The 56255-nt window shown below is 68.0% G+C and carries 51 protein-coding genes, 2 tRNA genes and 3 pseudogenes; 30 read left to right on the plus strand and 26 right to left on the minus strand.

The window, feature by feature from the left end; genetic code table 11:
* Positions 1-339: 339 nt before the first annotated feature.
* From phoY to DDF67_RS13715, 3 genes are read right to left on the minus strand one after another with little or no spacing between them, the layout of a single operon-like run.
* Complete coding sequence (phoY, locus tag DDF67_RS13705) at positions 340-2013, minus strand: alkaline phosphatase PhoY (RefSeq protein WP_109101433.1); 1674 nt, start codon at positions 2011-2013, stop codon at positions 340-342.
* Positions 2014-2071: 58 nt separating this feature from the next.
* The gene (locus tag DDF67_RS13710) at positions 2072-3616 is read right to left on the minus strand and encodes a glycine betaine ABC transporter substrate-binding protein (protein ID WP_109101434.1); all 1545 of its coding nucleotides are present in this window, start codon (positions 3614-3616) and stop codon (positions 2072-2074) included.
* Positions 3609-4373 carry an ATP-binding cassette domain-containing protein gene (locus tag DDF67_RS13715; protein WP_109101435.1) on the minus strand — a complete coding sequence of 255 codons (765 nt, stop codon included), beginning with the start codon at positions 4371-4373 and terminating at the stop codon, positions 3609-3611. Before DDF67_RS13715 ends, DDF67_RS13710 begins: the two co-directional genes overlap by 8 nt.
* Positions 4374-4492: 119 nt before the next feature.
* Here DDF67_RS13715 and DDF67_RS13720 point away from each other — a divergent pair, with 119 nt between their 5' ends.
* Positions 4493-4675 carry a hypothetical protein gene (locus DDF67_RS13720; RefSeq protein WP_109101436.1) on the plus strand — a complete coding sequence of 61 codons (183 nt, stop codon included), beginning with the start codon at positions 4493-4495 and terminating at the stop codon, positions 4673-4675.
* Between the two features lie 97 nt (positions 4676-4772).
* Here the strand turns inward: DDF67_RS13720 and DDF67_RS13725 are convergent, their stop codons facing one another.
* From DDF67_RS13725 to flgB, 5 genes are all read right to left on the minus strand, one after another.
* On the minus strand, positions 4773-5006 hold the full coding sequence (locus DDF67_RS13725) for a hypothetical protein (protein ID WP_109101437.1): 234 nt from the start codon (positions 5004-5006) through the stop codon (positions 4773-4775).
* A gap of 237 nt (positions 5007-5243) precedes the next feature.
* Positions 5244-5483 (minus strand): CsbD family protein, encoded by a 240-nt coding sequence (locus DDF67_RS13730; RefSeq protein WP_109101438.1) that lies wholly within the window; start codon positions 5481-5483, stop codon positions 5244-5246.
* A gap of 73 nt (positions 5484-5556) precedes the next feature.
* Positions 5557-5862 carry a flagellar hook-basal body complex protein FliE gene (fliE, locus tag DDF67_RS13735; RefSeq protein ID WP_101718891.1) on the minus strand — a complete coding sequence of 102 codons (306 nt, stop codon included), beginning with the start codon at positions 5860-5862 and terminating at the stop codon, positions 5557-5559.
* 13 nt (positions 5863-5875) lie between these two features.
* A complete protein-coding gene (gene flgC / locus DDF67_RS13740) occupies positions 5876-6295 on the minus strand; it encodes a flagellar basal body rod protein FlgC (protein ID WP_109101439.1) in 420 nt (139 codons plus the stop codon).
* Between the two features lie 12 nt (positions 6296-6307).
* Positions 6308-6754, minus strand: coding sequence for a flagellar basal body rod protein FlgB (gene flgB, locus DDF67_RS13745; protein WP_109101440.1), 447 nt, complete (start codon positions 6752-6754; stop codon positions 6308-6310).
* A gap of 105 nt (positions 6755-6859) precedes the next feature.
* On the opposite strand from flgB, the gene DDF67_RS13750 reads away from it, so the two are divergent.
* Genes DDF67_RS13750 through DDF67_RS13765 form a run of 4 tightly spaced genes read left to right on the plus strand, consistent with a single transcriptional unit; the run spans position 6860 to position 9175 of the window.
* The gene (locus DDF67_RS13750) at positions 6860-7171 is read left to right on the plus strand and encodes a flagellar biosynthetic protein FliO (protein ID WP_109101441.1); all 312 of its coding nucleotides are present in this window, start codon (positions 6860-6862) and stop codon (positions 7169-7171) included.
* Positions 7171-7968: a flagellar type III secretion system pore protein FliP gene (gene fliP / locus DDF67_RS13755; protein ID WP_408608608.1), complete on the plus strand. Its 798-nt coding sequence runs from the start codon at positions 7171-7173 to the stop codon at positions 7966-7968. Before DDF67_RS13750 ends, fliP begins: the two co-directional genes overlap by 1 nt.
* Positions 7969-8013: 45 nt before the next feature.
* Positions 8014-8925 carry a ribokinase gene (locus tag DDF67_RS13760; protein WP_109101442.1) on the plus strand — a complete coding sequence of 304 codons (912 nt, stop codon included), beginning with the start codon at positions 8014-8016 and terminating at the stop codon, positions 8923-8925.
* A 55-nt stretch (positions 8926-8980) separates the two neighbouring features.
* Positions 8981-9175: a hypothetical protein gene (locus DDF67_RS13765; RefSeq protein ID WP_146198035.1), complete on the plus strand. Its 195-nt coding sequence runs from the start codon at positions 8981-8983 to the stop codon at positions 9173-9175.
* Here DDF67_RS13765 and mopJ read toward each other — a convergent pair whose 3' ends face one another.
* Complete coding sequence (mopJ, locus tag DDF67_RS13770) at positions 9176-9673, minus strand: motility/cell cycle regulatory protein MopJ (RefSeq protein WP_109101584.1); 498 nt, start codon at positions 9671-9673, stop codon at positions 9176-9178.
* Between the two features lie 81 nt (positions 9674-9754).
* Here mopJ and DDF67_RS26260 point away from each other — a divergent pair, with 81 nt between their 5' ends.
* Positions 9755-9883 carry a hypothetical protein gene (locus DDF67_RS26260; RefSeq protein ID WP_269845451.1) on the plus strand — a complete coding sequence of 43 codons (129 nt, stop codon included), beginning with the start codon at positions 9755-9757 and terminating at the stop codon, positions 9881-9883.
* A 14-nt stretch (positions 9884-9897) separates the two neighbouring features.
* Here DDF67_RS26260 and DDF67_RS13775 read toward each other — a convergent pair whose 3' ends face one another.
* The 4 genes from DDF67_RS13775 to DDF67_RS13790 all read right to left on the minus strand — a co-directional run bounded on the left by DDF67_RS13775 (position 9898) and on the right by DDF67_RS13790 (position 14316).
* Entirely contained in the window at positions 9898-10317 is a 420-nt protein-coding gene (locus DDF67_RS13775) for a MucR family transcriptional regulator (protein WP_109101444.1), read from the minus strand.
* Positions 10318-10570: 253 nt separating this feature from the next.
* A complete protein-coding gene (locus tag DDF67_RS13780; RefSeq protein WP_109101445.1) occupies positions 10571-11782 on the minus strand; it encodes a DUF2336 domain-containing protein in 1212 nt (403 codons plus the stop codon).
* A 130-nt stretch (positions 11783-11912) separates the two neighbouring features.
* Positions 11913-12797, minus strand: coding sequence for a crotonase/enoyl-CoA hydratase family protein (locus DDF67_RS13785; RefSeq protein ID WP_109101446.1), 885 nt, complete (start codon positions 12795-12797; stop codon positions 11913-11915).
* Between the two features lie 184 nt (positions 12798-12981).
* Positions 12982-14316, minus strand: coding sequence for a cytochrome P450 (locus DDF67_RS13790; protein ID WP_109101447.1), 1335 nt, complete (start codon positions 14314-14316; stop codon positions 12982-12984).
* Positions 14317-14520: 204 nt separating this feature from the next.
* Here DDF67_RS13790 and DDF67_RS13795 point away from each other — a divergent pair, with 204 nt between their 5' ends.
* The 3 genes from DDF67_RS13795 (at position 14521) to DDF67_RS13805 (ending at position 17829) form a co-directional block, all read left to right on the plus strand.
* Positions 14521-16059 (plus strand): acyl-CoA synthetase, encoded by a 1539-nt coding sequence (locus DDF67_RS13795; RefSeq protein WP_109101448.1) that lies wholly within the window; start codon positions 14521-14523, stop codon positions 16057-16059.
* A 75-nt stretch (positions 16060-16134) separates the two neighbouring features.
* Complete coding sequence (locus DDF67_RS13800; RefSeq protein WP_109101449.1) at positions 16135-17148, plus strand: nucleotidyltransferase family protein; 1014 nt, start codon at positions 16135-16137, stop codon at positions 17146-17148.
* Positions 17149-17379: 231 nt separating this feature from the next.
* Positions 17380-17829, plus strand: a complete 450-nt coding sequence (locus DDF67_RS13805) for a MaoC family dehydratase (RefSeq protein WP_109101450.1) — start codon at positions 17380-17382, stop codon at positions 17827-17829.
* A gap of 159 nt (positions 17830-17988) precedes the next feature.
* Here the strand turns inward: DDF67_RS13805 and DDF67_RS13810 are convergent.
* A pseudogene (locus tag DDF67_RS13810) lies at positions 17989-18191 on the minus strand (CsbD family protein).
* Between the two features lie 90 nt (positions 18192-18281).
* The gene (locus DDF67_RS13815; protein WP_109101452.1) at positions 18282-19130 is read right to left on the minus strand and encodes a trypsin-like serine peptidase; all 849 of its coding nucleotides are present in this window, start codon (positions 19128-19130) and stop codon (positions 18282-18284) included.
* Between the two features lie 104 nt (positions 19131-19234).
* On the opposite strand from DDF67_RS13815, the gene DDF67_RS13820 reads away from it, so the two are divergent.
* From DDF67_RS13820 to DDF67_RS13835, 4 genes are all read left to right on the plus strand, one after another.
* The gene (locus tag DDF67_RS13820; protein WP_109101453.1) at positions 19235-21415 is read left to right on the plus strand and encodes a S9 family peptidase; all 2181 of its coding nucleotides are present in this window, start codon (positions 19235-19237) and stop codon (positions 21413-21415) included.
* A 121-nt stretch (positions 21416-21536) separates the two neighbouring features.
* Complete coding sequence (locus DDF67_RS13825; protein ID WP_109101585.1) at positions 21537-22082, plus strand: GNAT family N-acetyltransferase; 546 nt, start codon at positions 21537-21539, stop codon at positions 22080-22082.
* Positions 22083-22132: 50 nt separating this feature from the next.
* On the plus strand, positions 22133-22477 hold the full coding sequence (locus tag DDF67_RS13830) for a hypothetical protein (protein ID WP_109101454.1): 345 nt from the start codon (positions 22133-22135) through the stop codon (positions 22475-22477).
* Between the two features lie 75 nt (positions 22478-22552).
* Positions 22553-23962 carry a hypothetical protein gene (locus tag DDF67_RS13835; RefSeq protein ID WP_109101455.1) on the plus strand — a complete coding sequence of 470 codons (1410 nt, stop codon included), beginning with the start codon at positions 22553-22555 and terminating at the stop codon, positions 23960-23962.
* A 72-nt stretch (positions 23963-24034) separates the two neighbouring features.
* Here the strand turns inward: DDF67_RS13835 and DDF67_RS13840 are convergent, their stop codons facing one another.
* Together DDF67_RS13840 and DDF67_RS13845 are read right to left on the minus strand one after the other, a co-directional pair.
* Positions 24035-24472 carry a MucR family transcriptional regulator gene (locus DDF67_RS13840; protein ID WP_109101456.1) on the minus strand — a complete coding sequence of 146 codons (438 nt, stop codon included), beginning with the start codon at positions 24470-24472 and terminating at the stop codon, positions 24035-24037.
* A 448-nt stretch (positions 24473-24920) separates the two neighbouring features.
* Positions 24921-24994 (minus strand) — tRNA-Gln (locus tag DDF67_RS13845).
* A gap of 185 nt (positions 24995-25179) precedes the next feature.
* On the opposite strand from DDF67_RS13845, the gene DDF67_RS13850 reads away from it, so the two are divergent.
* Positions 25180-25256: transfer RNA gene (locus DDF67_RS13850), tRNA-Pro, on the plus strand.
* Positions 25257-25437: 181 nt separating this feature from the next.
* On the plus strand, positions 25438-27216 hold the full coding sequence (sppA, locus tag DDF67_RS13855; RefSeq protein ID WP_109101457.1) for a signal peptide peptidase SppA: 1779 nt from the start codon (positions 25438-25440) through the stop codon (positions 27214-27216).
* Between the two features lie 900 nt (positions 27217-28116).
* Here sppA and DDF67_RS13860 read toward each other — a convergent pair.
* Positions 28117-30978: a TonB-dependent receptor plug domain-containing protein gene (locus DDF67_RS13860; RefSeq protein ID WP_109101458.1), complete on the minus strand. Its 2862-nt coding sequence runs from the start codon at positions 30976-30978 to the stop codon at positions 28117-28119.
* Positions 30979-31455: 477 nt separating this feature from the next.
* On the opposite strand from DDF67_RS13860, the gene DDF67_RS13865 reads away from it, so the two are divergent.
* Both DDF67_RS13865 and DDF67_RS13870 read left to right on the plus strand, forming a co-directional pair.
* Positions 31456-31971, plus strand: coding sequence for a hypothetical protein (locus DDF67_RS13865; protein ID WP_109101459.1), 516 nt, complete (start codon positions 31456-31458; stop codon positions 31969-31971).
* A 97-nt stretch (positions 31972-32068) separates the two neighbouring features.
* A complete protein-coding gene (locus tag DDF67_RS13870; RefSeq protein WP_109101460.1) occupies positions 32069-32479 on the plus strand; it encodes a TIGR01244 family sulfur transferase in 411 nt (136 codons plus the stop codon).
* A gap of 8 nt (positions 32480-32487) precedes the next feature.
* Here the strand turns inward: DDF67_RS13870 and DDF67_RS13875 are convergent, their stop codons facing one another.
* The gene (locus DDF67_RS13875) at positions 32488-32640 is read right to left on the minus strand and encodes a hypothetical protein (protein WP_058350375.1); all 153 of its coding nucleotides are present in this window, start codon (positions 32638-32640) and stop codon (positions 32488-32490) included.
* A gap of 66 nt (positions 32641-32706) precedes the next feature.
* On the opposite strand from DDF67_RS13875, the gene DDF67_RS13880 reads away from it, so the two are divergent.
* On the plus strand, positions 32707-33606 hold the full coding sequence (locus DDF67_RS13880) for an MBL fold metallo-hydrolase (RefSeq protein ID WP_109101461.1): 900 nt from the start codon (positions 32707-32709) through the stop codon (positions 33604-33606).
* Between the two features lie 160 nt (positions 33607-33766).
* Here DDF67_RS13880 and DDF67_RS13885 read toward each other — a convergent pair whose 3' ends face one another.
* On the minus strand, positions 33767-35818 hold the full coding sequence (locus DDF67_RS13885; protein ID WP_199229231.1) for a TonB-dependent siderophore receptor: 2052 nt from the start codon (positions 35816-35818) through the stop codon (positions 33767-33769).
* 52 nt (positions 35819-35870) lie between these two features.
* Between DDF67_RS13885 and DDF67_RS13890 the strand changes: the two genes are divergently transcribed.
* The 5 genes and pseudogenes from DDF67_RS13890 to DDF67_RS13900 all read left to right on the plus strand — a co-directional run bounded on the left by DDF67_RS13890 (position 35871) and on the right by DDF67_RS13900 (position 38941).
* On the plus strand, positions 35871-37055 hold the full coding sequence (locus DDF67_RS13890; protein ID WP_109101587.1) for a DUF1624 domain-containing protein: 1185 nt from the start codon (positions 35871-35873) through the stop codon (positions 37053-37055).
* A 109-nt stretch (positions 37056-37164) separates the two neighbouring features.
* Positions 37165-37605 (plus strand): annotated as a pseudogene (locus DDF67_RS26485) (GAF domain-containing protein); the annotation flags it as partial.
* A 66-nt stretch (positions 37606-37671) separates the two neighbouring features.
* Positions 37672-37881 (plus strand): annotated as a pseudogene (locus DDF67_RS26490) (sensor histidine kinase); the annotation flags it as partial.
* A gap of 12 nt (positions 37882-37893) precedes the next feature.
* Complete coding sequence (locus tag DDF67_RS26495; RefSeq protein ID WP_456297803.1) at positions 37894-38361, plus strand: sensor histidine kinase; 468 nt, start codon at positions 37894-37896, stop codon at positions 38359-38361.
* A gap of 103 nt (positions 38362-38464) precedes the next feature.
* Complete coding sequence (locus DDF67_RS13900; protein ID WP_109101463.1) at positions 38465-38941, plus strand: hypothetical protein; 477 nt, start codon at positions 38465-38467, stop codon at positions 38939-38941.
* A 59-nt stretch (positions 38942-39000) separates the two neighbouring features.
* Here DDF67_RS13900 and DDF67_RS13905 read toward each other — a convergent pair whose 3' ends face one another.
* A complete protein-coding gene (locus DDF67_RS13905; protein ID WP_109101464.1) occupies positions 39001-40479 on the minus strand; it encodes a GMC oxidoreductase in 1479 nt (492 codons plus the stop codon).
* Positions 40480-40571: 92 nt separating this feature from the next.
* On the minus strand, positions 40572-43454 hold the full coding sequence (locus DDF67_RS13910; protein WP_109101465.1) for a long-chain-fatty-acid--CoA ligase: 2883 nt from the start codon (positions 43452-43454) through the stop codon (positions 40572-40574).
* Between the two features lie 262 nt (positions 43455-43716).
* On the opposite strand from DDF67_RS13910, the gene DDF67_RS13915 reads away from it, so the two are divergent.
* The gene (locus DDF67_RS13915) at positions 43717-45471 is read left to right on the plus strand and encodes a response regulator (protein WP_109101466.1); all 1755 of its coding nucleotides are present in this window, start codon (positions 43717-43719) and stop codon (positions 45469-45471) included.
* Positions 45472-45623: 152 nt separating this feature from the next.
* On the opposite strand, the gene DDF67_RS13920 is transcribed toward DDF67_RS13915, so the two are convergent.
* Positions 45624-47123 carry a bifunctional aminoglycoside phosphotransferase/ATP-binding protein gene (locus DDF67_RS13920; RefSeq protein WP_109101467.1) on the minus strand — a complete coding sequence of 500 codons (1500 nt, stop codon included), beginning with the start codon at positions 47121-47123 and terminating at the stop codon, positions 45624-45626.
* Positions 47124-47270: 147 nt separating this feature from the next.
* Between DDF67_RS13920 and DDF67_RS13925 the strand changes: the two genes are divergently transcribed.
* Positions 47271-47891 carry a TetR/AcrR family transcriptional regulator gene (locus DDF67_RS13925; RefSeq protein WP_109101468.1) on the plus strand — a complete coding sequence of 207 codons (621 nt, stop codon included), beginning with the start codon at positions 47271-47273 and terminating at the stop codon, positions 47889-47891.
* A 286-nt stretch (positions 47892-48177) separates the two neighbouring features.
* Here the strand turns inward: DDF67_RS13925 and pdxH are convergent, their stop codons facing one another.
* The gene (gene pdxH, locus DDF67_RS13930) at positions 48178-48846 is read right to left on the minus strand and encodes a pyridoxamine 5'-phosphate oxidase (RefSeq protein ID WP_109101588.1); all 669 of its coding nucleotides are present in this window, start codon (positions 48844-48846) and stop codon (positions 48178-48180) included.
* A 136-nt stretch (positions 48847-48982) separates the two neighbouring features.
* On the opposite strand from pdxH, the gene DDF67_RS13935 reads away from it, so the two are divergent.
* Positions 48983-49690, plus strand: a complete 708-nt coding sequence (locus DDF67_RS13935; RefSeq protein WP_109101589.1) for a DnaJ C-terminal domain-containing protein — start codon at positions 48983-48985, stop codon at positions 49688-49690.
* A 4-nt stretch (positions 49691-49694) separates the two neighbouring features.
* On the opposite strand, the gene DDF67_RS13940 is transcribed toward DDF67_RS13935, so the two are convergent.
* A complete protein-coding gene (locus DDF67_RS13940; protein ID WP_109101469.1) occupies positions 49695-50153 on the minus strand; it encodes a hypothetical protein in 459 nt (152 codons plus the stop codon).
* Positions 50153-50968 carry a TIGR02587 family membrane protein gene (locus tag DDF67_RS13945; protein ID WP_199229232.1) on the minus strand — a complete coding sequence of 272 codons (816 nt, stop codon included), beginning with the start codon at positions 50966-50968 and terminating at the stop codon, positions 50153-50155. The genes DDF67_RS13940 and DDF67_RS13945 overlap by 1 nt, the downstream gene beginning before the upstream one ends.
* Positions 50969-51144: 176 nt before the next feature.
* Between DDF67_RS13945 and DDF67_RS13950 the strand changes: the two genes are divergently transcribed.
* From DDF67_RS13950 to DDF67_RS13965, 4 genes are all read left to right on the plus strand, one after another.
* Entirely contained in the window at positions 51145-53472 is a 2328-nt protein-coding gene (locus DDF67_RS13950) for an alkaline phosphatase family protein (protein WP_199229233.1), read from the plus strand.
* A gap of 149 nt (positions 53473-53621) precedes the next feature.
* Positions 53622-54038 (plus strand): organic hydroperoxide resistance protein, encoded by a 417-nt coding sequence (locus tag DDF67_RS13955; protein ID WP_109101470.1) that lies wholly within the window; start codon positions 53622-53624, stop codon positions 54036-54038.
* Entirely contained in the window at positions 54035-54484 is a 450-nt protein-coding gene (locus DDF67_RS13960; RefSeq protein ID WP_109101471.1) for a MarR family winged helix-turn-helix transcriptional regulator, read from the plus strand. Before DDF67_RS13955 ends, DDF67_RS13960 begins: the two co-directional genes overlap by 4 nt.
* A gap of 105 nt (positions 54485-54589) precedes the next feature.
* Entirely contained in the window at positions 54590-56230 is a 1641-nt protein-coding gene (locus tag DDF67_RS13965; protein ID WP_109101472.1) for an NAD(P)/FAD-dependent oxidoreductase, read from the plus strand.
* Positions 56231-56255: the final 25 nt, after the last annotated feature.

Below are 56255 nucleotides of genomic sequence, written 5' to 3' on the forward strand. Positions count from 1 at the left end.
ATCGAATAGGGTCGAACCATCCAGGCTGGCCTCCCGCACCAGCCTCCATGTTGAATCACGATCCGCTCAAACCCGGAATCCCCGATTCAATCAAATCCAAGCGCGCTCTAGTTGCTGGCGAAACCATCCATTGACATGCAAGCTTCACCGATCAGTCGGGAAACTGTCATGCGTACGGAATTGAAGTTGCACTGGTGGCAGCGCCACCCCTTCGTCGGCCTGGCCGTCGGCTGGGTGGCGATCGCGATCGGGGCGGACCTGCTCGCCCTGCTGCTGCGGCATTGAAAAAGGGCGCGGACCAAGGTCCGCGCCCCTCTCATCTGAAGATCAGCGACAATCTCAGCAGTCGTGGCCGGCGCCCAGCGGGCGGCAGCGGCCGTCGATGGCCTTGGGGATCGGCACGCCGGTGACGGCGGCGATCGTCGGGGCGATGTCGACGGTCTCGATCGGCAGGATGCGCTCGCGGGCTTGCGCGTTCTTCCACCAGAACAAGATCGGCACGCGACGGTCGTAGTCCCAGGGCGTGCCGTGGGTGGCGACGTAGGTGGCGCTGGCGCTGGCCGGCACAAGGTTCGGCCTGAACGCCACCAGGATGTCGCCCGAGCGGCCGGGATAGGCGCTGCGGCGCAGGCGCTCCTTGACGCTGATGGTGTCGGGCGAGGTTCCCTTGGCGACCGGCGGCGTGGTCAGCAGGTCGTTGATCTCGTAGGCCTCGGCGACCTCGCCGCGCGAACGGACCAGGGCCAGGGCGGCCGAGGCGATGCGGGCGCGCTCGGTCGCGGGCGGGGTCTTCTTGTCGGCGCCGACGATCACCAGGGTGTCGATGCCGCCCGGGGCGACCAGCGGATCGTAGTCGAGCGACAGGTCGGCGCGCAGCTGCTGGTTCAGGCCCTTGAGCCAGGCCGAGGTGGCGATGCGCGAGACGTCGTAGCCTTCGTCATGCAGGCGCTCGGGGAAGTCCGAACCGCCGTGGTCGGCGCTCAGCACCACCAGCACCTCGCCCTTGGCCTTGCCGATGCGCGACAGGAAGGTGTCCAGGCGCGCGTCCAGGCGGCTGAGATGGTCGCACATCTCCGGACCACGGGTGCCGTAGCGGTGGCCGATGAAGTCGGTGGCCGACAGGCTGACGGTCAGGACGTCGACCTGCGGGCCGTCGCCCAGGCCGAACTCGTCGCGCAGGGCGGCGGCGGCCTCCAGGGTCACGGCGTCGGTATAGGGGCTGGCCGACAGGTCGCGCAGCGTCTCGGCGTTATTGGTCGGCAGCGGCCGCGGCAGCTTGGCGTCCCAGGTGCGATCACCGGTGGTCCAGGTCTTTTCGAGGGCGGCGCAGGCCTTGTTCTCGTAAGTCCACACGAAGGGCTTCTTCTTCTGCTCGGCGGCCAGGCGCGCGTTCAGGGCGGCGACGGGGGCCAGCTTGGTCGCGGCGTCCTCGCCCGGCTTGACATAGGTCGTGAAGCCGAAGCCCGCCTGGTACCAGAAGGCGCCGTCCGGATCGTGGCCGGCCATGGTGATCGCGCCGCGATCCTTGCCCGAGACGCCGTAGACGCGGCTCTTGGGCGACACGGCCTTCAGCCATTCACCGTAGGTGGGGACCATCAGGTTCCTGGGGCTGACCGGGTCCTGTTCGGACGGCGCGGCCAGGGTCACCGACTCGTCGAGCAGGCAGTAGGACTTCTTGCCGGTCGCCGCGTCGTACCAGTTGTTGCCGACGATGCCGGTGCGGTTGGGATAGGCGCCGGTGAGCAGGCTGGAGTGGCCCGGGCAGGTCTCGGTCATGCCGTGCGACTGGTAGCCGTTGGGATAGGCGACGCCCTCGCGGCCGAGCTTGCCGAGGCCGCCTTTCCACTGGCCGCGCCACTGTTCGAACAGGTTGGCGCTGAACTGGTCGATGGAGATCACCACCACCAGCTTGGGGTTGGGCTTCACCTGATCGGCCGCCTTGGCCGGGACGGAGGCGAAGAGGGCGACGCCGGCCAGCGCCGACAGCGCCGCCGTGTGGGTAAGCTTGCTCATGGCGCGCAACCTGCCCCAACGGCGGAGCGGCCGCAAACAAAGCTTCAGCGGACGAAGTTCATCGAGGCGCCACGGCCAGTTCTCGCGCGGCCGCGGCCGGCGACTGCTTGCCGCTGTCGCGATCGACGGCGTAGTTGGCCCTGCGCATGGCGTCGACCGTCAGCTTGTCCGACAACGCGGCGGCCAGGGCCTGGAGGTCTGGATCGCCGGCCCGTCTCGGCGAGACCAGCAGCACCGCGTCATAGGGCGGCAGCGCGCCCTTGGGGTCGGCCAGCACCACCAGGTCGTCGGCGGCGATGCGGCCGTCGCTGGAGAAGGCCGAGATCACGTCGGCCTCGCCCGAGGCCAGGGCGCGGTACATGAAGGTGGGCTGGAACTGGCGGCGGCTCTTGAACTTGAAACCGTAGGCTTTCTCGACCGCCGCCCATTCGGGCCGCGAGAAGAATTCGAGATCGCCGCCCATCACCAGGTTCGGCGCCTTGGCGGAGAGGTCGGCCAGGCTCTTCACGCCCAGTTCCTGCGCCCGCTTGCGCTTCATCGCGAAGGCGTAGGCGTTCTCGAAGCCCAGGGGCGCGGCCAGCACGACGCCGTCGCGACGGGCAAGCTCGGTCTTCAGCGTATCGAGCACCATCTGCCGGCCGGGATTGTCGGTGCGGTGCAGGACGTTGGCCCACAGGGTGCCGGTGTAGTCGACATAGGCGTCGATCTCGCCGGCGGCCAGGGCGCGATAGGCGACGGCCGAGCCGAGGTTGATGCGCCGCTCGACCCGCGCGCCCCGCCCTTCCAGCCGCTGCGCCATCAGTTCGGCCAGCACATATTGCTCGGAAAAGTTCTTGGCCCCGATCACATAGGCCTGGGGCCTCGGGGTCAGGGCCGGAGCCGCCAGCGGCGCCACGGCGGCGGCGAGGCCAAGGCCCAGCGCGGCCAGCGCCCCGCCCCAGAGGACGGGCCTGCGCTGCTCCAGCCCGCGGCCGACCACGCCCAGAAGCTGGTCGACGACGAGGGCCAGGCCCGCGGAGGCGGCGCAACCGACCAGCACCATGTCCCAGGCCTCGGTCTGGAGGCCCGAGAAGATGTAGTCGCCCAGCGAGGTCTGGCCGACGGGCGTGGCCAGGGTCGCGCCGCCGATGGTCCAGACGGCGGCGGTGCGCACGCCGGCCAGGATCACCGGCGCGGCCAGGGGCAGCTCGACCTTCAAGAGGCTCTGACCCGGTGTCATGCCGACGCCCCTCGCCGCTTCGGTGACGGCGGGGTCGACGCCGGCCAGGCCCGCGGCGGTGTTCCGCAGGATCGGCAGCATGGCGTAGAGCGACAGGGCCAGCAGGGCCGGCAGGAAGCCCAGAGCCGGAAAACCGAAACCCAGGCTCGCCTTCGTCAGGTTCGAGATCAGCAGCAGCAGCGGATAGAACAGCGCCAGCAGGGCGAGGCTGGGGATGGTCTGGACCAGGCCCGTGACCGCCAGGGCGATCCAGCGCAGGCCCGGCCGGCGCGCGGCGGCGAAGCCCAGCGGCAGGGCGACGGCGAGGCCGAGCGCCAGGGCGGCGGCCGACAAGGCCGCATGCCAGGCCAGGCGCTGGGGCAGCAGGGCGAGCAGTTCAGCCATCCAGCAGCGCCCTCACCCGCTCGGCCTGGCGACGCGGGGCGGCCATCAGAGCCTCGACGCGCGGATCGTCGTGACCGGCCATCAGCTCACGCGGCGCGGCGTCGGCGATGATCCGGCCCTGATCCAGCACGATCACCCGGTCGGCCAGCAACAGGGCCTCGGCCACGTCGTGGGTGACCATGACAGTGGTCAGGGACAGCGCCTGGTGCAGGCGGCGGACGTCGTCGCCCAGGGCCTGGCGGGTGATCGGGTCCAGCGCCCCGAACGGCTCGTCCATCAGCAGGATCGAGGGCCGGCCGGCCAGGGCGCGGGCCACGCCCACGCGCTGGCGCTGGCCGCCCGACAGGGCCGAAGGGCGGCGCCCCGCCACCGCGCGCGGCAGGTCGACGAGGTCGAGCAGTTCGTCGACCCGGGCGGCGATCTCGTCCCTGCCCCAGCCCAGCAGGGCCGGCACGACGCCGATGTTCTCGGCCACGGTCATGTGCGGGAAGAGACCGATTTCCTGGAAGACGTAGCCGATGCGGCGACGAAGAGCCGGACCGTCCAGAGCGTTCACCGCCTCGCCGTCGATCCGCACGAGGCCGGAGCTCGGCGGCGCCAGGGCGTTGATGGTCTTGAGCAGCGTGGTCTTGCCCGCCCCCGATCCGCCGACCAGGGCCACGAACTGACCCCTGCCGATCGACAGGTCGACGCCCTGCAGCGCTATGGCGCCGTCATGCGTCTTGCCGACCTGTTCGAGGGCGATGGCTGGGTTCATGCCGCCCCACCTTTCCCGCTACCGGGCGCTGCGACAAGCCGTCCCGCTTGCACCAGGCCAAATCAGACGCGTTAATAGTGATTAACGGGGGTAATTCAGGCTGGCGTGGAGCATTGACGATGGCCGCAACCCTGACCGCCTCCCCATCGACGGGGAGCTTCAAGGCCCGCAAGCGCCGCAAGGCCGTGCAGCGCCGCCTGCGCGTGGCCGTGGCCGTGATGCTGCTGCTGAACCTGACCGTCTGGGCCGGGGTGGTGGCCGCCCTGCGCGGCGTGGACGTGGCGGGACTGGTTCCGCTGTAGCTGACCAGCCGTCATTACCGCCCCTGTAGCTGGGGGACGTCCACCGCTGCAAACATCGCTCGGAAGCGGACAGATCTGGGTTCGGCTAGGGGTGGGGCTAGACGACGTTGCCGTCTCTGAGCCAGGGCAACTGAGCGATCATGTCACGCTCGGCTTCCGCTTGGGTAGCGTACAGGCCAGAGCAATGACTTGGCGCCATAAACACATACTCGCCGTCCCGCCCCTCGGTATACTCCTCGAAAATATAGAAGCCGCCGCGCGCCATTAGCTCAGCATAGCGCTTTCCGTCCGCGCTATCGATCCGTCTAAGGACTTTGGCTTCTTGGCTCATCCTCTCCGAATAGCAGACCTTACGAAGTTCGGGCATGGGTCGTGAACCGAATTTGGCGCCAGACCTGCTCGGACGTTCAGATCGATATTGCGAGTGGGTATCTGGTTGGATCGACACCCGCCCTTGTGGCAGGAAAATCGGGGCGGCGTGCTAGGCACGCCGCCTGCGCCGTCCGGGTGAATGCAACCAGGGGGATCCGGCCACCGGCGCGAGAATGACGGGCGTGGGAGCGGCCCTTTAGTCCTTGGCGTCTTTCGCTGCGGCCTTGAGGTCTTCGCCGGCCGATTTCACGCCGCCGACCACCTCGTCCTTCTTGCCTTCCTTCTGCAGATCCTTGTCGCCCGTGACGTCGCCGACGGCGGACTTGATCTCGCCTTGCGTCTTCTGGGCGTGGCCGGAATCCTTGTCGCCGCAGGCGGTCAGGGCGAGCGCGGCGGCGGCGATGGCGATGAGGGAGAGAGGACGCGTGAGGTTCATGCGGTGGAGCTCCGTTGTTCGAGCTCTCAACGCATCGCCTGCGGTTTAGGTTCGATCCGCGACGGTCAAGCCTTCAGATCGACATCCGCATGATCTCTTGATAGGCCGAGATCACCTGGTCGCGGATCGAGATCACGGTCTCGAGGCTGGCTTCGGCCGACGAGATGGCCGTGACGACGTCGATCAGTTCGGCCTTGCCGGCCGCCTGCTGGGCGATCTTGTGCTCGGCCTGGCGCGAGGCCTGGACCGTATCGGTCATTGCCGACTTCAGCATGTCGCCGAAGTCCATCTTCTTGGGCTCGCCGACGCTCTTGCCGAGCGAGAGCGGAGTAGCGCCGGTGGCGGCGTAGGCCTTGGAGGCGGCCAGAGCGGTGATCATCGCCTAAGCCCCCTTACTTCTTCAGGATGTCGAGCGTGCGCGACTGCATGCTGCGCGCGGTCTCGATCACGTTGAGGTTGGCCTCGTAGGCGCGCTGCGCCTCCTTCATGTCCAGCGCCTCGACCAGGGTGTCGACGTTGGGCAGCTTGACATAGCCCTTGGCGTCCGCGGCCGGGTTGCCGGGGTCGTACTCGGTCTTGAAGTCCTTCTGGTCGCCCTCGACGCGGGCCATCTGGACGCCCTCGGCGCCCTCGATCCTGGCCGGACGGAACACAGGCACCTGACGGCGATAGGGGTCGCCGCCGGCCGTGCGGGCCGTCGAATTGGCGTTGGCGATGTTCTCGGCGATGATGCGCATGCGGCCCTGCTGGGCCTTGAGCGCGCTGGCCGCCACGGCCATCGCCGCCGCCGACTGGGATCGGATCTCTGCCATCTAGGAGGTCCTCTAGCCGTTGGGGCGACGCGCGGCGGTGCGCAGCATCGACATGGAGCGTTGGTAGAAAGAGACCGCTGCGTCGTAGTTCATGCGCGCATCGGTCATCTTGAGCATCTGGTCCTCGAGCGTCACGGAATTGCCGTCGAGGGTGGTTTCGCTGTCGGGTCCCTGGGGCGAGCGGAACTGGCTCACCGGTTTGGACGGGGCCAGGTGGCCGGCGCTGGTGGCCAGCATCTGGACCGGCCGGCCCGCCGGGGCCGCGCCGTTGCCGCGATAGACCGGCGTGGTCGTCTGGGCGTCGAGCGAGGCCTGGAAGGAGAAAGGCTTGAGGTCCCGCGGCTGATAGCCGGGGGTGTCGCCGTTGGCGACGTTCTGGGCGACCACCTTCTGCCGCTCGGTCAGGTAACCGAGCCGGTTCTTCAGCATCGCGAAAAGAGGGATGTCGTCCGGACCCATGCGAGCATGGTGAAGAAACAGGGTTAATCAGGCTTTAATAACCGTAGGTCACACCAGGGATGCGGCGCCTCGCCGCGCCTCTTTCCTGTGGAATCCAGTCCGCGCATGGACGTCTTTCTCCTGATCCGCGCCGTGGCGGCGCTGGCCGTCACCCTGGGCCTGATCGGCCTGGCCGCCGTGATGCTGCGCAAGTTCGGCCCCGAAGCCCTCAACCGCCTCGTCTCCCACCGCCGCGAACGTCGGCTGCAGGTGGTCGAGACCCTGGTGCTGGACCCCGCGCGGCGCCTGGTGCTGTGCAGGCTGGACGGCGAGGAGCGCCTGGTGCTGCTGGGCGACGGCCGCCTGCTGGACTGGGTTCCCGCCGGAGCCCCCTCGCCTTCCCCCGTCGCCGAGACCCAGCCGGAGCCCGTGGTCTGATGCGCCTGCTCAAGAGCCTCACCGGCGCCACGCCGCAGGAACTGCGCCGCGCCGCCCTGATCGCCGTGCTGGCGGGCCTGGCGACGACGCTGGGACCCTCGCTGGCCCTGGCCCAGTCGGCGGTCAACGTCGATCTCGGCACGGGCGCGGGCCTGACCGAGCGGGTCGTCCAGCTGGTCGGCCTGCTGACGGTGCTGTCGCTGGCGCCGTCGATCGTGATCATGACGACCTCGTTCGTGCGCATCGTCGTGGTGCTGGGCCTGCTGCGCACGGCGATCGGCGTGCAGCAGAGCCCGCCCAACCCGGTAATCATCAGCCTGGCCCTCTTTCTGACCGCCATCGTCATGGGCCCGACCTTCGAGCAGTCCTACGACGCGGGCGTCAAACCCCTGCTCGACAAGCAGATGGAGCTGCCGCAGGCCTTCGAGGCCGCCGGCCAGCCGGTGAAGACCTTCATGCTGCGCCAGGTCGACGAGGACGACCTGGCCCTGTTCATCCGCCTTTCGAAGATCGAGAAGCCGAAGACCGCCCAGGAGACCCCGCTGAAGGTGGTGACGCCGGCCTTCATGATCTCGGAGCTGAAGCGCGCCTTCGAGATCGGCTTCCTGCTGTTCATCCCGTTCCTGGTCATCGACCTGGTCGTCGCCAGCGTGCTGATGAGCATGGGCATGATGATGCTGCCGCCCGCGACGGTGAGCTTGCCGTTCAAGCTGATATTCTTCGTGCTAGTGGATGGATGGCGACTCGTCTGCGGCAGCCTGGTGGAAAGCTTCCAGCGCGGCGCCGGCGGCGGGTAAGATCCGACCTTTAAGCACAAGAACTAGAACAGAAGACCAAGACCGATGGGCGTTTTCGTACTGGGCTCGATCAATCTGGACGCCGTGGCGCGGGTCGACGACCTGCCGCGGCCGGGCGAGACGGTGGCCGGCCTGTCGCTGGAGCTGTTCCTGGGCGGCAAGGGCGCCAACCAGGCCGTCGCCGCCGCTCGGATGGGCGCGCCCACCCGCCTGATGGGCGCGGTCGGCAAGGACGACAGCGGGGCCAGCCTGAAGGTCAAGCTGGCCGGCTACGGCGTGCAGGTGGCCGACGTGGCCGAACTGTCCGGCGCCCCCACGGGCCAGGCTCACGTCTGGGTGTCGAACGGCGGCGAGAACATGATCGTCGTCACCGGCGGCGCCAACATGATGATCACGCCGCAGCAGGTGGCGGCCACGGCGCTGGAAGGCCAGCGCGTGCTGCTGGCCCAGCTGGAGACCCCGGCGAGCGCCATCGAGGCGCTGTTCAAGGCCGGCGCGGCCAAGGGCGGCCTGCGGGTGCTGAACGCGGCCCCGGCCCTGCCGCAGGGCGCAGCCCTGTTCCCGCTGACCGACATTCTCATCCTGAACCAGACCGAGCTGGCGACCTACGCCCGCCTCGACCATGAGCCGGCCAAGCTGGAGGAGGTCTCCAAGGCCGCCCGCAAGCTGATGAGCCGCCCCGACCAGACGATCATCGTCACCCTGGGCAAGACGGGCGTGGCCGCCGTGCGCCGCGACGAGGCCTTCCTGGTCGAGGGCCGCAAGGTCAAGGCGGTGGACACCGTCGGCGCCGGCGACTGCTTCTGCGGGGCCCTGGCCGCGGGCCTGGCCGCCAACCTGGACCTGCGCGAGGCCGTCGAGCAGGCCAACGCCGCCGCCGCCCTGTCGGTGCAGAAGCCGGGCGCGGCTCCGTCGATGCCGAGCAAGCGCGAAGTCGAGGTCTTCCTGGAAGGTTGACCGCCGACGCCTTCGGAGATCACCTTTCACCCGGAGGCGCGCGATGGAAGACGCAATGGAGCCGGCGACCGAGGCGATGAAAAGTCATAGCCTCGTACCGCTTTGCGACTGGGGCCAGGGGATCGGGCTCAATCTGGCCGAGATGATCGCCGTCGTGATCCTCGGCTTGCTGCTGTCGTTGGCCTGGGTCGCCGTCAATGAGCGAGGCAAGCGGGGCTCGCGTCGGCGAACGCCCGCCCTCGGCCTCTGATCAGGCCGCGCGGATGCCGCTGAAGCCGCCCTCGGCCTGGGCGCCGACGATGGCGTCGTAGCCGAGGATCATGTCGACGTCCTTGCCGTTGCTGGCCAGCGGCAGGCGCAGCCACAGGATCGAGACGTGCGGCGCGCCGCGCCAGGCCAGGCTGTGGACGCCCACGCCCGGACGGCGCTCGTCGACGACCTTGTCCAACTCCTTGCGCCAGTAGTCGGCGGCGGCGGTGTTGTAGACCTCGCTCAGCGCCTTGCCGGTGATCTCGCGGCCATAGACGCTGTAGAGGCCGGTGCCGGCCAGGCGCAGGCGGTAGTCGCGAGGCTCGCGCACGACGTCGATCAGGCTGACCGTCGGCAGCAGCCGCTTGATGCCCGAAGGGTGAAGATCACCACGCGCAGGCAGGCTCGCCCCGCGGCGCAGGGACGCCCAGTATGCGAACATTTCCTGATGAGCGCGGGCCGCGGTCGCGGATGCGCTCAGTTGCGCGGACATCTTCAGAGTCCTTAACAAGCCTTTGGAATCACGGTGATTCACCGCTCGTTCACTATGTCTTAAGCACCGAATCGGCGGAAGCGAAAAATGGCGATCGCCAACAAAGATTCCGCTGGAGAGTCAATCTGGAAGCACAACGCCCGGGCGCTGAAACAGCCCCGGGCGTTTGAATTTTCCGGCCAGCTTAACCACAACCGCTTGATTGGATTAGGGTAAATGAACGCTCAGACTCAGCCCTTACGGCCCTTTCCGGCGCCCCGGCCGGTCTGACCAAGCCCCATCTGGCGGGCAAGTTCCGAGCGCGCCTTGGCGTAGTTCGGCGCAACCATGGGGTAGTCCGAAGGCAGGCCCCACTTCTCACGGTAGTCCTCGGGGCTCATGTCGTACTGCGTACGCAGGTGGCGCTTCAGCGATTTGAACCGCCGGCCGTCCTCCAGGCAGATAATGTAGTCGGGCGTGACCGAACGGCGGACCGGCACCGCCGGCTCCTTGGGCTCGGGCGCGGCGGCCTCGGGCGAGCCGACCGACTTGAGGGCGTCGTGCACGCTGCGGATCAGGGCCGGCATCTCGGAGGCCGGCACGGCGTTGCCGCCGACAAAGGCCGCGACGATGCCCGCGGTAAGTTCGACGAGTGGGATCTCTTCTTCCATGACGCCTCTCCCGTTCCTTTTTATCTTTACTCGGCGCACGCGCGCTTCTGGCGTGCGAAGTTGCATCATGGATAAACGCGTCAGTAAAACCGGGCAATAGATGCCGTCGCGGAATATTGACTGTCGATCGATGCGATCATTCGCAACGTCAACTTAAGGTCGCGAGATAAAAATTCAGATTTTCTGGATTTTGACTGAACGCGTTCGGCGAACTTGACCGGTTGGGTCCGGATCAAACCCCGCCAAGCAGCGCCTAGCGTCCGAAATCCCGCGACAGGGCCAGCATCGCGGCGCGCTGCGGCACCGAGTATTCGTCGATGGCGTCGGTGTCGCCGTCGCGGATGGCCTTCAGCAGCGCCGGCGTCAGGGCCGACGACAGCGACCAGTTCCAGTAACGCAGCACGGTCTGGGCGCGATCGACGGCAATGGCGTCGAACACCGCCAGCACCCGCTCCAGCCCCGGCGACGGCGCGCCCTGCGGATCGGTTTCCGGCCGGCGCAGGCCACGCCACAAGGCCCGCACCGCCGCGCGCGGCAGGCCGGTGGCCTTGCACAGGATGGCGATCGGCTCGCCGCCGGCGTCGGTGAAGATCTTTGCGCCGGTCATCGGCTTGAGGCCGGCGAGATACGAGATTTCCTCGGCGGTCTCGCGGGTCAGGCCGGTCTGGGCGGCCGCGACGGCGTCCTCCAGGCTGTCGAACGGGCTCTTGGCGATGGCGGCGCGGTTGCGCTGGCGGCGCTCGATGAACTGCAAGGCCTTGCGCGACAGCGGGTCCTGCCAGCCCTCCTCCGAAGCCACGGCGAAGACGTCGCCGACGGCCTCCTGCAGGATCTCGCGCGAGACGGCGAAGCGCTGGAGGATGGTGCGGCGGGCCTCGGCGTCGGCCCACCAGAACATCACATAGGCGTGGCTGGGGCGCAGTTCGGCCCGCTTGAGCAGCAGGGCGATCAGGCCGGGATTGTCGCGCGTCAGGGCCACGACGTTCTCGACGCCCTGATGGCTGAACCGGGCCAGCTCGTTGCGCAGCAGCGCCTCGACCACGGAGATCTCGCCCATATCGACAAGGGCGTCGGCCACCACCTCGCCCACGCCGCGGCGGATGGCGATCAGGCGGCGGTGCTCCTGGGTGGCCTGGTACAGGCAGTCGATCAGGTCGGCGTCGGAAAGATTGGGCGAGTTCTCGAGCAGGGCCCGGGCCACCACGACCTCGTCGCGCAGCAGCAGGCGGACCAGCGAGCCGGGCATGTCCGACAGGTTGGCCAGGCGCCGGGCGACCTTCTCGCGCTCCTCGACCACCGCCTCGCGCAGCATCTCGACCAGCAGGTCGGCGCACATCGCCCGCTCGAAGGCGTTGATGCGGCTGGCCGGCAGGCAAACCACGTCAGCGAGGCGCTTCAGGAGGGCGGCGCGCGACTTGGGCGGAACGGCGATCGGCTTGGCGAAGGGCGAAATCGGGTCGGTCATGATCTTCCTGGCGGCGAAGCCCCCGTCGCCAACTTACGAACCTAGACGGTAACGCCCTTAAGTTCGAATTAGCGCCAGGGATTCTCCCGCCAGGGGAATTTGCGGCCTTGAGCCCTTCTCCGCCAGAGCTTCAGCGAAATTGTCGCGGTTCCCACTCCGGCCAGATGTCGGGCAGGTCGGTGGAGACGCGGTTGGGATAGACCGGCGCGCGCTTCTCCAGGAACGAGGTCACGCCCTCCTTGGCGTCGCCCGAGGCGCCGCGCGACTGGATGGCGCGGCTGTCGGCCTTGTGGGCCTCCATCGGATGGTCGGCGCCGGCCATCCGCCAGAGCAGCTGGCGGGTCAGGGCGACCGAGACGGGGGCGGCGTTGTCGGCGATCTCTCGCGCCAGGGCGCGGGCGGCCGGCAGCAGGTCTTCGGGCGCATGCAGCGAGCGGACGAAGCCGCGCTCCCTGGCCTCGGTCGCCGGGAAGACGCGACCGGTATAGCACCATTCCAGCGCCGTCTGGAGGCCTACAAGGCGCGGCAGGAACCAGGACGAGCAGGCCTCTGGCGTGATGCCCCGGCGAGCAAAGACGAAGCCGAACTTGGCGTCTTCGCTGGCCAGGCGAATATCCATGGCCAGTTGCATGGTCGCGCCGACGCCGACGGCCGGGCCGTTCACCGCGGCGATCACCGGCTTGAGGCTGTCGTAGATGCGCAAGGTGACCCGGCCGCCGCCGTCGCGATAGACGTCGCCGACCTTGCCCTCTTCGCGCTCCAGGGCTTGCGGAGACGTGCGGTCGAAAGTGGCCCCGCCGCTCGAAAGGTCGGCCCCGGCGCAGAAGGCCCGGCCCGCGCCGGTGACGATCACCACCTTCACCGCGTCATCGGCGTCGGTGATGTCGAAGACCTCGATCAGCTCCTTCATCATCCGGGCGGTGAAGGCGTTGAGCTTGTCGGGCCGGTTCAGGGTGATCGTCGCGACGCCGTCCTCGACGGCGTAGAGCAGGGTCTCGAAGGTCGGCTGCGACATTTGGCGGGCTCCCTGGGGCAATTTTAAACAATCGTATGATCGCTTGCCGCATGTGCACAACCCCTCCCCCTCGATGGGGGAGGGGCAGGGGTGGGGGTGAGTACGGCGGTCGAAGCCGCGCAAAGCCGCCAACTCAGCAACCACCCCCATCCGCGGCCCTTCCCCCATCAAGGGGGAAGGGAGATCAGGCCCGCCTCACCCCCAGCTTGCTGATGGCGTGGACGAAGTTGTTGGCCGCGATCTCCGTGCTCCCCGTCCATTCCAGGTCGGGGAACCGCGCCAGGATCTGGCGGTAGGCCTCCTCCAGCTGGATTTGGGCGACGCGCTTGCCCAGGCAGGTGTGCGGGCCGTAACCGAAGGCCACGTGCTTGCCAGCGTTGGCGCGGGTCACGTCCAGGCGGTCGGGATCGGCGAAGACCTCAGGGTCGCGGTTGGCCGCGCCGTAGTACATGACCACCTTCTCGCCCTCGGCGATCTGCTGGCCGGCCACCTCGACGTCGCGCGTGGCGGTGCGGCGCATGTAGATCACCGGGCTGACCATGCGGATGAACTCGTCCACCGCGCCGGGCAGCAGCGAGGGATCTTCGATCAGCCGCTGCTTCTGTTCGGGGAACTCGGTCAGCAGCCGCATGGCGCCCGACAGGGTGTTTCGCGTCGTGTCGTTGCCGGCGAAGACGATCAGCAGCCACGACCCGTCAAGATACTCGTCGGCCAGCAGGTCTCCGTCGACCTGGGCGCGGGCGATGGCCGTCATCAGGTCCTGCCTGGGATCCTCCCGGCGCTTGAGCAGCATGGTGCGGCCGTAGTCGAACATCGCCTCGACGTTCTCGTTGAAGTCGGCCACGAACTGCATGAGCTCGAGAGTGGGCGTGATCGGCGCCATGGCCTGCTGCACGGCCAGATCCTGGGCGCGCTCCAGATAGTGCATCCAGGTCAGGAACTTGGCCCGGTCCTCGGGCGGCACGCCCAGGATTTCGCACAGGGTGAACAGCGGCAGGATCGAGGAAAAGTGCTCGACCATGTCGATCTCGGCGCCGCCGGCCAGCAGCGGCTCCATCTCGTCGAGCAGGCGCGTGACCTCGCCCCTTACCTTGTCGGTCAGCCCGCGCAGGTAAGACGCGGTGAAATAGGGCATGTGCTCACGGCGCAGCTGCAGGTGATGCGGCGCGTCGAGATTGATCATGGTGTCCATGGTCGCCCGAAACAGCAGGGCGTGGCGCCGGTCGGGCGGTCCCATCGACATCAGGATCCCGCCCTTCTGCGAGGAGAAGGTCTCCGGATCGCCGTTGACCCGCATGACGTCCTCGTAGCGCGTGACAGCCCAGAAGCCCGGCCCGCCGAACGGCTCGCCGTGCCACATCACCGGAGCCTCCCGCCGCATCCGCGCGAAGTCGGCGAAGGGCTGGCCCTGGGTGAAACGGAAGATGTCGGCCAGGTCGACGCCGTCGAGGGTGGGATAGACCTTGGGGGCCCCAGGCCCCGGCCGGCCGTCGACCACCGTCTTGCTGATCAGTTCCATGCGCTCGCCTCCCGCGAAACGTCGTTATGGAACGCACGATCACCCAGGATTGCGCGGCCGCCAACGGCGCCCCTACGGCAACTTGCGCGAGCGTCCGGCCTTGGGCCATGCTCCTGACTGAACGCCGATCACGCGGGCCACACGCGGACGGCGCCTGGGAGAGAAACGGCCGGCCTCGCCTGGGCGAGCGGCCCAGGAGGTCGCATGCATCCGAGCGTCCACGCCCGCAGCCAACCCGACAAGCCGGCCTTCGTGATGGCCGGCTCCGGCGAGACCGTCACCTACAAGGAACTGGACGACCGCTCGAACCAGGCCGCGCAGCTGTTCCGCACGATGGGGCTGCAGGTCGGCGACGTGGTGGCGATCCTGCTCGACAACCATCCGCGCTATCTGGAGATCGCCTGGGCGGCGCAGCGGGCGGGGCTCTACTACACCTGCATCTCGACCAAGCTGACCGCGCCCGAGGTCGAGTACATCGTGCGCGACTGCGGGGCCAAGGCGCTGATCACCGGCCCGGCGCTGGACGGCGTCGCCCAGGCGCTGGCGCCGCTGCTCTCGGGCGTAGCCCTGCTGCGGGTGGACGGGGCGGCCGGCCCCTACGCCGACTTCGACGCCGCCCGCGCGGCCATGCCCGCCACGCCCATCGCTGATGAGACCTCGGGCTCGGACATGCTCTATTCCTCGGGCACCACCGGGCGGCCAAAGGGCGTCAAGCCCGCACTGAACGGCGCGCCGATCGATGCGCCCCACGCCCTGCAGATGATGGCCCAGCACCTGTTCAAGCTGGATGGCGACAGCGTCTATCTCTCGCCCGCGCCGCTCTATCACGCAGCCCCGCTTCGCTGGTGCATGAGCGTGCACAAGCTGGGCGGCACGGTGGTCGTGATCGAGAAGTTCGATCCCGAGACAGCCCTGGCCCTGATCGAGGAGCACAGGGCCACCTGCGGCCAGTTCGTGCCCACACACTTCGTACGGATGCTGAAGCTGCCGCAGGAGACACGGGACAGGTACGACGTCTCGACCATGCGCTCGGCGATCCATGCGGCCGCCCCCTGCCCCGTGCCGGTCAAGGAACAGATGATCGCCTGGTGGGGGCCGGTGATCTACGAATACTACGCCGGCACCGAGGGCAACGGCTTCTGCTGGATCGACAGCAAGAGCTGGCTGGAGCGGCGCGGCTCGGTGGGCCAGGCGGCCCTGGGCGAACTGCGCATCTGCGACGAGGACGGCGATCCCCTGCCCGCCCGCAGCGAAGGCGTCGTCTACTTCGCCAACGGCCCGGCGGTGACCTATCACAACGCCCCTGAGAAGACCGCCGAAAGCTACAACAAGCACGGCTGGACGACGCTGGGCGACGTGGGCTGGGCCGACGAGGACGGCTATCTCTACCTCACCGACCGCAAGAGCTTCATGATCATCTCCGGCGGGGTGAACATCTATCCGCAGGAGATCGAGAACCTGCTGATCACCCACCCCAGGGTGGCCGACGCCGCCGTGGTCGGCGCCCCCGACGAGGAGATGGGCGAGAAGGTGGTGGCGGTGATCCAGCCGCTGGACTGGGATGACGCGGGCGAAGCCCTGGCCGCCGAACTCCTGGCCTTTACCCGCGACAACCTCAGCCACGTGAAGGCCCCGCGGCAGGTCGACTTCGTGCGCGAACTGCCGAGGCACCCCACGGGCAAGCTCTACAAGCGGCTGGTGCGGGATACGTACTGGGGCAAAGGCGAGGGGCGGATCGTTTGAGCCGAAATCACTAGAAAGTTGATTTTTTTAATTTTTGCCACCACTTTCCCAAAAGTGGTGGCAAGGATCAATTCCGTGACCCTCCAGCGACTTCCTTTAGCGATCCACACGAACGTCGCCGACCTGATCGACCAGCTTCGCGCGACCCAGATCAGCGAGTTCGGCGATGGGGCCAGCTTCCTGCGGCGCGAGCGCGGCGGTCGCCCATACTGGTATGTGCGTTCGCGGCAGGTCCGAGGCGAGCGTTTGGAACGCTATCTTGGCCCCGAAACGCCGGAGCTGCTGGCGGCCATGGAAGCGGCGAAGACCATCAACGGCGCCGCCGATGGACGCAGGCAAATCGTGCGGGCGCTGCGCGCGGCGGGACTGCACACGCCAGACCAGCGCACTGGCCGTGTCCTGCAAGCATTGAACAAGGCTGGGGTGTTTCGATTGCGCGCCGCCGTCGTGGGCACAGTGGCCTTCCAGGCCTATGGCGCCCTGCTGGGCTTCACCTTGCCCGCACAGGCCGTGCGCACAGGCGATCTCGACATCGCCCAGGATTACGGGATCTCGATGGCCGTCGACGATAGACTGGACCGGCCCTTCATCGACGTGCTGCGCGCCGCCGACCCGAGCTTCTCACCCATCCCCAAGCTCGATCCGGGCAAGAGCGCCGCCTACCGGACGCCCGATGGCTATGCGGTCGACGTGCTGACGACCAGCCGGCATGCGGCCGACGACGAGACCTCTCGCCTCGTCGCGCTGAACACCGACGCAACGCCCTTGCGCTTTCTCGATTTCCTGCTGCGAGACACGGTGGAAGCCGCCGTGCTGCACGATGATGGCGTACTCGTGCGCGTCCCGGCCCCGACGCGATACGCCGTGCACAAGCTGATCATCTCGCGCAAGCGCAGCCAGGCTAACCCCAAGCGCCGCAAGGATTTGGAGCAGGCGCAGGCCCTGATCCGCGCCCTGGCCGAAGATGACCCCTTCGCCCTGCGTGACGCCTATGCCGAGGCCCGCGGGCGGGGCGAGGCGTGGCGCAAGTTGCTGGACGAAGCGGTCAGCCTGCTGCCCGGAGATGCAAGGGCGGTGCTGGAGGGCTGAAGCAACGCACGTTGTTTCTATACGGCGCGGGATTCCCGCCATACCGACGACAAGGCGCTGAGGGGGCCGTTCGCCAACGGCTGGATCACCCGCCTCGTCGCGTTGGGGCTGTTCGTTGCGATCTCGGCGGCGAACGTCTGGCTGGTGGTTTCGACGCTCGCCCGAGCCAAGGGAGTTGCAGGCCGTCCGCCCGCGTGATCTCTTCCAAACAAACGTTTGGGAGAACGTCGCATGAAAGAGATCGCCTTCGCCGACATCGCCAGCCTGGTCGGGCAGGAGGTCGGGGTGTCCGACTGGGTCGAGATCAGCCAGGAGCGGGTCAATCAGTTCGCGCAGGCGACCGGCGACCACCAGTGGATCCATATCGACGTCGAGCGGGCGACGCGCGAGATCGGCGGACCGATCGCCCACGGCTACCTGACGCTGTCGCTGATCCCCATGCTGGGCGCGGACATACTGCACGTCACCGGGGTGACGCGCGGCATCAACTACGGCTGCGACAAGGTGCGGTTCACCAACATGGTCCGCGTGGGCAAGCGGGTGCGCATGCGCCAGAAGCTGCTCTCGGTGGAGCCCAAGGCCGGCGGCCTGCAGATGAAGAACGAATGCACCATCGAGATCGAGGGCGAGGAGCGCCCGGCCTGCGTGGCCGAGACGATCTCGATCATCTACGGGGGCTAGATGCTCCCCTGAAGGGGGAGCTGTCGCCAAGCGACTGAGGGGGAAGTCCGCCAGCTCATAGTCGGCTGAAAACGTCCGCCCTCCGGCCTTTTGGGCCACCTCCCCAGAGGGAGGATCTTCGAAAGACAAAGGCCCCGGGATCGCTCCTGGGGCCTTTGTTCATGGGACTTGGACCAAGCCTAGTGCTTGATCGCGTCGCCGATCTTGTCCTGGGCCTGGCCGACCTTGTTCTGGACGTCGCCCTTGACCTTCTGGGCCTTGCCCTCGGCTTCGAGACGTTCATTGTCGGTGGCCTTGCCCACGGCTTCCTTGACGGCGCCCACGCCCTTGTCGACGGCGCCTTCCACACGATTGGTGCTCATTGGCTTGCTCCTGCTAGCGTTGAACTCCCTTTTCGAACGGAGCCGCGGGAGCAATGGTTCCTAGCGTGGCCGCAAGGGATTTTGCCGAATTCAGCGATTGAAGCCGGGCGCGGCGACGGCCTGGACGGCGACCACGTCCTGCGCCGCCGCGACGCTGGGCGACTTGGCCGGAGCGGCCTGGATCAGTGGCGGTCCCGACGGCTTGTCGAGCTGGGCCACCGTCTCGCGGATATATTTGGCGTGGGTGACGATGCCGATCTCGAGGCGCTCGCCCGACAGCTCGACCTGCTGGGTCAGCATGCCGGCCACGAACTGCACCTCCTGGCTTTCGGTCGAGCCCGGCCGGCGGCGCGCGCCCTCGGCCATGAACACGGGCCCGCCCGAATTGCCGGGGAACACCGAGAAATCCATCAGGAAGGTCGGAAACACGCTCGCGGGAGCCAGCGGATACGACGCCACCCGGCCCGAGCGCAGGATCGGGAAGCCCGCGGTGTTGGCCGACAGGCCGCGCGGGAAGCCCAGCGCCATCATCTCGTCGCCGGGACCCAGGCTGTACTTGTTGAAGGTGTCGTCCTGGGCCAGCCAGGCCAGCGGGATCGCCGCCTTGGCGAATTCAGGCGGGGCCTCGACGACGATGGCGGCGACGTCGCGGCTGGGATGCTTGACCCACAGCGGATGGTCGCCGTCGCGGATCTTCAGGGTGCGGGGGTCGTAGCGCCACACCCCCTCCTTGCTTTGCACGCGATAGCCGATCTTGGCCGAGACCGAGGGCATGCGGTCGAACACGTGGGCGGCCGTGACCAAGATGGTGCGCGGACGGCCGTCCGGCGTGGGATCCTCGATCAGGAAACCCGTGCCGACCGTACGCGAACCGTCGGCGAGCGGCTGCTCCAGCTGCACCGTCGCCTGGATCAGATCGACCGACAGGTCCCAAGCCATGTACGCCCTCGTCTCCGATTCAGTTCTAGACGTCGTATGAGTTTGACCAGACGCCCTTGCCGCAACAAGTTGGCGTTCTGACGCATCCGAGGGGGAATCTGTCCATGAACCGGCGCGAAATGATGACGAGCGTAGCCGCCGTCGCCGCCACGTCCTCCGCCCTCATTCCCGGGAGTTCCATGTCCGCCACCGCCAAGCCCGTCCCGCCCGTCGCCAAGAAGGTCCCAAAGCGCATCGAGCAGCTGGGCCGGGTGCGCGTCGACGACTATGCCTGGATGAAGGACGACAACTGGCAGAAGGTCCTGCGCGACCCGAGCCTGATCAAGGCCGATGTGAAGGAGCACCTGACCGCCGAGAACGCCTATGTGAAGGCGATGCTGGCTCCGACGCAGGACCTGCAGAAGGCGATGTTCGAGGAGATGAAGGGCCGTATCAAGGAGGACGACTCCTCGGTGCCCTCGCCCGACGGCCCCTACGACTACTATTCGCGGTTCGCCATCGGCGGCCAGCACCCGATCTACGCGCGTCGCCCGCGCGGCAAGACGGACGGCGAGGAAGTGCTGCTCGACAGCGACGCCCTGGCCAAGGGCAAGGCCTACAGCCAGGTCAGCGCCGCCGACCACAGCCCCGACCACAAGCTGTTCGCCTATGCCGAGGACGCGCAAGGGTCCGAAGTCCACAAGATCTATGTCAAGGATCTCTCCACCGGCGAGGTCCTGCCCGAACCGGTCGACAGCAGCACCGGCGACTTCACCTGGTCTCCCGACTCCAAGTGGCTGTTCTGGACCCACCGCGACGACAACGGCCGTTCCGACAAGATCTATCGCCGCCCCGCGCGCGGCGGGCTGAAGGACGACGTGCTGGTCTATGAAGAGCCCGACGACGGCTTCTTCGTCAGCGTCAGCGTCACCGGCTCGGACGCCTTCATCGTGATCAGCGCCGGCGACCACGAGACCTCGGAGACCCTGCTGATCCCGGCTGGCGACGTGAACGCCAAGCCCAAGGCCGTGGAGCCGCGCACGCCGGGCCTGCGCTATTCGGTCGAGCACTGGGACGGCAAGTTCGTCATCCTGACCAACGCCGACGACGCCATCGACTTCAAGCTGGTCGAGGCCCCGGTCGACAATCCGGGCCGCGCGAACTGGAAGGACTTCGTGCCCCACAAGCCGGGGACCTTCATCACCGGCCACGCCGCCTACAAGGACCACCTGGTCCGCGTCGAGCGCGTCAACGCCAACACCCGCATCGTCATCACCGACCGCGCCACCAAGGCCGAAAAGCCGATCGTGGTCGACGAGCAGGCCTATGTGCTGAGCGTCGAGGGCGGCTACGAGTTCGACACGCCGACCCTGCGCTACGTCTACCAGTCGCCGACCACGCCGCGTCAGTGGTTCGACTACGACATGCGCAGCGGCGACAAGGTGCTGCGCAAGACCCAGGAGATCCCGTCGGGTCACGACCCTTCGCGGTACGTGACCAAGCGCCTTTATGCGAAGGCGCCCGACGGCGCCGAGGTGCCGGTGACCGTGCTGATGAAGAAGGACGTCAAGCTGGACGGCAAGGCGCCGCTGCTGCTGTACGGCTACGGCAGCTACGGCATGTCGATGGACCCGTCGTTCTCGATCCGCAACTTCAGCCTGGTCGACCGCGGCTGGATCTGGGCCACGGCCCACATCCGCGGCGGCTCGGAAAAGGGCTATGGCTGGTTCCTGGACGGCAAGAAGTTCAAGAAGAAGAACACCTTCACCGACTTCATCGCCTGCGCCGAGCACCTGCACGCCAATGGCTACGGCGCCAAGGGCCGCACGGTGGCCTATGGCGGCTCGGCCGGCGGCATGCTGATGGGCGCGATCACCAACCTGCGGCCGGACCTGTGGTCGGGCATCATCGGGGCGGTGCCGTTCGTCGACGTGCTCAACACCATGAGCGACACTTCCCTGCCGCTGACCCCGCCGGAATGGCCCGAATGGGGCAATCCGCTGGAGGACAAGGAGGCCTACGACTACATCGCCAGCTATTCCCCGTACGACAACGTCACCGCCAAGGCCTATCCGGCGGTGCTGGCCACCGGCGGCCTGTCGGACCCCCGCGTCACCTACTGGGAGCCGGAGAAGTGGGCCGCCAAGCTGCGGGCCAACACCACCAGCGGCAACCCGATCCTCCTGAAGATCAACATGGAGGCCGGCCACGGCGGCGCCTCGGGCCGCTTCGACTTCCTCAAGGAGATCGCGCTCGACTACGCCTTCGCCGTGTGGGCCGTCGACAAGGGCTGGACGAAGGCTTAGGCCCCCTCCAGCCCTTCGGGCCACTCCCCCAAAAGGGGGAGGATCTGTCTTGCGTAGATGCTCCCCCTCTGGGGGAGCTGTCGGCAAAGCCGACTGAGGGGACTTTACCCACGTGACCGACCTGACCATCCGCCCCTCAACCGACGCCGACGTGGCGGCGATTACGGCCATATACGGCTGGAACGTGCTCAACGGCCTGGGCACCTTCGAGGAGGTTCCGCCCGACGAGGCCGAGATCGCCCGGCGGCGCGGGGCGTTCCTGGACCGCGGCCTGCCCTATCTGGTCGCCGAGCTGGACGGAAAGGTGCTGGGCTATGCCTATGCCGGCCCGTTCCGACTCAGGGCCGCCTATCGCTACACCGTCGAGGACAGCATCTATGTCGCCCCCGACGCGGCCGGAAAGGGCGTCGGCAAGGCGCTGCTGAAGGCCCTGATCGACGCCTGCGAGGCCCTGGGCCTGCGCCAGATGTGCGCGGTGATCGGCGACAGCGGCAACGCCGCCTCGATCGGCGTGCACGCCTCGCTCGGCTTTACGCACAAGGGCGTCTTTCCGGCCATGGGCTATAAGTTCGACCGCTGGGTGGACCTGGTGTGGATGCAGCGCCCCCTGAACGGCGGCGGCGACACCCCGCCCGACGCCCCCGGAATGTCGCTGAGCGGCGTCTGAACCTTGCGGGATGGTTGCGCCGCGTCGCGACCATCCCTAGTTTCCCGCCCATGCGCGGGCTTCGTGTCCTTCTTCTCGCCCTGATCGCGGTGGCCTTCGCCGCCGGCGGGATCCTGCGCGCCGCGCCGGCGCAAGCCTCGGCCATGCCGCCCTGCCACGAGATGGCGATGGCCGACATGGGCCACGCCGACGCTCCTGCCAACAGCCAGGCCGACCACAAGTCCAAGCCCGGGGCCATGGCGACCAGCTGCTGCGTCGGCTGCCTGCCGGCCGGCCAGAAGGTGGTGGCCGGAGACCTGGCCTCTCTCGTCGCCACCGATATCGAGTTCGCCGCACTGCACGCGCCGCTGGACGGCCTGGAGGCCGCGCCGGAGCCCCGCCCTCCGCGCGCCTGATCGCAAGACCGCGCGCCATCTGGAGCGCGCTTTTCAAAACGTCTTACGATCACAGTTTCCAAGAAAGGCAGTCCCATGACCGCCCTCTCCTTCCGTACGCGCCTGCTCGCCGGCGCGGGCTTCATCGCGAGCCTGACGCTCGCCGTCCCCGCCTTCGCCCAGGACCATGGCGACCACGCCGGCCACGCCATGCCGGCGCCCGCCGCACCGGCTCCGGCCGCCGACCCTGCCCCGCAGGCGAGCGACCCGCACGCGGACCACCACATGGCCATGCCCCAGAGCGAAGACGCCGCCGAGGCGTCCGAGGGCCACGGCGACATGGCGATGGCCATGCGCAGCCCGCTGGGCGTCTACTCGATGAACCGCGACGCCGGGGCCACCGGCTGGCAGCCCGACGCCTCGCCGATGTTCGGCGTGATGAAGCACAGCGGCGACTGGATGCTGATGGGCCACGTGCTGCTGAACGGCGTCTATGTCGACCAGGGCGGCCCGCGCGGCGGCTCCAAGGCGTTCGCGGCCGGCATGCTGATGGGCATGGCCCAGCGCCAGGTCGGCCCGGGCATGCTGGGCTTCAAGGCCATGGTCAGTCCCGACCCGTTCATGGGCAAGAGCGGCTATCCGCTTCTGCTGGCCACGGGCGAGACGGCCGACGGCGAACATCCCCTGATCGATCGCCAGCACCCCCATGACCTGATCATGGAGATGTCGGCCAGCTACAGCCTCAGCGTCGGCGAGAAGTCGGACGTCTATCTCTATGCCGGCCTGCCCGGCTCGCCCGCCTACGGCCCGCCGGCGTTCATGCACCGCCAGGCCTCGATGGACAGCCCCGAGGCGCCGATCAGCCACCACTGGTTCGACTCGACGCACATCACCTTCGGCGTGGTCACGGCCGGCTTCTCGCACGACAATTGGAAGATCGAGAGCAGCGCCTTCCGCGGCCGCGAGCCCGACCAGAAGCGCTACGACATCGAGACCGGCGAGCTGGACAGCGTCTCGGCCCGGCTGTCGTACAACCCGACCCCGAACTGGGCGCTGCAGACCAGCTGGGCCCGGATCAACAGCCCCGAGGCCCTGGATCCGGACAAGGACGAGGCCCGCGTCTCGGCCAGCGCGCTCTACGCCCGGCCGCTGGGCAAGGACGGCTCGGTCAGCGCCGCCTTCGCCTGGTCGCGCAAGGACCGCATCCCGGGCGATGCGCTGCAGGCCTGGCTGGCGGAAGGCTCGGTGAAGCCGAACGATCGCTGGACGGTCTTCGCCCGCGCCGAGCAGGTCGAGCAGGACGAGCTGGCCGACCACCACGGCTCGCATTCGGGGGAGGCCTATACGGTGCGCCGCGTCTCGCTGGGGGCGATCCGCGACTTCGTCGTGGCCCCGAAGGTGAAGTTCGGGATCGGCGGCCTGGTCAGCGCCTACGACGCTCCCGAGGCGCTGGGCTACGACGACCCGATGGGCGGCATGGCCTTCGTGCGCCTGCGGATCGGCTAGGTACAAAGCAAAAGCCCCGCCGGCGGACCGGCGGGGCTTTCGTGTTTCGGAGGATCTTCGAAGAAGACCCGATCAGGCCTTGCGGGCGCGGGTCTTGCCCGGCGCCTTGGCCTTGCGGCCGCCCTGGCCCAGGCCGAGAGCCTTGGCCATGGCCGAACGGGCCTCGCTGTAGGACGGCGCCGTGGTCGGGTAGTCGGCCGGCAGGCCCCACTTCGACTTGTATTCGGCGACAGTCATGCCGTGGGTGGTCAGGTGCCGCTTCAGCGTCTTGTAGGGCTTGCCGTCTTCGAAGCTGATCAGGGCGTCCGGCGTGATGCTCTTGCGGATCTGAGCCGGAGTAGCCTTGGTAACGGCTTCGGTCACCGGCGCTTCCGGCGAACCAAGACCGGCAAGGGCGTCGTGAGTGGCCCGAATCAGAGCCGGCAGGTCAGAGACCGAGGTCGTGTTGTTGGCCACATAGTTGGCCACGATTTCGGCGGTCAGCTCGATCAGGGTCGATTTGTCTTCCACGGCGTCACTCCACAATGACTTTAAATTTGGAAATACACCCGCCCTGTGGAATTACAAGTACACAAATACGCAATCGAACGAGCAACGCTCCGCGAAAACAGGCTTTATTTCGTGGAAACAATGTCGATGGCGGTTCTCTGAAGCCTTAGCCGTTACGGAAAGGGCTCGCGCTCAAGTTCAGTGCCAGACAGGGGCGTTTTCGCACTCGCGAACACCGAAAGACTCACGTGCAATTGCACCCTGCAACGCCACAGGCAGGTGCGATTGAGATTCGCCTCGCCTCTTCAGGTCCCGATCCAGATCGAACCGAACACTGTTCAAGCCACGCGCAAGCGCTGGAGCCCTTGAAGGAGCGAACCGGCAAAGCACAGCTTCCAGGTAGGCAAATGACCGCGATATAAACGCCGCCCCGAACGGGAGCCGCTGATCAGCGAGAGATTAGGGAGAGTGGCTGGGGAACTAGGACTCGAACCTAGAATGACGGTACCAAAAACCGCAGTGTTACCATTACACCATTCCCCAGCAGGAACGGCTGCCGACCCAGTGGGCCGCGGCGAGGCGGTGGAGATAGCTCAGGATTCGGACGGTGGCAACGCCCTCCAAATTCTTTTTTTGGGTCCATTTTCGCGCTTGCGACTCTCCCAACCGCCCCCTATAAGCCGCCTCCCAAGTCGAGCACAGCCAACCGGCGGCGCGGCTTCGGAAGTCGGAGTGTGGCTCAGTCTGGTAGAGCACTGCGTTCGGGACGCAGGGGTCGCAGGTTCAAATCCTGCCACTCCGACCATCTTCTCTCCCGAGAAAATTCCCTCATTTGCACCGCCTGGGCGTCAAGTTCGGCAGGTTGCGTGCTGTTCATTTGACCGCAACGCGACAGCCGCTAGCTTGCGAGCACATTGAAGCGTGACGGACGCACGACCACCTGTGCTTTTCCGCCGCCGCGCTTTGGCTATCGCAACGGGACCCCGATGAAGCAGTTTCTCATGACCGTGGCCGGCGTATTCGTCGGACTGGTGCTCTTTCTTGTCGGCGTCCCCTTCATATTGATCGTGCTGGCGGCGGGCGCCGCCCGCCCTGCCCCGGTCGCCGCCAATTCTGTGGTGCAGCTGGACCTGCGCGGCGGACTGTCGGACCAGGATTCGCAGAACCCCTTCGCGGCCTTCGGCGGCGGCGGACAGTCGGTGATGGGCGTCATCGAGGTGCTGCGCCGCGCGGAGACCGACGACAAGGTCAAGGCGGTGTTCGTGCGCCTGCCCGAGGGCGGCGTCGCCCCGGCTTCGGCCGACGAACTCTCCCAGGCCTTCAAGCACTTCCGCAGCGTCGGCAAGAAACCGATCATCGCCCATAGCCAGGGCCTCTATCCCTCGGGCATGTCCACCTCGACCTACCGCCTGGGCGCGGCCGCCAGCGAGTTCTGGATGCAGCCCGACAGCTCGCTGCAGGCCGTGGGCGTGGCCAGCGAGACGATGTTCTACAAGCGCCTGTTCGACAAGTACGGCGTTAAGGCCGACTTCGAGCAGCGCTACGAATACAAGAACGCGGTCAATCCTTACCTCAACAGCGACTTCACCCCGGCGCACCGCGAGGCGACGCTGTCGTGGATGGGCTCGGTTTATACGAGCGCCCTCATCGCCGCCGCCCAGGACCGCAAGCAGGATCCGGTCCGCCTGATCAAGGCCATCGAGGCCGGCCCCTACAGCGCTCAGCAGGCCCAGGGCCTGGGCCTGATCGACAAGGTCGGCCAGGTCAAGGAAGCGCAGGACGCCATGCTGGCCCGCGCCGGCAAGGGCGCCAAGCTGATCGACTTCTCCGACTACGCCTCGCGCTCGAAGAAGGACCTGCCCAAGACCGGTGCGGCCATCGCCGTGATCGGCGCCGAGGGTCCGATCGTGACGGGCACGTCGGGCCAGTCCTCGCCGTTCGCCGGCGACAGCACGATCCACTCCGACGAGACCGCCAAGGCGATCTACGACGCGATCGAGGACAAGGACGTCAAGGCGATCGTCCTGCGGGTTTCCTCGCCGGGCGGCTCCGACACCGCCTCCGAGCAGATCCTGGCCGCCGTACGGGCCGCCAAGGCGGCTGGAAAGCCCGTCGTGGTCAGCATGGGCACCTATGCGGCTTCGGGCGGCTATTGGATCAGCAGCCAGGCCTCGGCGATCGTGGCCCAGCCCTCGACCCTGACCGGCTCGATCGGCGTGTTCGGCGGCAAGTTCGCCCTGGGCGAGGCGCTGTCGCGCTTCGGCGTCGACACCCGCCAGGTGACCGTGGGCGGCGACTATGCCGGCGCCTTCGGCACGGGCCAGGGGTTCACGGCCGACCAGCGCGCCCGCTTCTCGGCCTGGATGGACACCATCTATGCCGGCTTCATCAATCGCGTGGCCGAAGGCCGCAAGCTGCCGGTCGAGCGGGTGCGCGAGATCGCCAAGGGCCGCGTCTGGACCGGCGCCCAGGCCAAGGAGCTGGGCCTGGTGGACCAGCTGGGCGGCTTCTATGACGCGGTCGACAAGGCCAAGGCCCTGGCCAACCTGAAGGGCGACGTGCGCCTCAAGAAGATCGGCGGGCCCAAGTCGCCCTTCGACGCCCTGGAGAAGGCCCTGGGCGTCAGCTCGACCTCGATGCGCACCGTCGCGGCCGCCGCCTGGATCCTGGGCGACCCGCGCTCCGAGGCGATCCTGGACGAGATGGCCAAGACCCGCCTGCGCTCGCAAGGCGCCAGCGTCCTGGCCGACACGCCGACCTACTGAGGCTTCGGCGAGGCTCACGAGAAAGGCCGCTCCGCAAGGGGCGGCCTTTTTTGTTGGGCGCGGCTGCGTGCTCGAGATGCTCCCCCTGAAGGGGGAGCTGTCGCGGAGCCGACTAAGGGGGAAGTGCTTGCTGCCGTTGCGGATGATCGGACTTCATCAGGAACTTCCCCCTCCGGTCCTTTCCTCAAGATGCTCCCCCTGAAGGGGGAGCTGTCGCGGAGCGACTGAGGGGGAAGGGATTGCTGCCTTTGGGGGTGAACTGACCTCATCAGGAACTTCCCCCTCCGGCCCTTCGGGCCACCTCCCCCTTCAGGGGGAGGATCTTTGAGGCACGGCTTTTCGTTCTCCCGCGCGATGGCGCGTTAGCTCGGGGAGGCGCGGAGCGGCCGGGCGGAGCCCGGAGACCGTGTGTTTGTTTAGCGTTTCGGCTTCGTCGACCGCTCCGCCGCATCATTTGTCTCGGAGGGGCCAGAGGCGCGGGTGATGTTTCAACCCAAGGGCCAGCCTTTCCCCCGGACGGGCAGGACCAAGAGCCCTCCCCATGGCGGGGACGGCTTTGATTATGCACTGGGGCTGAGCGCGTCTGATAAGTTTGGGTGAGAAAGTTGCAAGGGATTGAGTTCGTTCGGCTCTCTCGCAAACTCGCCGTGGATGGAGCGGCGTCTATCCCCGTCCGAACTCCACTTCCGTAAAATCCCGCTTTCGCGGGGATTTTACGGCTGAGGTACTGCGTAAGCCTCAGCGGCAGCTGAAAGCGCGCCCCCTCAGGCCCTCCGGGCCACTCCCCCAGTGAGGGAGGATCCTGAGCACGCAAACAAAAACGGCGGGTTCTTGCGGACCCGCCGTGATCGTTTTTCGCTCCCGGCGACCCGAGGGCCGCCGGGGTGAAGGTCGCTTCGACTAGAAGCGGGTCTTCAGCGAGACGTAGTAGCGGCGGCCGAGCACGTCGTAGGTCGACGGGTCGGTGTTGGCCTGGATGTTCGACGAGAAGACCGGCGGTTGCTTGTCGCCGACGTTGAAGACGCCAGCGCGCACTTCAACCATGTCCGTGACCTTCCAAGCGCCGTTCAGGTCGAAGTAGTTGAACGACTTGATCTTCTCCGAGCTGTCGCCGGCGTCGACCATCGAGTCGATGAAGCGCCAACGGACACCGATCTCTGCCGGGCCGATCGAGTAGGTGGCCGACGACATGACCTTCCACTCCGGCTTGGCCACGGCGACCGAGCTGACCGAGGTGTTGCCGATCGTGCCCTTCAGCTTGTCGATCGGTTCGCCCGGCAGGCTCTGGACGTCGAACTTGTCGAGGTAGTTACCCACGACGTTGAACGACAGCGAGCCGTAGTCATCGCTCAGGCCGATCGCGCCGAGACCGAAGCCCCAGTCGATCTGGAAGTCGACGCCCGCGGTCTCGTAGGTGGCGAGGTTCAGGTTCGTGAGCTGCAGGGTCAGGATTTCACCCGTCGCGCTGCTGCGGTTGAAGAGGCCGCAGTAGAACGAGGAACCGGCGCTGCCGTCATAGCACTTGGTGAGCGCCAGGCCGGCGTCGACGGTGCCGATCGCGTCCTTGATCTTGATCGAGTAGTAGTCGACCGAGGCCGACAGCCTTTCGAACAGCGGGTTGTCGAAGCGCGGGGTCCACACCACGCCGACCGAGTAGGTGTCGGCGGTTTCTTCCTTCAGGTCCGGGTTGCCGCCGATCAGGGCGTTCACCTGGGTGTTCGGGTAGGTGTAGGTGTCGATGATCGCCGACGGCACGCCTTGCGACAGGCAGAGCGAACGCACGGCGGCGGCATTGGCGCCGGTGCGGGCGCGGCTGTCGATGGCGCACGGATCATCGATGATCTGCGGGAAGCCCTGAGCCTGCGGCGAGTAGAGTTCGCCGATCGACGGGGCGCGAACGCCACGCGAGTAGCCGCCGCGGAAGCGGATGCCGTCGACGACTTCCCAGTCACCGTCGATCTTGTAGGCCGAGACCGAACCGACCGTGTTGTAGTCCGAGAAGCGGTAGCCGCCCGTAACGTTCAGGGCCTTGATGAACGGCAGGTCCTTGAGGACCGGCACGAGCACTTCGCCGTAGAAGTCGTAGACGTCGGCCGAGGCGACCATGGCGTCGTTGGCGTTGAAGCCGATGACGTCGCCGGTCGAGAGCAGCGAGTCCGGAACGTAGGTGTACTTGTCCGAACGGTAGCTGGTGCCCGCCGCGGCGCGCACTTCACCGGCCGGCAGGTCGAACAGGCCGCCCTGGAAGTTCAGTTCGACGGCGCGTTGCTCGTAACCGGTGTAGTTCTTGGTCACGCGGCCGATGTAGCTGGCGCATTCAGCCGACAGCGGCTGCAGGCCGAAGGGGTTGTAGCCGCCCGAGCAGATGCTCGCGCCGCCGTCAGCCGCGTCGAGCAGCGAGACGACCGCCGCACGGCTGACGTTGCCGCGCTGGATTTCGTTCTGCTCGGACTTGCCGTACGAACCGAACAGATCCCAGGTCCAGTCGCGGAAGCCGGTCTGACCGCGCAGGCCCGTGCTCAGTTGGAACACGTTGAACGTGGTTTCCGAGATACGCGGACCAAGGTCCGTGAAGCGCTTGCGGAACAGGAAGTCGGCCGTCGGATCCGGGCGGCTGGCCAGCAGGGTCGCCAGGTCGGCCGGGATGAACGGGTTGTTGTAGTTGACCGAGAAGCCGGTCGCGGCGGCGGCGGGCGACGGGGCCAGCACGGTGCGCGAGTCGTAGTGCGTGAAGTTGAACGAGCCGTAGGCTTCAACGTTCTCGGTGATGTTGTAGTCCATCGCGCCGAACGCCGAGTAGCGGGTCAGCGGCAGCTGGAGCAGGTTCAGCGGACCGGTGTTGTAGTTGCCGGTCGTCGGGATCGTCGAATAGTCGATCGCGGTCGAACCACGGTAGTTGGTGCCGTTGCGGAACAGCGTACCGTCGTTGTTGAAGCCGAGGTTGGAACCGTTGGCCACAGTGCCCGCGGCGATGCCGTACCGGGCGAACACGGTGTTCATGGCCGCCTGGGTGGGCAGGTTGGTGCCCGAGGCGTCGTAACGGCCGTACGGCGAGGTCGCCGAGGCGCCCGACACCGACGAGAACTCACGGGCGGCGTTGAGGATTTCGCCGCGCTGCGAGTAGCTCAGCGACATGATCGCGTGGCCCTTGTCGTCGGCGAACCGCGAACCACCCGTGATGCTGATCGAGCTTTCCTCGCCGTCCTTGGCGTCGGTGATGCCGTACTGGGCGTCGACCTGCAGGCCTTGGAAGCGGCTGTTGAGCTTGAAGTTGACCACGCCGGCCATGGCGTCGGAGCCGTAGGTCGCCGAGGCGCCGCCGGTGATCACTTCGATGTTCTGGATGATCGCGCTGGGGATCAGGTTGACGTCGACCGTGCCGTCCGAGTTCGACGGAACGATGCGGTGACCGTCCATCAGAACCAGGGTGCGGTTCGACCCCAGACCGCGCAGCTGGACGTTGGCCTGACCGCCGTTCGACGGGTTGTTCGAGGTGCCCGAGACGCCCGGCACGAACTGCGGCATCTGGTTGAGCAGGGTGTCGACGGTCACCGAGCCGGTCTTGGCCAGTTGCTCCTGGCCGACCGAGACGATCGGGCTGTTCGACACATAGTCCGGACGCGCGATGCGCGAACCGGTGACGACAACCGCTTCGATTTCGGTGCTGTCGCTTTCCGGCGCGGTCTGAGCGACCGCGGCGCCGGCCGAAGCCATGGCCAGACCACCGATGATCGTCGTCGCAAGCAGGCGCTTACGCGTCATCTGAATATTCAAGATGGAATCCCTCCGAGAATGGACGGCGGGCGGTCGGTTTCGCCGCCGCGTGTCCACGTCACAATCCCAGGCTGTCCAAAGCCCGGTTGGCGGGGACGTTAGGTGCGGCCGATGAACGCGGTCAATTCCGAGTTTCCTCAGGATATCGCGAAGTCTCACCCCTGTCGCAAAATCAACACACAATGACCCCCTGTGAGGCAAGTTCGTGCGCACTTCGTGCCCACTCCGTTACCAAGCTTGACCATGGATATCGACGTGATGCCAATCACTGCAAAAGATGACCATGTTTGAAGAACGTCGTTATCGAATATTTTTGCAGATTTGCAACAAATGCGCCACAGGTTTTGCCACACACCGACACAAAGCCGCCGCAATCGAGACACAATCAGAGGACGAACCCATCCTGATTGAGTTGCCAGGCCTTCTCGCTTAAGGAGAAAGTCTTTGAAAAAGCAGGAAATTCCAATGCGTCGCTTCGGATTGCCGCTCGCCCTGGCCCTTGCCGCCGCCGTGACGGCCCCACAGGCGCTGGCCCAGCCGGCGACGCCGTCCAAGGCCGCGCTAGACAAGCTTTCGGCCTGCCGCGCGCAGACGGATTCGGCCGCAAGACTGGCCTGCTACGACGAAACGGTGCCTGGACTGCTGGCGGCGGAGAAGTCCGGCGACCTGATCGTGGTCGATAAGGAGACCGTGACCAAGGTGCAACGCGAGTCGTTTGGGTTCAACCTGCCCAGCTTCTCGTTCGGCCAGAAGAAGGAACAGGCGATCGAGCAGGTCGAATCGACCCTCCGCGAGGCGCGCAAGACGCCGGCCGGCTGGCGCTTCGTACTCGAGGATGGCGCGCGCTGGGACCAGATCGACACCGAGACCCTGCCGCTGGCTCCCCGCCCCGGCGCCAAGGTGACCATCCGGCGCGCCGCCATGGGCAGCTACATACTGTCGGTGAGCGGCCGGGCCATCCGGGTGGCGCGCGTCAACTAGCGCGCCCTCGGCGTTCGACGGTCGGGGCTTGCCCTGGCCGCGCGGGCCGCGCATCTGAGAGGTCTCATAAAGAGATCTCTCAAGAGAGCCCGACGCCATGACCGATTTCCGCCGCGTGACCGACACCCTGTCGGTCAGCCCCCAGATCAGCACGCAGGATGTGGCCCGGGCCAAGGCCGAGGGTTTCTCGCTGATCATCAACAATCGCCCGGACGGCGAGGATCCCAGCCAGCCGACCAGCGCCGAGATCGAAGCGGCGGCTACGGCCGCGGGCCTGGCCTATCTGCACGTTCCGGTGCGCGGCGGGCCGACCCAGGAGCAGGTGGACGCGGTGCGCGAAGCGGTGGAAGCCGCCGAGGGTCCGGTTCTGGCCTTCTGCCGCTCGGGGACCCGCTCGATCGTCACCTGGTCGATCGGCCAGGCGCTTTCAGGCGCGGCCGATCGTGAAACGCTGGTGAAGCAGGGCTATGAGGCCGGCTACGACCTTTCCGGCGTCCTGCCGCACTAGGTCCGATCTCAGTAGCCGCCCAGCGTGCTGACGCGGGCGGCCATCGGGCTGGGTTCGGGCTCGCACGAGGCCAGCACGAACTGCGCCGCAATGAGACACAGGATGGCGAAGGCCGCACGCTGGAGCCGTTTTGAGACAAAAATCGCCGTATCGGCCGCCATGATCCGTACTCCGCAGGGTTTACGAGTCGTTAAGCGCAAGACCGGCGCCGCTCTGGATGGGCCGCGATGATCCCCTTCGTCCGCGAGATCGAGTTCGAGTACGGCCGCTGCGACCAGGTCTCGCCGCTGATCCGGCGGGTGATCGCCGACAACCCCGGCCCCTTCACCTACACCGGGACGGGGACCTACATCGTCGGGCGCGGAACCGTGGCGGTGATCGACCCCGGCCCCGACATTCCGGCGCACCTGGACGCGCTGCTGGCGGCGATCGACGGCGAGACCGTCAGCCATATCCTGGTGACCCACCACCACGCCGACCACTCTCCCCTCGCCGGCCCGCTGGCGCAGCGCACCGACGCGAAAATCTGGGGCAGGCCGGCGCCGACCGCCCTGGTCTCCGAGGAGACCAGCGTGCAGCTCGACGCCGAGGACGACGGCCATTTCCGGCCCGACATCGAGATCGCCGACGGCGACGTCTTCGAAGGCCCCGGCTGGACGCTGGAGGCGATCACCACGCCGGGCCACACCTCCAACCACGTCTGCTTTGCGCTGAGGGAAGAGAACGCCCTGTTCAGCGGCGACCACGTGATGGGCTGGTCGACGACGGTGATCACCCCGCCCGACGGCGACATGGGCGACTATTTCGAAAGCCTGGCCAAGATCCAGGCGCGGGACTTCCAGGCCCTGTGGCCGACCCACGGCTCGCCGGTGCGCGAGGTCGCCCCGTTCCTTTCGGCCTATGTCGACCACCGCCGGGCGCGGGAGGCCCAGGTGCTTGCGGCGCTGGCGAACGGCCCGGCGCGGATCAAGGCCATGGTGCCTGTGCTCTACGCGGCGGTGGACCCGCGCCTGCACCCGGCCGCGGCCCTGTCGATGCTGGCGCATCTGGTGCAACTGGTGCGGGAAGGTCGAGTGGTCTGCGACGGGCCGCCGGGGCTGGATAGCCAGTATCGGCTGGCGGGGTAGGGCCCAGCCCTCCTCGCTCTCTCCTTGACTTGCTTCCCTCGCCCGTGTGGCGAGGGCCCAGCTGCGACCGCTCAGACCTCGGTCAGGCGAGAAAGGTCTGAGCCGCGGAACGATGGGTCCTGGGCACGAGGCCCAGGAAAGCAAAGAAGGGAACCGCCCCCTACAGCCGCGCCTTGACGCTGGCCCGCACCGTCCGGGGCGCGCCGGGGAAGATCCACACCGGGCTGTAGGAGCTTTGAGCGTAGTGTTCGTCCAGGAGGTTGTCGACCTCCAGTCGAACGTCGATCTTCGGCGTCACGGCGTACTCGACCGCAGCCTTGGCCTTCCAGTAGGACGGCAAGATCAGGCCCGAGCCATCCAGCGCCCCGGCGCGGTCGCCCATGTAGCTCGCGCCGGCCGTCAGCTTCCAACGCTCGAAGGTCCCGATGGCGAAGACGGCGCCGGAGTGCTCGGGCACGTTCAGCACCGCGTCGGAGGCGAAGGCGGTGTCGTCGGCCTTCGCATCCGTCCAGGCGTAGTTGACCACCACGCGCCAGGCGGCGCTGACCTCGAACGAACCGTCGAACTCGACGCCCCGGCTGGTCAGCTGGCCGACGGGCGCCAGGAAGCTGGCGTCGACCGGATCGTTGGCCAGGATGTTCTGCTTTTCGATGTCGAACAGGGCCAGGGCGAGATCCACGCCCGGCCACCGGCCCGACAGGCCCAGCTCCCAGCCCTTGCCCTTCTCGGGCGCGAAGCCCGTGCCGGTGCGGCCTGTGCCTGAGTTCAGCAGGAACGAACGCCCCCAGCTGGCGTGGGCGACCACGGCGTCGGTCAGCTGGTAGCGGGCGCCCAGGCGGTAGTCGACCGGCGAGCCCTCGCCGCGTCCGACCGCGCCGGTGCGATTGTTGCGCACAGTCTGGCGGTAGTCGTCGACTCGCACCCCGGCCAGCAGGCTCAGGCGCTGCGTCGCCTGCCACAGGTCCTGGGCGTAGAGGGTGGTGACCCGGCGGGTCTCGCGGTTGTCGGTGAAGGGCAAGAGCGGCAGGGCCTGGCCGCCATAGACCGGGGCGTCGATCGAAATGGCGTGCGGCGCGTCGGCGGTCGGGTTCCGGCGCAGCAGGAACTCGCTGTAGTCGAGGGTGTAGCCCTTCACCCCGACATTGAGGTGGTGAGCGCCCAGGCGGCCGTCGAGCTCAATGCGGCCCGAGACGTCTTCCACCGCATAGTCCCGCTCGCGCCGCTGGCGCCACAGCTGGCGGCCGACCAGCCGCGACTGGTCGCTGGAAAAGCCGTGCATGTCGCCGGTGCGGTAGGCAAGCCCCGCCGTCAGCCGCCAGTCCGGCGAAAGCTCGTATTCGCCGGTCAGCTGGTGGCGCTCGTTGCGGAAGCGGGTCGTGCCGTCGCCCGGCTCGCCGAAGAAGCGCGAGCGCGGGATGGCCAAGGCGTCGCCGTTCACGGCCGGCACGCCGCGGTCGAACGGCGCGTCGAAGACGGTGAACTCGCCCACATAGGTCAGGCGCAGGGCGTCGGCAGGCCGCCAGGTCAAGGATGGAGCGATGGCGCGGCGGTGCAGGTCGACATGGTCGCGCCAGCCGTCGCTGCGCTCGTCGGCGATCACCAGCCGGGCGGCCAGGGTGTCGGACAGCGGCCCGGTGAAATCAAGCTCGCCACGGCGCAGGCCGAACGAGCCGACGGTGGCGGCCACGTGGCCGCCGCGCACGAACTGCGGGGTCTTGGAGACGATGTTGACGCGGCCGGCGGGATCGATATCGCCGAACAGGGCGCCGGCCGGGCCTTTCAGGATCTCGATGCGCTCGGCCGTGGCCGGATCGCGCGGCGGCGCCAGCCCCCGATTGGCCAGGAAGCCGTCGACATAATACTCGGCCCCGCCGTCGGGCGTGCCGAGAAAGCCGCGGATAGCGAGATTGTCGAGGAAGCCGCCGCGGTTGTTCTGTTGGGAGACGCCGCTGGTCAGTTCCAGGGCGTCGGCCAGGCGTCCGACGCCGACGGCGTCGAGCAGGTCGCGCTCGACCGAGCGGCTGGACGGCGAGGTGGCCTGGGTGATCTCGCCCGCGCCCAGGGTGACGTCGCGGGCCGCCCCGCGACGGCCCAGGATGACGATCTCGCCCACGGCGTGGGGTTCCGTCTCGGCGGCCGGGACGGTCTCCGGCGGCTCGGCGGCGGACAGGGCCAGCAGGCATGCGCTGACGCAGCTCCACGACAGGGGCAACAGATCAACTCTATTTGTAATGTTATTTCATATCAGCTATGCCGCTGGCGTGATGCTGTCAACCGCCCCTGTTTCCACCGCCCCGCCCACACCCTCCGCGGGCCGGATCGCCGCCATCGACGCCCTGCGCGGCCTGGTCATGCTGCTGATGATGGTCGACCATGTGCGGGAGTTCTTCTTCATCCACGCCCAGGTTTCGGACCCGATGGACGTGGAGGCGACCGCCCCCGCCCTGTTCTTCACCCGGCTGGCCGCGCACCTGTGCGCGCCGGTGTTCGTGGCGCTGACCGGCCTTGCCGCCTGGCTCTATGGCCGCAAGGCCGGCGGGAACGATCCCGCCGCCATCGCCCGCGCCGCCTCGGGCTTCCTGTTCAAGCGGGGCCTGTTCCTGGTGTTCCTGGAGCTGACCTTCGTCAGCTTCGCCTGGAGCTTCGACCTGACGCCCAGGACATATTACCTGCAGGTGATCTGGGCGATCGGCCTGTCGATGATCGCGCTTTCGGCCCTCGTCCACCTGCCGCGCGCGGCGCTGGTCGCGGTCGGCCTCGTGATCGTGCTGGGCCACAACCTGCTCGATCCGATCAGCATAGCCCAGGGCCAGCCTGGCCACGCCGTCTGGGCGATCCTGCACGACCGGGGCTTCCTCGACCTGCCGTGGGGCGCGCGGGTCCGGACATCGTATCCGCTGCTGCCGTGGATCGGCGTGGCGGCCCTGGGTTTCGGCGTCGGGCCTTGGTTCGTCGCGACCTGGCGCGATCGCCGCAACCGGCTGCTGCTGACTAGCGTCGCGGCCCTGACGCTGCTGGTGATCCTGCGCAGCCTGAACGGCTATGGCGAGACGCCATGGGTCGCGGGCTCCAGCCCGATCCGCACGGTGATGAGCTGGCTGAACGTCACCAAGTACCCGCCCTCGGCCGACTTCCTGCTGCTGACCCTGGGCGTCGGCGCCCTCTTGCTGGCGGCGTTGGAAAAGGCGCCGGGACGGCTCGTCTCGTGGCTGGCGGTGCTGGGCGGCGCGCCGCTGTTCTTCTACCTGATCCATCTCTACGGCCTGCACCTGCTGCAGTTGGCGGCGGTCACGGTGCTGGGTCCCAACCAGGGCGAGGTCTGGAGCGTGCCGGGCGTGGCCTGGATCTGGCTGCTGGCGGCGCTGGCGGCGGTTCCCTGCTGGTGGGCCTGCCGCTGGTTCGGCCCCGTCAAGCGGGCCAGCCGGCAGCCGTGGATGAAGTATCTCTGACCGCGCCCTTCCCCCTTGATGGAAATCCGTCCGGTACTCGACAGAACGCCTGGCCCAAGTTGAAATGGCGGTTCGGCGTCTCCCCTCGCCGGCAGTATCACAGGACCCGATGTTCACCAGCGACGAGACGGCCCGGCTGGCGGCCCTGCGCGAGTACGGCCTGGTCGACACCCCGCCCGAGGCGGCCTTCGACCGGATCACGGCCCTGGCCGCCGAGCTGTTCGACACCCCGATCGCCGCCGTCACCCTGATCGACGCCGACCGACAGTGGATCAAGTCGATCGTCGGGCTGGAGCCGGGCGGCACGCCGCGCGATGACGCCTTCTGCCACTACACCATCGAGTCCGACGAGGTGATGGAGGTGCTTGACCCCGAGGGCGACGACCGCTTCCGCGACAATCCCTTCGTCACCGACGATCCCAACATCCGCTTCTATGCCGGCGCACCGCTGCGGCTGCAGAGCGGCCATCGGCTGGGCGCGCTGTGCGTCATAGACAAGCGCCAGCGTCCGCCGCTGACCGACGAGGAAAAGCGCCGGCTGAAGGCCCTGGCCCAGATCGTGGTCACCGAGATGGACCTGCGGCTGCTCAACGCCCGCAACGAACTGCTGACCCGGCGGGCCGAAGCGGCCACCGAGGCCAAGAGCGAGTTCCTGGCCAACATGACCCACGAGCTGCGCACGCCCCTGACCAGCGTGATCGGCTTCAACGGCCTGCTGGCCGCCTCGCCCAACCTGCCCGAGCGCGAGCGGATGCTGGCGACCAAGGCCAAGTCGGCCGGCGAGAAGCTGCTGACCATCGTCAACGACGTGCTGGACCTGGCGCGGCTGGAAGCCGGCGTGATCAGCGAGACCGAAGAGCCGATCGACGTGGCCGAGGTGGCGCGTTCGGCCGTCGAGCTGTTCGCCGAGCGGGCGCAGACCAAGGAGATCGGCCTGACCGCCGAGATCGCGAGCGCCCTGCCGACGGTGCGCGGCGACGCCTCGCGCCTGCGCCAGATCCTGGTCAACCTGCTGGGCAACGCCCTGAAGTTCACTGAACTGGGCCAGATCTCCCTGCGCATTGCGGCAAGCGACGGACAGCTGGTCATGACCGTCACCGACACCGGCGTGGGCGTTCCCGCCGATCAGTTGGAGCGGATCTTCGAGCGCTTCGAGCAGGCGCCGGGCGCGGCCAGCCGCTTCGGCGGCACGGGCCTGGGCCTGGCGATCTCGCGCCGGCTGGCGCGGCAGATGGGCGGCGATATCACCGTCAGGAGCCAGGTCGGCGAAGGCTCGGTGTTTACCGTGACCCTGCCCGGAAGCTGACCCAAGGGGCCAACAACTTTACATAGAACGAAAACCGCTGCTCCATGCTCCTGAGGGGGGCGCTGACGATGGCCGGCTGCTCGATTGTCCAGGGAGAGCGGCCGTGCTGGCGAACGGAACCCAGATCGCGATCAGCGCGACGGAAACGAAGTCCATCGAAGACTTGCGAGCTGGCGACACGATTTGGGCGGCAGGACTTGGCCGGGACTGGAAAGCCGCCACCGTCCAGTTTTCCAGCGGGACGGGACCCGACTCGGCGTTCCAGGCCGTGCAGTGCATCCTCGACGGCGGCCGCGAGCTGATCTGCGTTCGACGTCAGAAGCTTCTCACCACGAGGGGGCTGCTGAGCACGGAAAATATCTGGCCCGGCGACAAGCTGATCCAGGCCGACGGCCAGACCGTCCAGATCGTCGCCTTGGCCCTAGGGACGTCCACTCGGGGAGAACACGCCGTCGCGACCTCGACCAGGCCGACTTCGAATCCAGAGGGACACCTGATCGTCGCGCAAGGCGTCATCGTTGCTGACTACATGCTCAGCGTCGGCTCTTGGTCGGCGCACCAGGAGGCGCCGGTCTCCTAGGTCGACGAGATCGCCTCGGCCCAGCCGCCTGAAACCTGTTCGCTGCGCAGGAAGGATCGCTAAGGCGACCCCATCCGGCCCATCAGGTGCTCGGCCAGCCGGATCGACAGGGTGATGATCGTGAAGGTCGGGTTGGAAATCCCCGTCGAGGCGAACACCGACGAGCCGGCGACATAGAGATTGTCGAGGCCATGGACCTTGAGGTTGGCGTCGACCACCCCCTGCGTCGGGTCGGCCGACATGCGAGTGGTGCCGATGTGGTGGCCGTTGACGGTCAGCCCTTCCTTCACGCTGGCCCAGGACTGGCAATAGACGTCGGCGCCCAGCTCGCCCACGGCGGTTTTGAACAGCTGGGTCGTCTGGTTGTAGGTCGCCTCGTCGCGGTCGCTGAGCAGCCAGGTGATGTGGGTCTGGCGCTGGCCGAACACCGGGTCGACCGTGTCGGCCAGGGTGACCCGGCTGTCGGGATTGGGGGCCATCTCGAAATAGTACTGGCCGTAGTTGGCCCAGAACCAGCAGTTGCCGATGCCCAGGCGCTTCTGCTCGTCGGCCGTGGGCGAGAAGCGGCCCGACACCCGCACGCCATTCTCGTCCTGCCAGGCGACGGGACGGTTGCCCACCAGGGCCTGGCCGCCCATGAGCCGGGTCTGGGGATCGGTGAGATAGGAGCCGCCGACGCCGATCACCTGGCCGTTCGACAGCGGGTGGCACATGAAATAGCGCCCGACCTGGTCGTGGTCGTTGCCGACGTCGGAAAGCAGCAGCTGACGGGCGTTCTCGACCGCGCCGCACGCCAGCACCACCATGTCGGCCTTGATGGTGAACTCGGTGGCCTTCCTGGGCGGACTGGCGCCGTCCATGCTGGCGACCTTCAGGCCGCGCACACTGCCCTGGTCCTGGTCGATTTCGAGCAGGGTGGCGTTGACGATCACGTCGGCGTCGCTGTCGCCGATCGTCACCCCGTCGAACGTGCGAGTGGCGAAGTTCAGGTAGTTCTTGCCGAGATACTGGTAGATCGTGGTGTCGAAGCCGGTCAGCTCGGGGACCTCGGCGTCGAGGATCGCGGCCCAGGTCTGCGGGCTGAAGTCGTCGCCATGCAGCAGGCACAGCTGCGCGGCCTTGGCGTAGTAGGGCTCCAGCTCGGCGCGATCGATCGGCCAGCCGGGGAAGCCCGGCCGGGCCTCGAAGTCGATGGGATCGAGGGGCCGCGACTGCCCTCCCCAGTGAGCCGAGGTTCCGCCGAACATCCGCTCGCGCTCCCACGGGCCGCCCGCGCGGTTGTAGGGCCGGATCAGGAAGTCGGGCTCGGTCTCGGCGAACTGGCCGTCGGCCTTGCCGGCGTACAGCAGGCTCTTGGCCGGCCAGGTCGGATCCAGGGCGCCGCCGGGGCTATCGGGGCCGCCCTCTATCAGCGTGACCTTCACCCCCGCCTTCTGCAACAGCCAGGCGGCCGTGATCCCGGCCGGGCCGGAACCGACGATACAGACCTGCGTGGCGATCACCGCGCCGTCGGCGATGTCCTTGCCATTGCGGAGCATGAGAGCCTCCCCCGTTCACTCCCATGCAACTTGCGGCACAAAACGCCCAAAGGTTGTATCAAATCACACACCCGGATGGGTGGACCTGCGATCTAGCCCTGGATCGCCTTCAGCAGGCCTGCGACACGGCCGCAGTTGCGGCCCAGGTCGCCGCCCTCGTCGCGGGCGATCGAGCGGACGTCCACGCGGGCGCCGCCAGCGTCGGGACGGACGCGCACCACCACGTCATCCTGCAGGCCGTACCAGAAGCTGGCGCCAGCGGCCTCGATGCGGCCCTCGCCGGGATCGTCGGTGACCAGCTTCAGCCCCTTGGCCTGGACCGCGGCCTTGGCGGCCTCGTAGGCGTCGGCGGGCGAGCGGGTCAGCACCAGGGTCTTGGCGGCCGGGCAGGTCTCGGCGTTGACCTCGGCCACGCGGCGGCCGGCGAACAGCTCCGAACCGACCGGCAGGCTGGGCTCGTCGAGCACCGGAGCGGCGGCCTCGCCACGCTGGGCCATGACGTTGTCCGAAAAGCCCAGCGGAGCCTTCCAGTCGGTGGCCACGTCGCCGACCGGGGCGGCGCGGGCGCTCGTGCCGGTGGCCAGGAAGAAGACGCCGAGCGTGGCGACGGTGATCGCCAGGGCCAGCAGGGCGCGGCGCCAGTGACGCTGGACGCCGCCGATCATGGCGACGATCACGCCCAGCGCGCCAGTGCCCAGGCTCAGCCAGGCGATCGTCGGCGCCAGGTCGCGGGTCAGGAAGTCGTAGGCCACGGCCTTGTCGAGCAGGCCGGCCTTGCCGCCGAGCGCACCGACCACGACCAGCGCGGCCGGGGCCAGGGCGATGACCACCGCGCCGGTCAGGATCGGCGCGGCCCAGCCGCCCTTGCCGTCTGGCGAAGCCGTCTTGGCGGCCTTGGTCTTGCGCGGCCTGGCGCCGGAGAGCGGCATGGCCAGCGGCGCTTCCTCGGCGACGAACACCGGCGGGGCGTCGAAGGCGGCTTCCGGCGTCGGATCCAACGGCTTGTGCGCAGGCTCGACCAGCGGCGCGTGGGGGAAGACGTCTTCCGGCTCCGGCGGGGCGATCTCGGCCAGGTGAGCAACGGGAGCGGGCTCGGGATCGGGCAGCGAGGCGGCCAGGGCCTCGACGCTGAGCGGCGCCGGCTCGGGTTCAGGCGCCGCAGCCAGGGCGGCGACCACCTCCGGCTCGTGGACGGGTTCGACCGGGGCCTGGGGCGCCTCGTCGGCGACCTCTTCCGGCGCTTCGACCGGTTCGGGCGCATAAAGCACCTCGGCCTGGGCGCCGTCGGCGGCGGCCAGGGTGGCCGAGCCCGTCGCGGCCGAACCGATGGTCGGCAGGACATAGTCCTTCATCCGCTGGCGGATCAGCTTCTTGTCGATCTTGCCGGTGGCGCCCAGCGGGATCTCGTCGACGAACACGACGTCGTCGGGCATCCACCACTTGGCGATCTTGCCCTGCAGGAAGTCGATGAACTCTTCCTTCGTGGCGGTCTCCCCCTCCTTCAGCTTGACCAGCAGGATCGGCCGCTCGTCCCACTTGGGGTGCGCCACGCCGATGACGGCGGCCAGGGCGGCCTTGGGATGGCCGACGGCGATGTTCTCGATCTCGATCGTGCTGATCCACTCGCCGCCGGACTTCACGACGTCCTTGGCGCGGTCGGTGATCTGCATGAAGCCCATCTCGTCGATGGTCGCCACGTCGCCGGTGTCGAAGAAGCCGTCGGCGTCGAGGATCTTGCCGCCGGCGCCGCGGAAATACTCGGCGGCGATGATGGGGCCGCGGATCTTCAGGTGGCCGAAGGCCTTGCCGTCGTGCGGCAGCGGCTTGCCGTCGTCGTCGGTCAGCTTCAGCTCGACGCCCATGGGCGGGCGGCCCTGCTTGAGGCGGTAGGGGATCTGCTCGTCGTAGGACAGCTTCTCCAGCTGGTCGGTCATGGTCGACAGCGTGCCGACCGGCGAGGTCTCGGTCATGCCCCAGGCATGGACCACCTCGACGCCGTACTTGTCGTGGAAGGCGCGGATGATGCTTTCCGGGCAGGCCGCGCCGCCGATCACCACCTTCTTCAGGGTGGTGATCTTCGAACCGGTGCTCTCCAGGTGCTGCAGCAGCATCTGCCAGACGGTGGGCACGGCGGCCGAGAAGGTGACGCCCTCGGTCTCGAGCAGTTCGTGGATCGAGGCCCCGTCCATCTTCGCGCCCGGCATGACGATCTTGGCGCCGGTGGCCGGGGCCGAGAACGCTACGCCCCACGCATTGGCGTGGAACATCGGCACCACCGGCAGGATCACGTCGCGCTGCGACAGGCCCATGACGTCGGGCTGCATGGTGATGAAGGTGTGCAGGAAGTTCGAGCGGTGCGAGTACATCACCCCCTTGGGGTCGCCCGTCGTGCCCGAGGTGTAGCAGAGGCCCGCGGCCGTGCCCTCGTCGAACCCGCCCCAGACGCAGTCGGCCGACTGCTCGGCGACCAGGTCCTCGTAACACAGCAGGCCCTTGAAGTGCGGCGCCTCGCCGGCGAGCTTGAAGTCGGCCGGCATGTGGTCGCGGTCGGTGAAGACCACCACATGCTCGACATTGGGCAGGCGCGGAATGATCCCGGCGATGATCGGCAGGAAGGTCAGGTCGGTGAAGATCACCCGATCGCCGCCGTGATCGGCGATCCAGGCGATCTGCTCGGGGAACAGGCGCGGGTTCAGGGTGTGGCAGACCGCCCCGATGCCCATGATCCCGTACCAGGTCTCGATGTGGCGGGCGGTGTTCCAGGCCAGGGTGCCGACCCGGTCGCCCGGCTTGATCCCGAGGTTCAGCAGCAGGTTCGACACCCGCTTGGCGCGGTTGTGGATTTCGGCATAGGTCGTGCGGACGACGGGCCCCTCGACCGAGCGCGTGACCACCTCACGACCGCCGTGCCACTGGGCGGCGTGATCGATGATCTTGTCGAGCGTCAGAGCGCCGTGCTGCATCAAACCTTGCATCGAAACCGCTCTCCCGCGTCCTGCTTATCGTTGTTCAGGAGAGGCTAGCCGCGCCCGCCGGGCGGCGCAACGCATGGCGCGCCCCAGGCGAGCAAAGGTTTCCCCGCCGACTTTGCGCGCATCTGCACGGAGGCGTAGAGTGCGCGCCTGTATACACGGCCGCGCTGATCGGCCGCACGGTCCGTTCACTCCCAGAACGACGTTTTGCGGTTAGCTTCAGCACGGCCTGGTTCGCTCCAGGTGCGGGACGGGGTGCACGGCCATGCAATGGCTCGATGCTCTAGGCGCCGACGAACGGCTGGACGAGGTGGCGAACGACACGCGCCGCCTGACGGTGTCGCGCCTGGTCTCCGCCGCCCTGGTGGCCATGGTCGTCGGGATCGCTCTGGGTCCAGCCATGGCCGCCGGCTGGTTCGCCGCCCTGGCGGCGGGCGAGGCCCTGGCCTCGCTGGTCATCCGCCGCTTCACCGGCCCGACCACCGACCGCCTGCGGGCGCTGTTCGTGCTGGCCTCGATCCCGATCAACATCGTCTGGTCCTGGCTGGCCGTGGCGCTGTGGATGTTCCCGGGCCAAGACCTGCGGCTGGCGGCCCTGGGCGTCTGCGCGGGCCAGATCATCTTCACCCAGAACTTCCGGCACCAGCCGATAAGCCTGCTGGCGATCACCACCGCCCCGCCGCTGGTCTGCCTGATGGTGTTTCCGTTCGTGACCGTCGCGCCGCACGACATGGGCTCGCTGACCAACCGCTGGGCGATGCTGATGCTCGTGGCGACCACGATCAACGCCATGCTGCTGAACCGCGCCGCCGCCCGGAAGATGGACGAACTGACCCGCGGCCTGCGGCAGGAAAAGGAACGGGCCCTGGCCGCCTCGCGCGTCAAGTCGGTGTTCGTGGCGACCATGAGCCACGAGATGCGCACGCCGATGAACGGCCTGCTGGGCCTGGCCCACGCCCTGAAAGGCACGAACCTGGACGAGCGCCAGCGCGACTATGTGGAGTTGATGATCCATTCGGGCGACAGCCTGATGCAACTGCTCAACGACGTGCTCGACATCGCCCGCCTCGACGCCGGCGACGCCGAGCTGACCCCCTGCGACTTCGACCTGCACGACCTCGTCCACGCGGTGGCCGACACCTGGCGCGACATGGCCATGGTGCGGGGCCTGTCGGTGGACGTGCGCATCGACGCCACCGCCCCACAGCGGCTGCACGCCGATCCGGCGCGCATCCGGCAGGTGCTGGGCGGCCTGCTGTCGAACGCCCTGAAATTCACCCGCGTCGGCGGGGTGACCATCGAGGTCTCCAGCCAGGGCGACGCGCCAGACGGCCTGGAGACCGTGGCCATCCGCATCACCGACACCGGCCCAGGCATCGACCCCGCCTTCGCCGAGCGCATCTTCGAAAGCTTCACCCAGGCCGACGAAAGCGTGTCGCGGGCCTATGGCGGCATGGGCCTTGGCCTGACCATCGCCCGGGCGCTGGCCCGCCGGATGGGCGGCGACCTCAGCCTGGAGCCGGCCGAACGCGGCGCGCGGTTCCTGCTGCTGCTGCGCGCGCCCCGCCCCGAGGCTCCGCCCCTGCCTGCTCAGGCGCCCGAGATCACCGAGGACGACGGCGCGGTTCCTCGTGTGCTGATGGCCGAGGACAATCCGATGAACCAGATGGTCGTGCGGCTGATGCTGGAGGCCGCCGGCGTCGACCTGACGGTGGTCGAGGACGGCCGCCAGGCGCTGGACGCGCTGAAGGCCTCGCACTTCGACTGCGTGCTGATGGATATCAACATGCCGGTGATGGACGGGGTGACGGCGCTTTCCGAGATCCGCTCGGGCTCGGCCGGCGCGGCCGACACGCCGGTGATCGCCCTGACCGCCTCGGCCATGGCCGGCGACCGCGAGCGCTTTCTGAAGCTGGGCTTCGACGAGCACCTGGGCAAGCCGGTCAAGCCGCTGGACCTGATCTCGGCCATCGCCATGGCCGTGGACCGCACGCCTCCGCCGAGGGCGGCGGTGGGGTAGCGCCCGAAGATCCTCCCCCTGAAGGGGAGGTGTCGGCGAAGCCGACGGAGGGGGATGTGACTTCCCACCTCCCAAGCTCCCTCAGCTTCAGAAGGGACTTCCCCCTCCGGCCCTTCGGGCCACCTCCCCCTTCAGGGGGAGGATTTGGAGGTTCACCCCATCTGCTCGGCGAGCGCCCTGGCCTCGTCCTCGAAGGCGCTGACCGTGTCCACCCGGCGCCAGTCGATCTCGCCGGTGTCGCGCGTGAGCTGGCTTTCCAGCACGGCGACGTCAGCGTCGGAGGCGTCGTTGACGCGGGCGGCGACGCGGGCGCGCAGGACCTCGGCGGGGGCTTCCAGCCAGACGCCCTGGAAGGCGACGTCGAGCTTGGTGGCCAGGGCCTCGGCGCGGGCGCGCTGCTCGGGCTTGATGAACACGGCGTCGACCACAACCGAGCGGCCGGCCTTCAGCACGAGCTCGGCGTCGCGGAACAGTTCGTCATAGACCCTGTCGCTGACCTCGGGGGTGTAGGCCTCCTTGGGCAGGCGCTCCAGCGAGGGCACGTTCCACAGGCGCTTGCGGATCTCGTCGGTGCGCAGCACCACCGCGCCGGGGGCGGCGCCCAGGCCCGGCGCGCAGACGCGGGCGAAGGTCGACTTGCCAGAGCCCGACAGGCCGCCGGTGGCCACCAGGCTGACCGGCTTGGGGGCCAGGTGCTCGATGGCGGTGGCCAGATAGGCGCGGGCGGCCTCGTCGTCGCCGGTATAGGCCCAGACGTGGGTGCGCACGGCGGCTCGGACGCTGAGCATGAGCGGCAGGGCGGCCAGGCCCGTCCACAATCCCTCGCCGAAGGTGCGGGCGGCTTCGTCGAGATAGGCGTTCAGCACCCGGCCGGCGGCGTCGCGGCGACGGCGGAAGTCCAGGTCCATCAGCAGGAAGGCAAGGTCGTACTGCACGTCGATGTCCGACAGGGCGTCGTTGAACTCGATGCAGTCGAAGAGGATCGGCTTGCCGTCCTCGATCAGGATGTTCCCAAGGTGCAGGTCGCCGTGGCAGTGGCGGGCGAAGCCCTCGGCGGCGCGGGCGTCGAGCTGCGGACCCAGGCGCTTGAGGGCCAGGTCCGTCTCCTCGACCAGCCGCTCGACGGCCTGGGCGCCCAGCCGCGAGGCCAGGCCCCGCAGCAGGTTTGCGTTGGAGGCGATGGTGTAGCCCAGCGCCGAGACGCCGCCGCCCTGCGGGCGCAGCGCCGCGCCAGCGTGGAACTGGGCGATGGTGCGGCCCAGCGAGTCTTCCAGGGCGTCGTCGATGGCCCACGGCTGCGAGGCCAGCACGGATTCGCCGTCGAACCGGCGCATCTCCAGCAGATACTCGACCACCTCGCCGGCCCCGTCGATCTCGATGCCGCCGTCGGCGGTCCGGGTCAGCTGGCGCACGGCGCGATAGATATCGGGGGCCGCGGCGCGGTTGAACGACAGCTCGCGCTGCAACGACCAGCGGCGCAACTCCAGGGTCGAATAATCCAAGAAGCCGAAGTCGACCGGGCGCTTAACCTTGAAGGCGGACTCGCCCACCAGGAACACCCGCGCGCAGGAGGTCTCGATGGTCTGATCGGCTCTCGTACCAAGCCAAGCCGCCACTTCCTGTTCGCGCGCCGCTTCCGCGTCCTTGATCACGCCTTCAACCTTCGTCTTCGCCCGCCCGATCGGCGGCGCCCGGGCGTCCCATAGCGCAAAGTTCGGTGCAAGTCCTCGCGGACGCTTGCGCGATCTACTTACGCGATAGTAGCGTTTGACCATCACAGTCTGATGTTGAGGAACCCCATGCTTATCGGCGCCGGACTGAAACGGTCCGAGCACAAGAAGGCGGAGATCCTGGCCGCGGCTCGCGACATCTTCCTCAAGGAAGGCTACGCGGACGCCGGCATGGAGGCGGTGGCCCGCGCGGCGGGCGTCTCGACCGCCACCTTGTATGCTTACTTTCCAAGCAAGGCCGAGCTGTTCCGCACCGTTGTCGTCGACAGCGTGCGGACGATGGCCCAGCCGGTGCGCGAAAGCGCCAAGGCCGGCGGCGACGCCCGCGCCCGGCTGACCGCCCTGTCGCGGGCCTATGCCGAGTTCTTCGCCACCCCGGCCACGCGGGCGATGTTTCGGATGGTCACCGCCGAGCGGCGGCGCTTCGAGGGGGTGGCCGATCATTTCCTGGGGGCGGCCCGCGAGTCGCTGGGCGGGGCCGCGATCCAGGTGGTGCAGGAGCTGAAGGCCTCGGGCGAACTGAAGGTCGACAAGCCCTCGTGGGCGGCGGGCCAGCTGATGGGCATGCTCGACCACGCCACCCTGGTGCTGGGCCTGTCGGCCGGCGACGAGGTGCAGCCCGACCGCCCGGTCACCCAGATCGCCGAGGACGCGGTGGAGACGTTCCTGGCGCGCTACGGGCCGGGGTAAGGGCGGATCGGCTCTCCCTGGCTCTAGAATGTCGCCCCCTCACGCTCCGAGGCGCGGCCTTCATGAAGGTCTGACATGGGTGGTTAGCCGACCTTCCCAGTGCCACACTGCATCGGTGTGGTGGAGGGCAGAGGAGGCCCGAAAGGGCACCAGAGGGTAATGCTGACTGCGCCCAGGGACTTGGGCACCGCCCGCGTTAAGCCTATGCGCGGGCCTTAGCTCCACCGCACACCAATTGCCGCTAAGGGTCGTATGCGGTCATCGGGGCGCCCCGGGAAAGCGCCCCTTAGGGGAATAGCCGCTTCGTCGTCCAGGCGCCGTCGACGCGCTCGTAGACCAGGCGTTCGTGCAGGCGGAACGGACGGTCGCGCCAGAATTCGATGACCTGGGGGACGATGCGGAAACCTGACCAGTGCGGCGGGCGCGGCACCTTGCCGATCAGGCCGTACTTCAAGCCGGCCTCGGCGACGCGGCGTTCCAGCGCCAGGCGATCGGGCAGCGGACGCGACTGGTCGCTGGCCCAGGCGCCCAGCTGGCTGTGGCGCGCGCGGCTGGCGAAATAGGCGTCGGCCTCGGCCTCGCTGACCGGCTCGACGAGCCCGCGCACCCGCACCTGGCGGCGCAGCGACTTCCAGTGGAACAGCAGGGCCGCCTTGGGATTGGCCGCCAGCTCCTGGCCCTTGGCGCTCTGCAGGTTGGTGTAGAAGACGAAGCCGCGGCTATCGACGTCCTTCAGCAGCACCATCCGCGAATCCGGCATGCCGTGCTCGTCCACCGTCGAGACGGACATGGCGTTGGGATCGTTGGGCTCGGACTTGCCGGCCTCGGCCAGCCACTCGCCGAACAGATGGATCGGATCGCCCTCAGGCAGCAGCGGCGGCGGGGTGGCGGAAGCCACCTGGGCGACATAGTCGTCCTCGCTGGGCGAGGCGGGGATCAGCGGGGCGTCGGTCATGGCCTGGATATAGGCCCGTCCGCCCCCGGGGGCCATGCTTGACCGCTACCTACGCGCATCGACGCCGATCGCCGCACACGGCTCGCGAAGAAGTTAACTTAACGCCCCGTTGACCAAGTCGGCGCAGGGTCGCGGCATGACCGCCGCCTCGGCCCCTTCCCTGTCTCTTTCCGCCGCCCGTGCGATACTGGGCGTCGCGCCCGGCGCCGACGAGCGCGAGCTGCGCGCGGCCTATCGCGAGGCCGCCAAGCGCGCCCATCCTGATCGTCCCGGCGGCGACGCGGCCCTCTTCCGCGACGTGCTGACCGCCTACCGCATGCTGCAGGGCGTCGAGCCGCCGGCGGGCCTGGGCTTTCCGCCCGCCACCGTCCAGACCCCCGCCATGCCGAGCCAGGCGGTGCTGGAGATCGAGCCGGCCTTCGCCTTTTCCGGCGGCGCGCTGGAAGCCGACATCGCCGACCGCCGCCTGCGCCTGACCCTGCCTGCCGGCCTGCGCCACGGCGACACCGTACGCGTCGGCGAGACCCTCCTGATCGTCCGCATCAAGGCCGACCCGGCCGCCATGGTTCGCGGTCACGACCTGTGGCTGACCGTCCGCCTCGACGCCCAGGTGCTGGCCGAGGGCGGCCGCGTGGAGCTGGACACCATCATCGGCCCGCGCACCGTGTGGATCTCGACCAAGGCCGCCGAGCGAGGCCTCGTACGGCTGAACGGCCAGGGCCTGCCGGCCCGCGCCGCCCACGCCGCCGGCGACCTCTTCCTGCGCCTGGAGCGCACCGGCGCCGTGCACGAAAGCGCCGCCCGCTCGCAACTGAAGCGCTTCGCGGCCGCCTGGGCGGCGTGATCCCTCAGGAGGCGTCGGCGAAGCCCTTCGCCCGCAGCACCAGCCTGCCCGCCCGCGGATCGTGCTCGAAGACGAGACCGCCCTCGGCCCGCGAGCGTTCGGGGATGTAGTCCAGCGTCGCCTGGGCCGTCTCGGCCTCGCCCTGCCCGCTCAGCACGCCCTCGATCACCACCTGGGCGGCCGGAGAGCCGCCGTGGTTGATCGCATCGACCTCGGCGACGAAGCCGTGGGGGGTGGGCGTCACCGCCGTCAGCCGCACCTCGATGGCCGGCGGCGAGCGCTCGCCCAGCAAAGCATCCCAGCCGACGAAGCCGATGGCGACCAGGGCGCAAACCAGGCCAATGGCCGCCGAGATCCATTCCAGCGGCGGAATATCGTCGCTGGGCGGCTTGGCCTTGGCCGGCGGCTTGCGCTTTGCCGGGGCCGACTTGGTCGCTGGGCGGGATCTGGCCGTCGTCGCCATCAGACCACCAGCCGCGCAGTGGCCGCGCCCAGGGCGGCGGGAAAGGCCAGGACGATGGTCATGGTGGCGATCTCGTGCGGGGCGACGCCGTCCGTGCGTCCGAAGGTCCAGAGCAGGTAGAGGCTGACGATCAGCGCCACGCCGTAGCCCGGCGCGGTGAAGCCGACGAAAGTGCGCAAAAAGCCGCCTGCCTCGCGTCGCCGGCTCTCGCCCGGAAAGCCCAGACGGTAGACGAAGGCGTGCAGCAGCAGCACCGAAAGCGCCATCAGCAGCAGGGCCTGCAGCGGCCCCATCTGGTAGGCGATCAGGATCATCTCCTCGGTGGGAGCGACATTGAAGGCCAGGAACAGTGCGCCGACGGCCATCAGGAAGGTCTCGCCGAGGGTTCCGGCCTCGGATTTCTCGCGGCTGGAAGGCGATCCCTCGCCCAGCTGCTTTCCGGCCACCAGGGCGCCGATCGCGCCGGGCACGGCGCACAGGGCGACCTTGCCCAGATCGGCCTGCGAGAACAGGCCGTGGCGCCCCAGCACCCCGAACGTGGCCAGGAGCGCCGCCGACAGCAGGAAGCCGACGCCGAAGGCGGCCAGGGCGTCGAGCACCTCGTCCTTCAGGCGGAAGGTCGGCTCGAACCCGGCGTAGTACGACAGGCCCAGAAGCATCGGCAGCGACAGCAGCAGGAAGACGAGCAGCCGCGCCCGCTCCACCGCCATGCCCAGCGACCACATCTCCATGGTCATCAAGAGCGGGAACGAGAACAGCAGCGCGCCGCCGAACGCGCGGGCCAGGGCCCGGCCATAGACGGCGTTGGCGTGCAAGGCGGCTCCTCCGTGATCGCCCCAGATTCGCCGTTGCAACGGTCAGGCTTTTGAGGCGGTTCCCGATCGCCTTGGCCGCTCACGTGCGGATTTTCACAGCCTCGCTTACGACTTGAGATTGTTCTGCGCGTCCATGTCGCCCAAAAGGGATGACGGGCCGACCAAGGAGTAAGCTTATGGCGACGGCGCGCACCGCGCAGGTGTTCATCACCAACACGACCGATGGCGACGCATCGATCACCCTGTTCCACAATAATTCGGACTACGGCACCGAAAAGGCGGTCTGGACGGCGAAGCCGGGCCAGACGGTCGGGCCGATGACGGTGCACTTCAACACCGGGTTCGGATCGTTCACCGTCCTCGACTACTGGGCGTGCGAGATCAACGTTCTCAACGGCTCGACCCCGGGCCTGTATGAGAGCAGCGGCGTCCTTAACTACAGCAACTGGAAGGAATGCCAGCTGCAGTCGGCAGACGCTGGCCAGAACCTGACCTTCACGGTCGACACCCAGGGCTTCCGCATCAACCTGCGCTCGGGCGGCGAGTTCGCGAAGATGAACCCGGCCGAGCGCCGGACGGCCAAGGTCTGGGTGCGCAACGACACCGGCTCGGCCGCCACCATCACCCTGTTCCACAACAACAGCACCGACGGCACCCAGAGCGACACCTGGTACGCCCAGGCGGGCGAAAGCGTGGGTCCGCTGACCGTCTTCTTCCGCACCGGCCTGAACGTCGGGATGGTGCTGGACTACTGGTCGGTGAAGGTCGCGGTCGAGGGCGGCGCCTCGGCGGGCATCTACCAGAACGACGGCGCGCCGATCATCGGCATCCTGGATTCCTGGGCGCACTGGAAGGAGTGCCAGCTGCAGTCGGCCGACGTCGACAAGAACATCACCCTGTCGGCCAGCCTCAGCACATTCGCGATCAACCTGCCCTCGGGCGGCGATCAGGCGGCCATGCGCAAGGTCGCGCCGTACACCCCGATCGACAACGTCTTCGTGCTGATGCTGGAGAACCACTCGTTCGACAACGTCTTCGCCTTCTCGGGGATTCCGGGCCTGCGCGTCGCCACGCCCGCGAACGCCAACAGCTTCGAAGGCAAGAGCTACCCTGCCGGGTCGAACGCCCCGGTGGCCATGCCCACCGACCCCGGCCACGAGTTCAAGGACGTGGTCGAGCAACTGTGCGGACCAGGCGCGGCCCTGCCGAACGGCGGCCCCTACGGCCACATCGACAACTCCGGCTTCGTGGCCAACTACGCCACCAGCGCCTCGGAAGGCGGCCCGCCGCCGACGTCCGAGCACTGGGGCAAGATCATGCTGGGCTTCGACACCAAAAACCAGCTGCCGGTCACCTACCAACTGGCCACCAACTTCGCCGTCTGCGACACGTGGCACTCGTCCCTGCCCGGTCCCACCTGGCCCAACCGCTTCTTCGTGCACGGCGCCTCGTCGGGCGGCTGGACCAATTCGCCCGGCAAGGCCGACATGGCCGCATGGATGACGGTCGCGGGCTTCACCTATCCCAGCGGCGCCTCGATCTTCGACCGGCTGAACGGCGCGAACCTGGGCTGGCGGATCTATGCCGACGAGTACGGCACCCTGGCCGGCTCCATCCCCCAGGTCGCCTCGCTGAAGGGCGTGAAGTACAAGATCAACACCAGCGGCTTCTCGAACTTCGCCAACGACCTGCAGGGCCCCTACCCCTACGCCTACACTTTCATCGAGCCGAACTACGGCGACGTGACCGGCAACACCTACACCGGCGGGTCCTCGCAGCACCCGATGGACTCGATGGCGCGCGGCGAGGCCCTGATCAAGGCGACCTACGAGGCGATCCGCAACTCGCCGGTCTGGGAACGCAGCCTGCTGATCGTCACCTATGACGAACACGGCGGCTTCTACGACAGCGTCGAGCCGCCGGCCGCACCGCCTCCGAATGACGGCAGCCCCCTTGATTCAAGGATCAACACGGGCGGCTTCATGTTCGACCGCTACGGCGTTCGGGTGCCGGCCATCGTGATCTCGCCCCGCATCGGCAAGGGCGTGGTCGACCACACCCTCTATGACCACGCCTCGGTGCCGGCGACGCTGGAACGCCTCTATGGCCTGCAGCCGATGACCGACCGCGACCGCCTGGCCAAGGACGTTCTGCACCTGCTGACCCTGCCCGCCCCACGCACCGACTGCCCGACCGTGCTGGCCTCGCCGGCGCCGGAAGCGGTGGCCTTCGCCGCCGCCAAGGCCCAGGAGCCCCGCCCGGCCCCGAACCAGCCGATCCCGGACAGCGGCAATCTGCAGGGCTTCCTGCAGGTTCTGGCCAAGACCGACATCGAACTGGCGCGCGGCGATCCGGCGGCGGTCCAGGCCATCCAGGCCCAGGTCGCCCGGATCGACACCGTGGGCGAGGCCGAGGCCTATGCCCGGGCCGTTACGACGCGGGCCGAACTGGCGCGCGCCGCCCGCGAGGCCGCCTCGCATCCGCCGCCCCCGTCGGGTAGCTGATCGCTCGATCCCCCGAGAGACCAGAAGGCCCGGCGATCCCTCGCCGGGCCTTCGCATTTTCGGTGAAGGAAAAATCGCAGGGTTGGCCTTGAATTAATATCGCGCACGATTAAATCGCTCTCACCAATTCAATCGCAGGAGCGAACCCGATGAGCACTCTCTACCAAACCCGCGCCACGGCCACCGGCGGCCGCGAAGGCGGCGTCCGCAGCAGCGACGGCCTGCTGGACGTGCGCTTGGCCATGCCCAAGGCCCTGGGCGGCAAGGAAGACGGCACCAATCCCGAGCAGCTGTTCGCGGCGGGCTACGCCGCCTGCTTCCAGAGCGCCATGGCCTTCGTGGCCCGCCAGCAGAAGATCCCGCTGACCGCCTCGACCGTCACCGGCGTGGTGGGCCTGGCCGCGCAGGAAGTCGGCTTCAAGCTTGAGGTGGCGCTGGACGTTGAAACCCAGGGCCTTTCGCAGGAAGAGGCCGAAGCCCTGGTTGCAACCGCGCACCAGGTCTGCCCCTATTCCAACGCCACCCGCGGCAACATCGATGTCGCCCTCAACGTAAAGGCTGCATGACCTCGGACGCCGACAAAGCCCTGGACAAAGCGGTCGAGGTCTTGCGCCTCGACCGCCAGCTCTGCTTCGCCCTCTACAGCGCGGCCAATCGGGTCACGCGCCTGTACCGGCCGTTGCTGGACGCCCTGGGCCTGACCTACCCGCAGTACCTGGCCATGCTGGTGCTATGGGAGCACAGCCCGCGCACCGTGGGCGAGATGGGCCAGGCCCTGGACCTCGAATCCAGCACCCTGACCCCTCTGCTGAAGCGGCTGGAAGGCGCGGGCCTGATCGCCCGCAGCCGCGATCCCGACGACGAGCGGCGAGTGATCATCTCGCTGACCGACGCCGGCGACGCCATGCGCGACCAGGCCCTGGGCGTCGCCGAGCAGTTCTTCTGCAAGCTGGACACGCCGCTGCCGGAACTGGTGGACCTGCGCGAGCGGCTTAAGCGGCTGGCGGTCTGACCTATCGCCCCCTTCCCCTCGATGGGGGAAGGGCGCCCAATCCTGAAAGGTCTACGAAGACCTCTCCCCATGGCGCACGCGCTTCCAACCCGCTAAACCCGCGCCATGCTGCGTCTTTCCGAACTTAAGCTGCCCCTGGACCATCCGCCGGAGGCCATGGCTCCGGCCATTTGCGCGCGCCTGGGGATCGACCCGGCCGACCTGCTGGAGGTCAAGCTCTGGCGGCGCGCCCACGACGCGCGCAGGAAGTCGGCGATCCTGATGGTCTACACGGTGGACGTGGCTCTGCGTGACGAGGCCGCCGTGCTGGAGCGCTTCAAGGCCGACAGCCAGGTGCGCCCGACGCCCGACACCGACTACCGCTTCACCGCCCGCGCACCCGAAGGCTTCGACGGCCCGCGCCCGGTAGTGATCGGCGCTGGTCCCTGCGGCCTGTTCGCGGGCCTGATCCTGGCGCAGATGGGCTTCAAGCCCATCATCCTCGACCGCGGCAAGGTGGTGCGCGAGCGGACCAAGGATACCTGGGCCCTGTGGCGCAAGAGCGAGCTGAATCCGGAGTCGAACGTCCAGTTCGGCGAAGGCGGCGCAGGCACCTTCTCGGACGGCAAGCTCTACAGCCAGATCAAGGATTCCCGTTTCCTGGGCCGCAAGGTGCTGGAGGAGTTCGTCGCGGCCGGCGCGCCCGAGGAGATCCTCACCGAGGCCCACCCGCACATCGGCACCTTCCGCCTGGTGCACATGGTCGAGAACATCCGCGCCCTGATCGAGGGCCTGGGCGGCGAGTACCGCTGGCAGCACCGGGTGACCGACTTCGAGATCGAGGCGGGCGAGGACGGCCAGCGCAGGCTCAAGGGCCTGCACCTGTCGACCGGCGAGTATCTGGAGACCGAGCACGTGGTGCTGGCCGTCGGCCACTCCTCGCGCGACACCTTCCAGACCCTCTATGATCGCGGCGTCCACATCGAGGCCAAGCCGTTTTCGATCGGCGTGCGCATCGAGCATCCGCAGTCGTGGATGGACAAGGCCCGCTTCGGCGCCTGCGCCGGCCATCCGGACCTGGGGGCCGCCGACTACAGCCTGTCGCATCACTGCGCCAACGGCCGCACGGTCTACAGCTTCTGCATGTGCCCGGGCGGCACGGTGGTGGCGGCGACCTCGGAGCCGAACCGGGTGGTGACCAACGGCATGAGCCAGTATTCGCGCAACGAGCGCAACGCCAACTCCGGCTTCGTCGTGGCCATCGATCCCGAGCGCGACTATCCGGGCCACCCGCTGGCCGGCATCGAATTCCAGCGCAAGTGGGAGAGCCTGGCCTTCACCGCCGGCGGCGGCGACTACAAGGCTCCTGCCCAGAAGGTCGGCGACTTCCTGGCCGGCCGTCCATCGGAAGCCCTGGGCGAGGTCTCGCCCTCGTACAAGCCGGGCATCAGGATGACGGATCTGGCCGAATGCCTTCCGCCGTTCGTGCTGGAGGCCATGCGCGAGGCCCTGCCGATGTTCGGCCGCCAGATCGCCGGCTATGACCACCCCGACGTGCTGATGACGGGCGTCGAGACCCGCACCTCCTCGCCGATCCGCATTACGCGCGGCAAGGACGGCCAGAGCCTCAACACCGCTGGCCTGTTCCCGGCCGGCGAAGGCGCGGGCTATGCCGGCGGCATCCTCTCGGCAGGCGTTGACGGCATCAAGGTGGCCGAGGCGGTGGCGGCGGCCTATGTGGCCAGGGGCTGGGCGAAGGCGATCTGATCCCGCCTCGCTCTTTCCCAGCCTT

The organism is Caulobacter endophyticus (genome assembly GCF_003116815.1).
Classification (GTDB): domain Bacteria; phylum Pseudomonadota; class Alphaproteobacteria; order Caulobacterales; family Caulobacteraceae; genus Caulobacter; species Caulobacter endophyticus.

Coding starts and splice junctions, on each gene's coding strand:
- DDF67_RS13875 (WP_058350375.1), bottom strand. CDS start 32,640: ATGGCGGCCGATACGGCGATTTTTGTCTCAAAACGGCTCCAGCGTGCG.
- DDF67_RS13780 (WP_109101445.1), bottom strand. CDS start 11,782: ATGACCGACCCGATTTCGCCCTTCGCCAAGCCGATCGCCGTTCCGCCC.
- DDF67_RS13965 (WP_109101472.1), top strand. CDS start 54,590: ATGCTGCGTCTTTCCGAACTTAAGCTGCCCCTGGACCATCCGCCGGAG.
- DDF67_RS13860 (WP_109101458.1), bottom strand. CDS start 30,978: ATGACGCGTAAGCGCCTGCTTGCGACGACGATCATCGGTGGTCTGGCC.
- DDF67_RS13710 (WP_109101434.1), bottom strand. CDS start 3,616: ATGGCTGAACTGCTCGCCCTGCTGCCCCAGCGCCTGGCCTGGCATGCG.
- DDF67_RS13785 (WP_109101446.1), bottom strand. CDS start 12,797: ATGTCGCAGCCGACCTTCGAGACCCTGCTCTACGCCGTCGAGGACGGC.
- DDF67_RS13820 (WP_109101453.1), top strand. CDS start 19,235: ATGAACCGGCGCGAAATGATGACGAGCGTAGCCGCCGTCGCCGCCACG.
- DDF67_RS13730 (WP_109101438.1), bottom strand. CDS start 5,483: ATGAACCTCACGCGTCCTCTCTCCCTCATCGCCATCGCCGCCGCCGCG.
- DDF67_RS13715 (WP_109101435.1), bottom strand. CDS start 4,373: ATGAACCCAGCCATCGCCCTCGAACAGGTCGGCAAGACGCATGACGGC.
- DDF67_RS13795 (WP_109101448.1), top strand. CDS start 14,521: ATGCATCCGAGCGTCCACGCCCGCAGCCAACCCGACAAGCCGGCCTTC.
- DDF67_RS13805 (WP_109101450.1), top strand. CDS start 17,380: ATGAAAGAGATCGCCTTCGCCGACATCGCCAGCCTGGTCGGGCAGGAG.
- DDF67_RS13720 (WP_109101436.1), top strand. CDS start 4,493: ATGGCCGCAACCCTGACCGCCTCCCCATCGACGGGGAGCTTCAAGGCC.
- DDF67_RS13760 (WP_109101442.1), top strand. CDS start 8,014: ATGGGCGTTTTCGTACTGGGCTCGATCAATCTGGACGCCGTGGCGCGG.
- DDF67_RS13925 (WP_109101468.1), top strand. CDS start 47,271: ATGCTTATCGGCGCCGGACTGAAACGGTCCGAGCACAAGAAGGCGGAG.
- DDF67_RS13910 (WP_109101465.1), bottom strand. CDS start 43,454: ATGCAAGGTTTGATGCAGCACGGCGCTCTGACGCTCGACAAGATCATC.
- DDF67_RS13750 (WP_109101441.1), top strand. CDS start 6,860: ATGGACGTCTTTCTCCTGATCCGCGCCGTGGCGGCGCTGGCCGTCACC.
- DDF67_RS13890 (WP_109101587.1), top strand. CDS start 35,871: ATGCTGTCAACCGCCCCTGTTTCCACCGCCCCGCCCACACCCTCCGCG.
- DDF67_RS13915 (WP_109101466.1), top strand. CDS start 43,717: ATGCAATGGCTCGATGCTCTAGGCGCCGACGAACGGCTGGACGAGGTG.
- DDF67_RS13725 (WP_109101437.1), bottom strand. CDS start 5,006: ATGAGCCAAGAAGCCAAAGTCCTTAGACGGATCGATAGCGCGGACGGA.
- DDF67_RS13950 (WP_199229233.1), top strand. CDS start 51,145: ATGGCGACGGCGCGCACCGCGCAGGTGTTCATCACCAACACGACCGAT.
- DDF67_RS13870 (WP_109101460.1), top strand. CDS start 32,069: ATGACCGATTTCCGCCGCGTGACCGACACCCTGTCGGTCAGCCCCCAG.
- phoY (WP_109101433.1), bottom strand. CDS start 2,013: ATGAGCAAGCTTACCCACACGGCGGCGCTGTCGGCGCTGGCCGGCGTC.
- DDF67_RS13935 (WP_109101589.1), top strand. CDS start 48,983: ATGACCGCCGCCTCGGCCCCTTCCCTGTCTCTTTCCGCCGCCCGTGCG.
- flgC (WP_109101439.1), bottom strand. CDS start 6,295: ATGGCAGAGATCCGATCCCAGTCGGCGGCGGCGATGGCCGTGGCGGCC.
- DDF67_RS13790 (WP_109101447.1), bottom strand. CDS start 14,316: ATGGAACTGATCAGCAAGACGGTGGTCGACGGCCGGCCGGGGCCTGGG.
- DDF67_RS26260 (WP_269845451.1), top strand. CDS start 9,755: ATGGCGATCGCCAACAAAGATTCCGCTGGAGAGTCAATCTGGAAGCAC.
- fliE (WP_101718891.1), bottom strand. CDS start 5,862: ATGATCACCGCTCTGGCCGCCTCCAAGGCCTACGCCGCCACCGGCGCT.
- DDF67_RS13830 (WP_109101454.1), top strand. CDS start 22,133: ATGCGCGGGCTTCGTGTCCTTCTTCTCGCCCTGATCGCGGTGGCCTTC.
- DDF67_RS13835 (WP_109101455.1), top strand. CDS start 22,553: ATGACCGCCCTCTCCTTCCGTACGCGCCTGCTCGCCGGCGCGGGCTTC.
- DDF67_RS13865 (WP_109101459.1), top strand. CDS start 31,456: ATGCGTCGCTTCGGATTGCCGCTCGCCCTGGCCCTTGCCGCCGCCGTG.
- DDF67_RS13940 (WP_109101469.1), bottom strand. CDS start 50,153: ATGGCGACGACGGCCAGATCCCGCCCAGCGACCAAGTCGGCCCCGGCA.
- DDF67_RS13955 (WP_109101470.1), top strand. CDS start 53,622: ATGAGCACTCTCTACCAAACCCGCGCCACGGCCACCGGCGGCCGCGAA.
- fliP (WP_408608608.1), top strand. CDS start 7,171: ATGCGCCTGCTCAAGAGCCTCACCGGCGCCACGCCGCAGGAACTGCGC.
- flgB (WP_109101440.1), bottom strand. CDS start 6,754: ATGGGTCCGGACGACATCCCTCTTTTCGCGATGCTGAAGAACCGGCTC.
- DDF67_RS13960 (WP_109101471.1), top strand. CDS start 54,035: ATGACCTCGGACGCCGACAAAGCCCTGGACAAAGCGGTCGAGGTCTTG.
- DDF67_RS13815 (WP_109101452.1), bottom strand. CDS start 19,130: ATGGCTTGGGACCTGTCGGTCGATCTGATCCAGGCGACGGTGCAGCTG.
- pdxH (WP_109101588.1), bottom strand. CDS start 48,846: ATGACCGACGCCCCGCTGATCCCCGCCTCGCCCAGCGAGGACGACTAT.
- DDF67_RS13905 (WP_109101464.1), bottom strand. CDS start 40,479: ATGCTCCGCAATGGCAAGGACATCGCCGACGGCGCGGTGATCGCCACG.
- DDF67_RS13775 (WP_109101444.1), bottom strand. CDS start 10,317: ATGGAAGAAGAGATCCCACTCGTCGAACTTACCGCGGGCATCGTCGCG.
- DDF67_RS13765 (WP_146198035.1), top strand. CDS start 8,981: ATGGAGCCGGCGACCGAGGCGATGAAAAGTCATAGCCTCGTACCGCTT.
- DDF67_RS13880 (WP_109101461.1), top strand. CDS start 32,707: ATGATCCCCTTCGTCCGCGAGATCGAGTTCGAGTACGGCCGCTGCGAC.
- sppA (WP_109101457.1), top strand. CDS start 25,438: ATGAAGCAGTTTCTCATGACCGTGGCCGGCGTATTCGTCGGACTGGTG.